The 57671-nt window shown below is 67.8% G+C and carries 47 protein-coding genes (1 of these 47 running past the window's edge); 27 read left to right on the top strand and 20 right to left on the bottom strand.

Annotated features, from left to right (window positions below; all coding sequences use genetic code 11):
• On the top strand, positions 1–1178 hold the 3' portion of the coding sequence (locus LLH23_21225) for a hypothetical protein (protein ID MCE5240992.1). 130 nt of this gene lie to the left of the window's left edge; 1178 of the gene's 1308 nt are visible here — the last part of the coding sequence; its start codon lies off the left edge, out of view; it ends in the stop codon at positions 1176–1178.
• Positions 1179–1197: 19 nt separating this feature from the next.
• A complete protein-coding gene (locus tag LLH23_21220) occupies positions 1198–3372 on the top strand; it encodes a sialate O-acetylesterase (GenBank protein MCE5240991.1) in 2175 nt (724 codons plus the stop codon).
• Between the two features lie 154 nt (positions 3373–3526).
• On the opposite strand, the gene LLH23_21215 is transcribed toward LLH23_21220, so the two are convergent.
• From LLH23_21215 to LLH23_21190, 6 genes are all read right to left on the bottom strand, one after another.
• Positions 3527–4360: a mechanosensitive ion channel family protein gene (locus LLH23_21215; protein MCE5240990.1), complete on the bottom strand. Its 834-nt coding sequence runs from the start codon at positions 4358–4360 to the stop codon at positions 3527–3529.
• Positions 4361–4413: 53 nt separating this feature from the next.
• Positions 4414–5586, bottom strand: a complete 1173-nt coding sequence (locus tag LLH23_21210; protein ID MCE5240989.1) for a hypothetical protein — start codon at positions 5584–5586, stop codon at positions 4414–4416.
• 9 nt (positions 5587–5595) lie between these two features.
• Positions 5596–8205, bottom strand: a complete 2610-nt coding sequence (locus LLH23_21205) for a hypothetical protein (GenBank protein MCE5240988.1) — start codon at positions 8203–8205, stop codon at positions 5596–5598.
• 12 nt (positions 8206–8217) lie between these two features.
• Positions 8218–11328 carry a LamG domain-containing protein gene (locus LLH23_21200; protein MCE5240987.1) on the bottom strand — a complete coding sequence of 1037 codons (3111 nt, stop codon included), beginning with the start codon at positions 11326–11328 and terminating at the stop codon, positions 8218–8220.
• Positions 11329–11340: 12 nt separating this feature from the next.
• On the bottom strand, positions 11341–12003 hold the full coding sequence (locus LLH23_21195) for a chitobiase/beta-hexosaminidase C-terminal domain-containing protein (protein MCE5240986.1): 663 nt from the start codon (positions 12001–12003) through the stop codon (positions 11341–11343).
• Positions 12004–12131: 128 nt separating this feature from the next.
• Positions 12132–13679: a hypothetical protein gene (locus LLH23_21190; protein ID MCE5240985.1), complete on the bottom strand. Its 1548-nt coding sequence runs from the start codon at positions 13677–13679 to the stop codon at positions 12132–12134.
• Between the two features lie 241 nt (positions 13680–13920).
• Between LLH23_21190 and LLH23_21185 the strand changes: the two genes are divergently transcribed.
• The 12 genes from LLH23_21185 (at position 13921) to LLH23_21130 (ending at position 29299) form a co-directional block, all read left to right on the top strand.
• The gene (locus LLH23_21185; protein ID MCE5240984.1) at positions 13921–14526 is read left to right on the top strand and encodes a DUF1559 domain-containing protein; all 606 of its coding nucleotides are present in this window, start codon (positions 13921–13923) and stop codon (positions 14524–14526) included.
• Positions 14527–14645: 119 nt separating this feature from the next.
• Positions 14646–15263, top strand: a complete 618-nt coding sequence (locus LLH23_21180) for a DUF1559 domain-containing protein (GenBank protein MCE5240983.1) — start codon at positions 14646–14648, stop codon at positions 15261–15263.
• A 122-nt stretch (positions 15264–15385) separates the two neighbouring features.
• Positions 15386–16420: a Gfo/Idh/MocA family oxidoreductase gene (locus LLH23_21175; GenBank protein MCE5240982.1), complete on the top strand. Its 1035-nt coding sequence runs from the start codon at positions 15386–15388 to the stop codon at positions 16418–16420.
• Positions 16407–17300, top strand: coding sequence for a hypothetical protein (locus LLH23_21170; protein ID MCE5240981.1), 894 nt, complete (start codon positions 16407–16409; stop codon positions 17298–17300). The genes LLH23_21175 and LLH23_21170 overlap by 14 nt, the downstream gene beginning before the upstream one ends.
• Before the next feature lie 14 nt (positions 17301–17314).
• A complete protein-coding gene (locus LLH23_21165; protein MCE5240980.1) occupies positions 17315–18412 on the top strand; it encodes a M20/M25/M40 family metallo-hydrolase in 1098 nt (365 codons plus the stop codon).
• A gap of 65 nt (positions 18413–18477) precedes the next feature.
• Complete coding sequence (locus tag LLH23_21160) at positions 18478–19683, top strand: TIR domain-containing protein (GenBank protein MCE5240979.1); 1206 nt, start codon at positions 18478–18480, stop codon at positions 19681–19683.
• A 121-nt stretch (positions 19684–19804) separates the two neighbouring features.
• Positions 19805–20815, top strand: a complete 1011-nt coding sequence (locus LLH23_21155; protein ID MCE5240978.1) for a Gfo/Idh/MocA family oxidoreductase — start codon at positions 19805–19807, stop codon at positions 20813–20815.
• A 13-nt stretch (positions 20816–20828) separates the two neighbouring features.
• Entirely contained in the window at positions 20829–22190 is a 1362-nt protein-coding gene (locus tag LLH23_21150) for a hypothetical protein (protein MCE5240977.1), read from the top strand.
• Between the two features lie 78 nt (positions 22191–22268).
• A complete protein-coding gene (locus LLH23_21145) occupies positions 22269–22934 on the top strand; it encodes a histidinol phosphate phosphatase domain-containing protein (GenBank protein ID MCE5240976.1) in 666 nt (221 codons plus the stop codon).
• Positions 22915–24204, top strand: coding sequence for a hypothetical protein (locus LLH23_21140; GenBank protein MCE5240975.1), 1290 nt, complete (start codon positions 22915–22917; stop codon positions 24202–24204). The genes LLH23_21145 and LLH23_21140 overlap by 20 nt, the downstream gene beginning before the upstream one ends.
• Entirely contained in the window at positions 24204–24896 is a 693-nt protein-coding gene (locus LLH23_21135; GenBank protein ID MCE5240974.1) for a hypothetical protein, read from the top strand. Before LLH23_21140 ends, LLH23_21135 begins: the two co-directional genes overlap by 1 nt.
• Before the next feature lie 173 nt (positions 24897–25069).
• Positions 25070–29299 carry an acyl-CoA dehydratase activase gene (locus tag LLH23_21130; protein ID MCE5240973.1) on the top strand — a complete coding sequence of 1410 codons (4230 nt, stop codon included), beginning with the start codon at positions 25070–25072 and terminating at the stop codon, positions 29297–29299.
• 82 nt (positions 29300–29381) lie between these two features.
• On the opposite strand, the gene LLH23_21125 is transcribed toward LLH23_21130, so the two are convergent.
• Entirely contained in the window at positions 29382–30461 is a 1080-nt protein-coding gene (locus LLH23_21125; GenBank protein MCE5240972.1) for a Gfo/Idh/MocA family oxidoreductase, read from the bottom strand.
• 131 nt (positions 30462–30592) lie between these two features.
• On the opposite strand from LLH23_21125, the gene LLH23_21120 reads away from it, so the two are divergent.
• The 4 genes from LLH23_21120 to LLH23_21105 all read left to right on the top strand — a co-directional run bounded on the left by LLH23_21120 (position 30593) and on the right by LLH23_21105 (position 34129).
• Positions 30593–31984, top strand: a complete 1392-nt coding sequence (locus tag LLH23_21120) for a hypothetical protein (protein MCE5240971.1) — start codon at positions 30593–30595, stop codon at positions 31982–31984.
• Positions 31985–32147: 163 nt separating this feature from the next.
• Positions 32148–32573 (top strand): hypothetical protein, encoded by a 426-nt coding sequence (locus LLH23_21115; protein ID MCE5240970.1) that lies wholly within the window; start codon positions 32148–32150, stop codon positions 32571–32573.
• Between the two features lie 14 nt (positions 32574–32587).
• Positions 32588–33700, top strand: coding sequence for a uroporphyrinogen decarboxylase family protein (locus LLH23_21110; protein ID MCE5240969.1), 1113 nt, complete (start codon positions 32588–32590; stop codon positions 33698–33700).
• A gap of 105 nt (positions 33701–33805) precedes the next feature.
• Complete coding sequence (locus LLH23_21105; GenBank protein MCE5240968.1) at positions 33806–34129, top strand: L-rhamnose mutarotase; 324 nt, start codon at positions 33806–33808, stop codon at positions 34127–34129.
• A 78-nt stretch (positions 34130–34207) separates the two neighbouring features.
• On the opposite strand, the gene LLH23_21100 is transcribed toward LLH23_21105, so the two are convergent.
• The 7 genes from LLH23_21100 to LLH23_21070 form a co-directional block, all read right to left on the bottom strand.
• Positions 34208–34864 carry a prepilin-type N-terminal cleavage/methylation domain-containing protein gene (locus tag LLH23_21100; protein ID MCE5240967.1) on the bottom strand — a complete coding sequence of 219 codons (657 nt, stop codon included), beginning with the start codon at positions 34862–34864 and terminating at the stop codon, positions 34208–34210.
• A 195-nt stretch (positions 34865–35059) separates the two neighbouring features.
• The gene (locus LLH23_21095; protein MCE5240966.1) at positions 35060–35881 is read right to left on the bottom strand and encodes a hypothetical protein; all 822 of its coding nucleotides are present in this window, start codon (positions 35879–35881) and stop codon (positions 35060–35062) included.
• A gap of 67 nt (positions 35882–35948) precedes the next feature.
• Positions 35949–36176 carry a type II toxin-antitoxin system HicA family toxin gene (locus tag LLH23_21090; protein MCE5240965.1) on the bottom strand — a complete coding sequence of 76 codons (228 nt, stop codon included), beginning with the start codon at positions 36174–36176 and terminating at the stop codon, positions 35949–35951.
• Entirely contained in the window at positions 36169–36435 is a 267-nt protein-coding gene (locus LLH23_21085; protein MCE5240964.1) for a type II toxin-antitoxin system HicB family antitoxin, read from the bottom strand. The genes LLH23_21090 and LLH23_21085 overlap by 8 nt, the downstream gene beginning before the upstream one ends.
• A complete protein-coding gene (locus LLH23_21080) occupies positions 36435–37268 on the bottom strand; it encodes a carbon-nitrogen hydrolase family protein (protein ID MCE5240963.1) in 834 nt (277 codons plus the stop codon). The genes LLH23_21085 and LLH23_21080 overlap by 1 nt, the downstream gene beginning before the upstream one ends.
• Positions 37269–37320: 52 nt before the next feature.
• Positions 37321–37950, bottom strand: a complete 630-nt coding sequence (locus tag LLH23_21075) for a hypothetical protein (GenBank protein ID MCE5240962.1) — start codon at positions 37948–37950, stop codon at positions 37321–37323.
• Positions 37951–37977: 27 nt separating this feature from the next.
• A complete protein-coding gene (locus LLH23_21070) occupies positions 37978–39012 on the bottom strand; it encodes a uroporphyrinogen decarboxylase family protein (protein ID MCE5240961.1) in 1035 nt (344 codons plus the stop codon).
• A 265-nt stretch (positions 39013–39277) separates the two neighbouring features.
• Between LLH23_21070 and LLH23_21065 the strand changes: the two genes are divergently transcribed.
• Complete coding sequence (locus LLH23_21065) at positions 39278–41578, top strand: RNA-binding transcriptional accessory protein (GenBank protein ID MCE5240960.1); 2301 nt, start codon at positions 39278–39280, stop codon at positions 41576–41578.
• On the opposite strand, the gene LLH23_21060 is transcribed toward LLH23_21065, so the two are convergent.
• Positions 41575–42180 carry a phosphatase PAP2 family protein gene (locus LLH23_21060; protein MCE5240959.1) on the bottom strand — a complete coding sequence of 202 codons (606 nt, stop codon included), beginning with the start codon at positions 42178–42180 and terminating at the stop codon, positions 41575–41577. The genes LLH23_21065 and LLH23_21060 overlap by 4 nt on opposite strands.
• Before the next feature lie 131 nt (positions 42181–42311).
• On the opposite strand from LLH23_21060, the gene LLH23_21055 reads away from it, so the two are divergent.
• Together LLH23_21055 and LLH23_21050 are read left to right on the top strand one after the other, a co-directional pair.
• The gene (locus tag LLH23_21055) at positions 42312–43346 is read left to right on the top strand and encodes a sugar kinase (protein MCE5240958.1); all 1035 of its coding nucleotides are present in this window, start codon (positions 42312–42314) and stop codon (positions 43344–43346) included.
• A gap of 100 nt (positions 43347–43446) precedes the next feature.
• Entirely contained in the window at positions 43447–44715 is a 1269-nt protein-coding gene (locus tag LLH23_21050) for an FAD-dependent oxidoreductase (protein ID MCE5240957.1), read from the top strand.
• A gap of 115 nt (positions 44716–44830) precedes the next feature.
• Here the strand turns inward: LLH23_21050 and LLH23_21045 are convergent, their stop codons facing one another.
• Genes LLH23_21045 through LLH23_21035 form a run of 3 tightly spaced genes read right to left on the bottom strand, consistent with a single transcriptional unit; the run spans position 44831 to position 48853 of the window.
• Positions 44831–46777 carry a hypothetical protein gene (locus tag LLH23_21045; protein MCE5240956.1) on the bottom strand — a complete coding sequence of 649 codons (1947 nt, stop codon included), beginning with the start codon at positions 46775–46777 and terminating at the stop codon, positions 44831–44833.
• 54 nt (positions 46778–46831) lie between these two features.
• Positions 46832–47863, bottom strand: coding sequence for a tetratricopeptide repeat protein (locus tag LLH23_21040; GenBank protein MCE5240955.1), 1032 nt, complete (start codon positions 47861–47863; stop codon positions 46832–46834).
• Between the two features lie 15 nt (positions 47864–47878).
• Positions 47879–48853 carry a hypothetical protein gene (locus LLH23_21035; GenBank protein ID MCE5240954.1) on the bottom strand — a complete coding sequence of 325 codons (975 nt, stop codon included), beginning with the start codon at positions 48851–48853 and terminating at the stop codon, positions 47879–47881.
• A 113-nt stretch (positions 48854–48966) separates the two neighbouring features.
• Here LLH23_21035 and LLH23_21030 point away from each other — a divergent pair, with 113 nt between their 5' ends.
• Together LLH23_21030 and LLH23_21025 are read left to right on the top strand one after the other, a co-directional pair.
• Entirely contained in the window at positions 48967–49665 is a 699-nt protein-coding gene (locus LLH23_21030; GenBank protein MCE5240953.1) for a cytidylate kinase-like family protein, read from the top strand.
• Positions 49666–51279 carry a D-aminoacylase gene (locus tag LLH23_21025; protein ID MCE5240952.1) on the top strand — a complete coding sequence of 538 codons (1614 nt, stop codon included), beginning with the start codon at positions 49666–49668 and terminating at the stop codon, positions 51277–51279.
• A gap of 70 nt (positions 51280–51349) precedes the next feature.
• Here LLH23_21025 and LLH23_21020 read toward each other — a convergent pair whose 3' ends face one another.
• Positions 51350–51694, bottom strand: a complete 345-nt coding sequence (locus LLH23_21020; protein MCE5240951.1) for a hypothetical protein — start codon at positions 51692–51694, stop codon at positions 51350–51352.
• A gap of 354 nt (positions 51695–52048) precedes the next feature.
• On the bottom strand, positions 52049–53236 hold the full coding sequence (locus LLH23_21015; protein MCE5240950.1) for a thioredoxin family protein: 1188 nt from the start codon (positions 53234–53236) through the stop codon (positions 52049–52051).
• 232 nt (positions 53237–53468) lie between these two features.
• On the opposite strand from LLH23_21015, the gene LLH23_21010 reads away from it, so the two are divergent.
• From LLH23_21010 to LLH23_20995, 4 genes are all read left to right on the top strand, one after another.
• On the top strand, positions 53469–54254 hold the full coding sequence (locus LLH23_21010; GenBank protein MCE5240949.1) for a DUF72 domain-containing protein: 786 nt from the start codon (positions 53469–53471) through the stop codon (positions 54252–54254).
• Positions 54255–54367: 113 nt separating this feature from the next.
• Positions 54368–55747: a peptidyl-prolyl cis-trans isomerase gene (locus tag LLH23_21005; GenBank protein MCE5240948.1), complete on the top strand. Its 1380-nt coding sequence runs from the start codon at positions 54368–54370 to the stop codon at positions 55745–55747.
• A 135-nt stretch (positions 55748–55882) separates the two neighbouring features.
• A complete protein-coding gene (locus LLH23_21000) occupies positions 55883–57301 on the top strand; it encodes a glycosyltransferase (GenBank protein MCE5240947.1) in 1419 nt (472 codons plus the stop codon).
• 118 nt (positions 57302–57419) lie between these two features.
• The coding region (locus LLH23_20995; GenBank protein MCE5240946.1) for a hypothetical protein at positions 57420–57671 on the top strand (252 nt) is incomplete at its 3' end.

Below are 57671 nucleotides of genomic sequence, written 5' to 3'. Positions count from 1 at the left end.
AAAGTGAGCTCGACGACCTCGCCGCCGCCAAGGACTGGTTCGAGCTGGACGTGCGGCAGGGCCAGCTCGGCTTCCAGGGCGACCCGGATGTCGTGTTCAACAAGATGCTGTTCCCAACGCCCGAGCAGCGCGCCGAGATCGAGCAACGGCACGCCAGCCTGCAGGGCAAGGGCGGCTACACCAACGGCTTCCTGCGGATGCTGTACGGCATCCACGACGGCTACCACTACGAGGACGGCAACCAGAAGCGCAAGGGCGGCGCGACGTGCTGGTCGCTGTATGACCTGCACTCGGCCTATGGCTGCTTCCACAAGTGCCGCTATTGCCGGCGCGGTCGCGTCACGACCCTGGGCCTGAACATCGAGGACTTCCTGGACCACACCGATCAGCTCATGGCGGCCAATCCGTGGCAGCACGTGTTCCGCTATGACGTGGAGACCGACTGCCTGCCCCTGGAGCCCGAGTATGGCATGTGCCGCGCCCTCGTCGAGCACTACGCGGCCCTGCCCGACAAGTACATCATCCTCTTCTCCAAGAGCGACAACGTGGACTTCCTGCTGGACCTGCCGCACAACGGCCACACGATCATGCTGTGGACGATGAGCACGCCCACCGTCAGCCGCCGCATCGAGGTGGACACGGCCACCACCGAGCAGCGTATCGAGGCGGCCCGCAAGTGCCAGCAGGCCGGCTACTCGGTGCGCTTCAAGTTCAAGCCCATCGTCCCCATCGCCGCCTGGCGGGAAGAAGCGACCGACACGCTGGAGAAGCTCTTTGCCGCCGTACAGCCCGACAACCTCAGCATGGAGATGCTGTTCTTCGACAGCATGGCGGAGTTCGAGGGGATCTTCCCGGTCGAGCTGTTCGACCCGGCGCTGATCGCCCGCATGGAGCAGATCGAGGCAACCGAGGGCTTCCAGGACCGCATGCACCCCTTCCCCGATGATCTCCGAGCCGAGATATACGAGCACTACATCCGCGAGGTCCAGCGCCTGTCGCCGACCACGCGTGTCTCGCTGTGCGCCGAGACCAGGCCGATGTGGGAGCGCCTCGGCAGCCTGTTGGGCTGCAACGGCAGCGCCTTCGCCTGCAACTGCGGGCCGGTGGCGGTGCCGGGCATCCATCACCACCAGCTTGGCACCACCGAAGACGGCAAGGCCGTCGTATTGGGCCGGTAGCCGCCGGAAGGAGTCACCGATGAGGTCATACCGACTAGCCGTGGCTGCGTTGGCTGTCGTGGCCGTCTCCGCAGCACATGCCGACGTGCGCCTGCCGCACATCTTCGGCAGCCACATGGTTCTGCAGCGCGACATCGCGATCCCCGTGTGGGGCTGGGCGGATCAGGGGGAAGCGGTCAGAGTGCAACTGGGCGACAAGGCCGCCGTCACCGCGACACCGGGTGAGGGCGGGAAGTGGGTTGCGAAGCTGCCAGCCCAGCCTGCCGGCGGCCCCTTCACGCTGACTGTCAGCGGCAAGAACCAGGTGGTCCTCGAGGACGTGCTCATCGGCGAGGTCTGGCTGTGCTCAGGCCAATCGAACATGCAGTGGACGGTGAGCGCCTCCAACAACGCCACCGAGGAGATCGCCAACGCCAACCACCCGCAACTGCGCCACATCGCCGTGCCACGCGTGCCCTCGGGCTATCCCGCCGCCGACTTCGACGGCGCCTGGCAGGTGTGCACGCCGGAAGTGGCGGGCAGCTTCACCGCCGCCGGCTACTTCTTCGGGCGCTACCTGCTGCAGGAGCTGAAGGTGCCCATCGGCCTGGTCAACAGCTCCTGGGGCGGCACCTCCATTGACCCCTGGACACCGCCTGAAGGCTTCGCACGGGTGCCCTCCCTGGAACCCATCTACAAGCAGGTCATGCTCACTGACCCGCGCTCGGACGCCTACAAACAGACGCTGGGCGACTACCTGACCCGGCTGGACGCCTGGACCAAGACGGCCCGTGAGGCCCTGGCGGCCCAGAAGCCCCTGGAGCCCGCCCCGGAGTACCCGGCCGGCCTCAAGCCCCTCGTCGGCCCCGGCGGGGCCAGTACGCTGTACCACGGCATGATCTACCCACTGCTGCCCTTCGCCATCCGCGGGGCCATCTGGTACCAGGGCGAGGCGAACCACCGCGAGGGGATGCGCTACCGGGACAAAATGGAGGCGCTCATCGGCGGCTGGCGGCAGCTCTTCGGCGTGGGCGATTTCCCCTTCTACTACGTGCAGATCGCGCCGTACGTGTACGGCAATGAGGACCCCTTCATCCTGCCGACCTTCTGGGAAGCCCAGACCGCCGCACAGGGCATACCGAACACGGGTCAGGTCGTGATCCACGACATCGGCGACCTGACGAACATCCACCCCAAGAACAAGCAGGACGTCGGCAAGCGGCTGGCCCTGTGGGCCCTCGCGAAGACCTACGGGCGCAAGGACCTCGTCTACACCGGCCCGACGTTCAAGACCCTGGCCATCGAGGGGGGCAAGCTGCGCGTCACGTTCGACAACGTCGGCAGTGGCCTGACCACACGCGACGGCAAGGCCCCGGACATGTTCGAGATCATCGGCAAGGACACGGAGTTCGTGAAGGCCGACACGCTGATCGAGAGCAACGCCGTCGTGCTGTCAGCGGCCGGGGTAAAGGAGCCGGTCGCCATGCGCTTCGCCTGGCACCGCGACGCCTCGCCGAACCTGATGAACAAGGAGGGGCTCCCCGCCGGCGCCTTCCGCGCGGGCGACGTGCCGGTTCGCGACCTGTTGGCGCTGAACGTCGGCGAGGCGAAGGAGTACCAGCTCGTCTACGCGCTGGACCTGGGCAAGGCCGGCAAGGAGATCAAGTACGACCTGGACAACCGCCCGCAGATCGGCGGCCCGTTCGACCGCATCGCGTACTTCCTCGAGCTACAGAGCGCCGAAGGCCCTGTGCAGTGGGTGTACTGCTCCATGGACGCCTTCACCGATGACCTGGGCAAGATCGGCGTGCCGACCCTCGCCTCGAAGGCCAACTTCCAGAAGAAGGTCACGAATCTGAACGTGGTGAGCAACGTCGAGGGCATCGCGCCGGGGAGTGGCCTGAAGGGCGGCTGCATCGAGTTCTGGCCCCACAACTACGGCCCGGTCAACGCCGCGGGCATCCCTGGCGCCTCGAATGAGGTCTGGGACTTCGGCGACCAGTGCACCACGCCGGAGGACGGCTACGGCTCCATGCAGGTCGGCAACTTCGAGGCCAAGCAGACGATCTTCGCCTTCAACCACTGGGTCGCCGGCGGGTCGGCGGACCTCGGAATCGGCAACAGCACCGGCAAGAACCCAGACTGGACCTTCGCCGGAAACGCCGGGTCGTACTCGCTCAAGAACCTGCGGGTGCTGGTGAGGGTGAGGAAGTAGAGGCGGGAATCGGGAAGGCCGTGGGTGCCGCGCCGTGTGCGGCGGGCCCCACGGCTCTACCCTTGCCGGGCTGTCGGCGTCAGGACTGTAGCGTCCGCAGGACACTCGGCGGCCCGCAGGGCCTCCTCCCTTTGCTCAGGGCCTCGCGATGCCCCTACACCGACCCCGGGGGTGGCGGCACTGGCGGCTTGGGCGGGGCTTCGGTCGCGCCCCACGTCAGCCGGTCCCAGTTGAAGTAGGTCCGCATCAGCCAGGCGTTGGGGACGGTCTGCGTCCGCCCGTCTGTCGTCTGCAGCGTGCTGTGGAGGAAGTCCGTGCTGGTGATGCGCCCCCGCGCGCCGCCGCCCAGATCGAACTCTTGGTCGGGCTTGGGCTTGCTCCCCGAGTGCCGCAGCCAGGCCCACCCCAGCAGTCCCAGCACGAGGTCCTGCCCCCTCGGGCTGAGCGCGTAGGCGATCACCATGGCAGCGATCACCCAGAAGAGCCCGCCGATGATGGCCCCGATGAGGCCGAACAGCCCCTTGACGAACTCGAGGACCATCTGAAGCAGGCTCGTGAACCACTGGAGGCCCGCGGCTTCACAGCCCGCCAGCAAGGCCACCGTCCAGACCACCAGGTTGCCGATGGCCAGGCGCCGCCTGGTTCGGTCGTCGAGGGCATCGCTGTAATGGGCCTCCCCGCCCGGGCGAGGCGAGATGGCGCGCCGGACCAAGAGGCCGAAGACCAGCCCCACGAACAGGAACGCCACCAGGAACGTCAGCGGCTTGCCCAGCAGGCGGGGGAGAGAGAGCAGCCAGGCCACCTCGGGGCTGCGGAGGGCGAGTTCCTGCGCCGGTGAGGCGGGCCCCGGCGCCGTCGGTGCCGGGAGCGGGACGGGCGGAGCTACGGTCGGCGGCGCGGGCACTGCCGGCGCCGGCTTCGCGGGCTGCCCGAACGCCATCGTCACGGCCACGCCCAACACGAGAGCAGCAATCAGGAAGTTCCTCATGCGTCACCTCACCTGGCGTCGCTGCCTGCCACCTGGCACTTGCCACTCGCCACTCATCCGCCCAGCTCCACCATCCTCTGTCGAAAGTACAGGTAGTTCTCGTAAGGCGTCTCTTCGGGTGTGCCGTGGTCAATGGTGGGGATGTAGCCGCCGCGCTCGCGCATCGTCGGCACGATCCGCTCGACCATCGCGTCAATGTCCGCCTTCGTCTTGGCCAGCACGCGCTTGTCCAGCCCGCCGAGCATGATGAGGTCGGGGTACTCCCGGCCGGTGCGGACGACATCGCAGCCGGAGGCGACCTCGAACGGGCTCATCATGTCCAGCCCGTGCGCGGCGCGATAGATGGGGATCACCGGGTCGCAGAAGCCGTCCGTGTCCACCTGCACATACACCCGCCGCGACTGGTCCATGTTACGCGCCTTCACGTGGCTGATGAGCTGCTGGTAGTACGGCAGGATGAACGCGCGCATCATGTCGGGTGAGATCAGCGGGCCGTGGTTGTAGCAGATGTCCTCGGCGAAGAAGACCTCCTCGATGGTGACGTGGTCCTGGTGGCGCGCCGCCACGGCGTCGGCCAGCGTCAGCCACGCCTCCATGCAGGCATGGATGAGCGCCGGGTTGTCGTGGACCATGTAGAGCAGCTCCACCGGGCCGATGAGCGAGCGCAGGTACATGTAGCCGCCGATGAGGCCCTGGCTCATCAGCAGCCCCTGCCCCGCGGCGGCGATGGCGTTGGCGATGTGCTGGTCGAAGTCCGCCCAGCGCCCCGGCGTCGCCGGGTCCAGCCGCCACTTCACGTCCTCTTCCCACGTGCGCCGGTCCTTGACGGGGTGGGACACGTACTCGGGCATGAAGCCGACGCGGCGGTTCTTGAAGAACAGGACATGCCGCCCGGCGTAGTCCTGGGCGATCTCATGGTCGCCCCGATCCTCGATGACCCTCTCCTCGAACGCCGGCACGAAGGCGGCCTCACACCACCCCAGCCGTCCCAGCCCGAACACCGCGCCGCTGTCATAGCCGAACAGCTCGTGCAGCGGCACGTCCTGTGGCATGCCCTCGGTCTTCCAGCGCTCCAGGGCCCCGGGCATGAGCCAGAACTCCTTGCGGTACAGGGGCGCACCGGGAACCATGTTGTAGGCATCGCGGAGGCGACGGACGCTGTCACTCATGGCCTCGCGGGGGACAGGGGCGTGGATGCCGTCGGCGTTCGTGCTGTTCGGCGACATGGCGTTCTCCTAGGTCAGCTTCAGGAATCTGGGGAAGCCGTACGGGTGGATCGGCAGGAGCGGCCCGGCGGCCGGGGCCTCGCTGGCCGGCTCGCCCTGGCGCGCGAGGGCCTCGTAGCCCGTCAGCCACGCCTCGACTGTCACGGTCTCGGCCCGGGGGCCTGTGATCTCCACCGTCAGCCCCGTGTAGCCACCATCGGGCACGGCGATCACATAGCCGTCGCGCTCGCGGGGGCCAAGGGGTGGTAGGACGCGTACTCCGCCATGGCCGCGCTTGCCCTGGAAGATGCGCGTGACGGGGCTGAAGTCGCGGATGGCGTCACCGCGATAGCGCGACGTGCCGGCACGAAGTTGCAGGCCGTCGAGCACGGCCTCGGGCCCGCGCAGCGTCACGAGCAGTTCGGCCCTCTCCATGCGGTGCGGCACCCCCACAAACCACTGCAGGCGGCGTCCCCCCTCGATCTCCCCCTCGGGCAGCGTCTCGGCCCACAGCGCCGGGAGCTGCATGTCCGGATGCACCGTCGGGCGGAGTGACCCCGGCACGTAGGCCACAACGCCCGCCTCGGTGCGCGTCAGCATGTGGTCGCTGCCTGGGATAGGGGAGAGATCGGGCAGAGGCTCGGCGCTAACCTGTAGGACGGCGACTTCGTGGCCAGTGAGCCAGAGGTCCCAGGGGGCTTCCAGGTGCTTCCGGTAGGGGAATACCTGGCGGACTGTAGGGCGGGGGCTTGTACCCCGCCCAGAGTCCACCGGGGGGCTCGTGACTGCCCCTGGGCGGGGTACAAGCCCCCGCCCTACCGCGGCTAAGTCCGCAGCCAGCCACTCCTCCAGCGGCAGCGTCACGGCCTGCGGCTCGACCGAAGGGTTGCGCAGCATGAGCCACCCGCCGCCGTCATGCGGGTGCCAGTAGCCGTAGATCTGCCCCTCCCACGGCCGCCCGAGCACGATCCGCGTGCCCTGGGTGCCCAGCTCGTCGGCGTGGGCATCCCACCAGTCCAGCACCTGCTGGAACATCCGCGCCTGCCAGTCGCGGAGGCCCTCGGGCGTCAGCGGGTAGTGGATGTACGTTGTGCCCCGGAGGGCCGACAGGACGCAGGTGTTCAGCCACGTGTGGGGCTCGGTGGTGAAGCAGTTGCAGAGCGCGTCGGCGAAGCCATGGTTGTCGTACGCGTCCAGCGGCACCGGCGTCTCCGACGTGCGCTGGAGAATGTAGACCATCATGTCGCGGTGGGTGGCGTCGCGGTCACGGGCGGTGCGCGAGGGCCACGCCTCGTATTCGCAGTCGCCCGAGTCCACCAGCCACACATGGTCCGAGTACGTCAGCCACCACGGGCTCGGCCACCAGCCGTGTCGCAGCTTCACCTCGGGGTTGGCCGCGTGCAGGCGCCTGCCGATGCGGAAGAACGCATTGGTGGACGCCTCGCGGACGTGGTCAATCGTCGGGTAGCGATCCGCGAAGTGCTCGTTGCTGGCGCACTCGTTGTCCCAGTCCATCTTCAGGTGGACCGCCCCAATCTGGGCGTGGGAGGGGTCACCGACCCCGACCAGCTCCTCCAGCCGCCGGGTCAGCGCCTCCTCGAAGCTCGGCTGCATCATCACGACATACTTCCCGTAGCTGTATGTCGAGGACGCCCCCTCGCCGATCTCCCAGCCCTGCTGCTCGATCCAGTCCATGTCAAAGCCCACGGGGCCGTTGTGACTGACCCAGATGGCCAGGTCCAGACCGTGCTCGCGCAGCATGTGCGTGAACCCCAGCAGGCGGCCGTCGTGCTCGTCATCGTCCTTGCCGTGGTACATCGAGGCGCGCTCGAACCAGCCGGCGTCAATGCCGACGGCCTTCGGGTGCAGCCCCAGTTCGAGCAGGCCCTTGACGAAGGCGTCGCGCCCCTCGAAGGTGTCCAGGTACTCGTGTTCGCCCAGGTAGCGGGAAGACCAGCCGACCGATATGTGCGTGAAGGGCTTGTCGAGGCGCGGGCGGCGGACGCGCCACAGGTAGTCGCTGAAAACCCCGGACGCGTCGTCATGGCTTGCGGCGGCCCCGAACACGGCGGCGAAGCTCGTGAGGGCGCCGTCGTCCTCCCAGACGGGGTGCTGGTACAGCTCGACCTGCCCGTCCGCCGGCAGTGCGAACCCGCAGGGATGCTCCAGCCCCACGAACCAGTCGCCGGCATACACCGGGTAGCCGCAGCCGTACTGGTTGGCGTACGTCGCCAGTCCCTCGACCTCTCCGTCCAGGCCTCGGAGGCCATAGCCGACGCGACGGACGGGCTGCGGGGCCTCCTGGACGTCCACCCACAGCCGGTCGAGCGTGGGCGTGCCGGGCGGCGCGGTGAGTGTGATCTGCTTGCGGAACCACGGCTCGCCCGCAGCCAGCCAGTAGCGCACTGCCGCCGCGAGCCCGGAGGGGGCGTGATGCAGCCGCACGGTCACCTCCTGGCCGGCGCCGGCGACCCCGTCCAGCTCGAACGCCTCGGCACTGACGACCTGGCCGCGCAGGGATAGCCGGAACGCCGGCCAGCGCCACGCACGGGTGGCGCCGGAGAGGCGGTTCTCGGCCAGCAGCGTGCCGTCGTCGCGGAACTGCAGTGTCAGTGCGTCATTGCTGATGGAATGGGGCATGTTGGCCTCCCTCTAGCGGCCGAAGCGCAGAGCGCAGATCTCGCCCGCGGGCACCGTCACGGCCAGCTTGCTGCCGTCCTGCCTGACTGGCGCGGCCTGCTCCGTCCCGTCCAGGAGCAGCACCTTCGCCTGCTTCAGCCCCGGCGGCCACGGCAGGGCTGCGGTGTCGATCGTCAGCTCCCACGGCTGCCGGTTGGCGCGGCGATCCCAGACGGTGACGACGGCGGCGGTCTTCGTCGCAAAGACCCGCGCCTGCACCTGCTCGGGCATCCCCGACAGGCCCAGCACATCCCGCATGCGGCCCTGGTAGAGCACGTCACGGACCCTCTTCCGCAGCGCGACCAGCTTCCTGACGTGCTGGTGGTACGGGTCGTCCTTGTTCAGCGGGTGCAGGCCCAGCACGTCGAAGCGCTCCCCGTTGAGGAAGACGTAGTTCATCGCGTCCTGCCGGCGGCCCGTCTCGGCCAGGTCGGCGTAGATGCGCTTGATGCCCTCCCAGGTGTTGCAGGTGCCCGAGAAGACCGGGTAGACGTCGCTGAAGCTGTAGCAGAAGATCTCCGGCCGCGACCAGGCGCCGCTGCCGAACGAGAGTTCCGTGCCCAGGCACCAGTTCGTCCACGGCATCAGGCCGGCGCAGGCGACACCCTCGTAGAGCATCGGGCCCTGGAAGTCCTGCCGGATGCGGGTGAGCAAGCGCGTCTGGCCCTGGCTCAGGCCCTCGGGGTGGGCGAGGTCCAGTGAGTAGTTCGCGGCGCTCAGGCCGTAGCCATGCACGGGGAAGCTGTCGAGGTACCAGATGTCGGCCCCGTAGTCCTTGTTCCACTTGCTGATCCAGAACGCCAGGTAGTCGCTCCACCACTTGGAGCCGGGGTTCATGGCCCAGTAGCCGTCCGGGTAGCCCGAATGGCTGTGCCCGGCCGCTCCGCCCTTGCCGTAGTGGCCCTGGGGGCCGACGAAGACATGCTTGAGGCCCTCGTCGTAGAAGCGCGGCAACGGCGGCATGTTCGTGCGGACGCGAGCGTCCGCCAGCTTGTACTTGGCGATGGTCTCCTGCAGCAGCGGGTTGCCGTCCACGCCGCCATCGAAGGTGATGACATTGCTGTAGAAGCCGATGTGGCCGCCGAGCTTGTGGACCTGCCGGATGCCCTCGCGCAGGTCCTGCTCGGTCCCCAGGTCGGGGTTGGGGTAGAAGTACGAGTAGTAGGCATTGCCCAGGATCATCTGGGCCCATACCTGCAGGTAGTTGAAGCCGTAGTACTGCGCGGTCTTGAGCACGTCGGGCAACTCGCGGAACCTGTAGCCGGCTGACCCGAAGCCCGTCCAGCCGTCACAGGTGGCCAACCAGGGGGGCTGCTGGCGCGGCGGGGTATGCTGCAGGCTCCACAGGCGGAAGCGCTCGGCGGTGGCGTGCCATGCCCCCGCGTGGGCGGACAGTTCCACCACCGGGGAGTCGAACGTCTCGCCCGGCTCCAGCAGCGTCCACCAGCGCGTCCCGAGCGCGACGGCCCCGTTCCCCGTCTCGGTCAGCACCTCGATCTGCTGGCTGGCCGGCGAGAGGGGAACCAGCGCCAGGCCGCCCTGGCTGTCGTACAGGTCCTGCCAGGGCACGCAGCAGCGGCCGGGGTAGGCCATGTTGCGCCTGGTGCTGGCAGCGGCGGGGTTGGGCAGCAGTTCCCCCTGGACGAGGCCGGTGGCCAGGAGGTCATCCTCGCTCTGCGGGCCGATGCACAGGGCGCTGACCATGGGGAAGACGACGCTGGGCACGCGCACGGCCTCTGACGGGCGCAGGGGGCGCGGCGGGGTCAGCTTCAGCCGCAGGGACAGCGTGGCAGCGCCATCCGGCAGGTCCCCCGTCACGACGGCGCTGATGCCGTCGGGCAGTTCGTAGCGCGCGACGAGTTGCTGCCCCTTGGCCACGCGCTTGACCGTCAGCTCCTTGAGCATCGTGTCATCGGCCGGCAGCGTCCTGACATCATTGGGCTGGTAGAAGCGGGCATGGTCGGGGAGCTTGACGCTGTCCACGGTCAGCAGCGGGGCCGGGGCGGCCGCCGCGCGGGCCGCAAAGCCCAGCTTCGGCGCCTCGATCGCCAGAATGCCGCCGTTGCCGCCGTCGAAGGCAATGCGGAGCAGACCATTGTCCAGCGTCACACGCTCCTGGGCCAAACGCCGGGCCGTCGCCCGGGCCTCCGAGATGACCTGTCCCCCGGCGTCCAGGGCCTGCGCCAGCACGGCATACTCGCCCGGCGGAAGACCAGCCACATCCACCGGTACGTGGGCCAGCCGACCGGTGACCTCGGCAGTGGCTTGCTTGACAGCCTCGCCCCCCGCGGCCGGGCTGATGGCCACGCGAACCTGCTTGGTCACGGCTGGGTCCGGCACTTCCACCTGCACCGTCCAGCGGTCGCTGGTAGCGTCCCGTGTCACCTGCACCGCCGCCTTGCCGGCAAGCCGGCGCACCTGCTCGGGCGACAGCGGGTAGCTGTAGATGCGGACCTCGTCAACGAGCGTCTGGGCGCCCTTGTGGGGCAGATGCCAGCCGTTGTCCCCGAGGGCAAAGGTGTCGGCGAGGCTCTGGGCGACCAGCGGACGGGGAGCCGTCCCGGACAGCTCCCCGTCCACATAGACACGCATCCCCTCTGGGGACCAGGTTCCGACGAGGTGGTGCCATTCGCCCGGCTTCCAGTCGGCCAGGCCCTGCGCCATGCCGACCTGATCCGCCTCGTCGGCGTAGCGCAGCAGCAGCCAGTTGTTCTGGAAGTACTTGTACAGGATCAGCCAGCCGAGGCCCTGGCGCTCCTGGCCGGACTCGAAGAAGCTGTGGAAGCACCCGTCCGTGCCCCAGTTCACCGGCTTGACCCACAGGCTGACTGACCCGGCCTGGGGGACGAGGTTGCCGTCGGTGCGGTAGCGCAGGAGGGTGCTCTCGGCGCCCGCCACGAGCGCCTGGCCGAACTTGCCGGGGGCGAAGGTGGGGGAGGGGCCGACAGTCGTGACAGGGTCGGGCGCGGCGCTGATGGCCTGCACCGTGCCGTCGAAGGAGGCGCGAAAGAGCAGGCCCGGCTCGGCCTGGACGCACGCCGCCACTGAGATAGCGAGCAGGATGACGAGACCTCGGGTACGCATGGCAGACTCCATTTACGGGGCGGGCAGGACACGAGCCCGCAACTGAATCCCCGATATCCAGACGATGGTCTCCGGCTGGCAGTAGCCCAGGTCAAGCTGGAACTGGGCCTGCAGGTCCCCGTGCTCATTGGTGGGTGTCATGAGCACGCGCTGCGGCGTGGGGCCAATGTCCAGCACGCGCACGCCGACGACCCGGTGTGGCGCCGCGATCTCCTGCACGCCGATGCGTATGCGGGCCGGGCGGTCGGCAGCCAGCGTGGCCCGCAGTTGCAGCCCCGCCCCGGCAGCGACCGACACCGGCTGGGTGAGACGCACATGGTAGGGCACACCGTCGCTGGCGGTGACCTTCAGCCGCGCTCCGGTTGTGCCCAGTTGGGGGATGGGGCCGGTGGAGAAGTCGAGTGCCCCCGGCTCCAGGGGGGCCGCGACGACGGCTTTCCACGCGGTCTGGCCCTGGGCGAAGTCCGCATTGACCAACAGGTCGCGCCACGGGGGGCCGGGCTGCGGCAGGTGAGTCAGCGCGACGACCGCGGAGGCCTTGCCCCCGCGATAGCACCGCGCCCGGAAGCCCTGCAGGCCCCGCAGGAGCACCGGCGCCGTCAGCACCGGCGAGTCAGGCTCGGGATCGGCGCCATCGGTCGTGAAGCGGACCGTGGCCCCGGTGTTCAGCGCCACAGCCCCGACGGCCTCCTCGCCTCCCACTTCTGTCCGCACGAGGCGAGGAGGCCAGAGCCCGGCCGCGTCCGCGACCGGCCGGATGACCAGCAGGCCCCAGGGCTGCAGGGCGGGGAGGTCACAGGTCGTCACCTGGCCGCTGGCGAGCGTCTGCTCGGCAATGAGCCCGCTGTAGTCATGGCTCTCCTCGGCCGCCGCATGAGCCGCCGCCTCGTAGGGGCGGGGCGTGATGAGGCTGACCTGCACCGGCTGGCCGGCGAAGAAGACCTGCGGATTGAGGCTGATGGTGAAGGGCTGCGGCCGGTCGGACCAGTCCACCAAGTGCACGACGACCGGCGCTTCGGGACGGCCGGGCAGCGCCCGGGCGACGGCATAGACCTGCTCCGGGCCGTCCATACGGTCACGGGGCGCGTCTCGGGCGTCCACCGCCCCTCGTCGAGCGCGCCGCCCAGTACGACCGCTTCCTCGTAGTCGTCGAAGAGCTGCGGGCAGGCCCGCACGAGCCCGAACAGGTCGGCGGTGTCCGCCGGCCGCCCGAAATAGCGCGCCGGGACCTCGCCCCGGACAGGCAGATACGTGTCCCAGGGGGCTTCGATGTGCATCCCCAGCGCGTAGCAGGTGGCGATGGTCTGCCGGGTGCGGCGCACCCACTCGGGCGTCTCGGCAGCCTCGTGGCGTAGCGGCATCGTCACCGACTGGCCCTTGCCCAGTTCCCGGGCCCGGCGGAGCGCCTCAGCCAGCGACTCCGGCGAAGCCTGGCTGTAGTTCAGTTCGCCGATGTAGAAGTCGAACAACTGGTGGATCGGGCCGAAGTCGCTGGCGCCGTTGTTGGACGAGACGGGCACATGGCGCCCGGCGTGCCGGTCCAGCTCGGACCGCCACCAACGGTGGAACTCAATCGTGGACTGCTCCTGGAAGCGGATGAACTGGTCCTTCAGGTAGTCCCGTGGGACCTGCGCGAAGGCATCGCCGACGGGCGCGCCCCCCTCGCGCAAGTAGGCCGCGTAGTCGAACTGCGCCAGGCTGGCCACCCCGAGCCTCGCCAGTTGCTCGCGGTCGCCGCGTTGCTGGAGATACTCGCGGAAGCCGGCCAGGCAGTACGGGCAGAAGCAGCCGCCCCAGTTCGTGGCGTTGAGGTTCATGCTGGGGTCATCGCGCTGGATGTCCCGGACGCCCATGTCCACGAGGCTCTGCACATAGGCCAGATAGCCCGCGCGGGCCCGAGGGTTGTTGACACAGTGCCACAGCGCGTGCCCCGACCACGGCCGCATCCACGGGGCCTCCACCGCCTCGCCGTTGAGATTGAGCGCGCTGAAGGCCATGAACCAGTCCGCCGTCGTATGGTCCACGCCGGCGAGGGTGCCGTTGGCCGCCGCGCCCGAGACGGTGCACCCCAGCGCCTGCGCCTGTGCGATGAACTGGGGCGTCAGGCTGTAGGTCCACTCCAGGCGCGTCACGTGGAAGTCGCGAAGGGCCTGCAGCGTGTCGTAGGGGCTCTTCTGGCTGGCAGTGCGCGGGACGAGACTGCGCATGCAGACTTCACTGGCGCGCAGCATCCCCGGGTACTGCGGCGTGCGCTTGGCACAGTCAGACAGATGGCAGACCAGCGGGGGCGCAGCCTGGGCCATGGCCATCGCGGCCGCCAGGCATGCCAGCACACCAATACACTTGTCCATGCCGGAGCCTCCGGTGGGAGGGGGATGGGCGCCTTGCGTCGCGGAGGGACTCCGCCAGAGCTTCCCCCGCAGCCCCGCCATGACCTCCCGCAAGCGTCGTGACGACGCCTGCCTCCAGGCGCCATAGGGAGCGAAGTTCCGCGGGCGCGGGCCACAGCGGAAGGAAACCGCAAGAGGACGGCGAAAAAAGGAATGGAGCGGTTCGTATGCTCGTTCACATCCCGGTCGGGAGGTGGCTCACATGCGCCGTGGTTTCACCCTCATCGAGTTGCTGGTTGTGATCGCCATCATCGCTATTCTGGCGGCGATCCTATTCCCCGTCTTCGCCAAGGCCCGTGAGAAAGCCCGGCAGACCAGTTGTCTGTCGAACCTGAAGCAGTGGGGCCTGGCGGCCATGCAGTACGCTCAGGACTTCGACGAGCGGCTCCCCAAACATGGCACCAAGTGCGGTGGCGCAGGCGCGAACCAGCTCGACGTATGCCAACTCAACAAGATGCAGCCGTACGTCAAGAACACCCAGATGGCCACCTGTCCAAGTTCGAGTAACACCTGGGGCATCGGCTGGAACATCGGCATGCGGGACAACAGCATCGGCCTCGCCATCGGCACCATCGTGTCGCCGGCTCAGACGGTCATCATGGGCGATGGTGGGCGCAACGCGCCGTTCATTAGCGGGCGGGACCCGGGTTCGTGCCCGGTCACCGAAGGGGTCACCAACTGGGGCTGCATCCCGCTGCGCCACAATGACGGCGCCAACTACATCCTGGCTGACGGCCACGCCAAGTGGTACTCCTACGTCAACATGCGCGGGGCCGAAGCCAACGGCAGCCTCACCTGGCATCCGTAGGCAGCCGGAGAGCACTGCGACGCCTGTAGGCGGCATGACGTGTCGTCCTCGGTAGGCCGCCGGGTACACCCGGCGGGCCAGGTCGCGCGTGCACCTCCCTGTGAGAGGACTGATCGCGCATGCGCCGCGGCTTCACGCTCATCGAGCTGTTGGTGGTGATCGCCATCATTGCCATCCTGGCGGCGATCCTGTTCCCCGTCTTCGCCAAGGCCCGTGAGAAGGCCCGACAGACGAGCTGCTTGAGCAACGTGAAGCAGCTCATACTTGGGGCGCTGCAGTATGCGCAAGACTACGACGAACGCCTCCCCAAGCACGGCACCCGCTGCAACGCGCCGGGTGTCGGGGGCGACGGGACGGGCAACCCCGACGACCGCTGCCAGTGGGACAAGATTGAGCCGTACGTCAAGAACACGCAGTGCCGCTATTGCCCCAGCGGGTCAGGTCTCCGCTATGGCTGGAACATCGACGGGGGCATCACCCCGGGGGCGGCCCTCGGGGCCTTCACCATGCCCGCGTCCACGGTGCTGATGGGTGACACACAGTACACCGGACCGTACTTCCGGTGGGGTACACCGGGCCGCTGCCCCACGGGCCAGGGCATCACCAACCTCGGCTGCGTGCCCACCCGCCACAACGAGGGGGCGAACTTCGGGATGATGGACGGCCATGCCAAGTGGTACTCGTACCAGAGCATGGTCGGGTCGGTGGCCAGCGGCGCCATTCGGTGGTCCCCCTAGGCCAAAGTGCCGTCGCGCAGACGTCCCGGGCAGGCAGCGATGCCTGCCCGTCTGATTCCCAGGCAGGGAATCCGCAGCCCCGGCGCGAACCTGCCTCCATCACATTCAGCAGGTGATCTGCCATGGTCGAAGCCTTTGCCCCGGGGAACCTGAACTACGGCGTCGTCGGCGTGGGCGTGCAGGGCGAGTGCCACGTCCAGTGTGCCGCTACTGCCCCCAACGCCACCCTCGTCGCGGTCTGCGACCTGAACGAGGAGCGCGCCCGCGCCATGGGCCTCAAGTATGGCGCCAGGCACGTGTTCACCGACTACCGCGACCTGTTCGCACGCGATGAGATCGAGGCCGTCTCGCTCGTGCTGCCCGATCATCTACACCGCGAGGTCGCCGAAGCGGCCCTGGCGGCCGGGAAGCATGTGCTGCTGGAGAAGCCGATGGCGACGACCGTTGCCGACGCCGAGGCCATCCTGGCCGCCCAGAAGGCGTCGGGCAAGCAGCTCATGGTCAACTGGTCCAACCGCTGGATGCATGCCTTCGCCCAGACGAAGGACGCCCTGGAGCGGGGCGAACTGGGCGACCCGATGTACTGCTACGCCCGCCTGAACAACACGCTCTACGTGCCCACGCAGATGCTCTCATGGTCGCGGAATACCCGCCTGCCCTTCTGGCTGATCTGCCACCGCTACGACATTGCCCGCTGGTACTTCAAGTCCGAGGCCAGGCGCGTCAACGCCGTCTGCCGGTCGGGGAAGCTGCAGAGTCTGGGGATTGACACCCCGGACTTCTACCAGGCCACCGTCGAGTTCGAGAATGGCTGCGTGGGCAACTTCGAGAGCTGCTGGATCATGCCCGAGAGCATGCCGTACATGGTGGACAGCAAGTTCGAGTTGATCTGCAGCGACGGCTATGTGAACATAGACCCGGCGCTGCCGATGTTCCAGTTCGCCACCAACGCCAAGGCCGCGGACCGCGGGATCCTGTACGGGCAGGTCATGGGCGTCCCGGTCGGGTTCGTCTACCAGGCCTTCCAGCATTTCGTGAACTGCTGCCTGAAGGACGAGACGCCGCCGATCACGGGGGAGGATGGCCTGCAGATCACGAAGGCCCTAGTGGCGATGGTCGAGTCGGCCGAGACGGGGCAGCCCGTTGATCTCGCCTGACGAGCCCGTGGTCGTGGACCTGTGGCCGGAGTTCCTCCAGCTCCGGCGTGCGCAGAGCGGTCTCGAACCGGCTGAGCAGGTCGCGGCCTGGCTGGCGCAGCTCCAGCAGGCGGAGCCCGAGATCCACGCCCGCTATGCCGCCGCGATGGTTGAGGATGGGCAGGACTGGGCTGACGACTTGCTGCAGCGCCATTGGCCGTCACTGCCGGAACGGATGGCGCCAATGGCCGAGGCGCATGACCGCATTCTGGACGTCTTCGCGCCGACCGCCGAGCGGACACGCGAGGCCCTCGGCACCGACCTGCACCCGGTGCTCGTCATCATCCCGGTCGGCTACGGCGGCTGGGCGACCACATATCAGGGAAAGCCCGCGTGCGACCTCGGCCTCGACACGATTGTGGAGCTGGGATGGTGGGAGCGCCCGGAGACGCTGGCGGGGCTGATCGCGCACGAACTGGGACACCTGGCACACTACCGGTGGCGCCAGGAGAGCATCGAGTACCATGTGCGCGGGCCCTTCTGGGATGTCTACGATGAGGGCTTCGCGCAGGTGTGCGAGGGGCTGATCCAGGGCGGTGAGGTCTACCACCTGGCATCGTACCAGCCCAACTGGCTGCAGTGGGGCCGCGAACACCGCGCCATGCTGGCGCACGAGTTCCTGCGGCGGGTGGACGCCGGCGAATCTCTTGCGGGCTTCTTCGGCAGCTATCCGGAGCTGAGCATCGAGGGCTATCGGGAGATGGGGTACTTCCTGGGGCAGGAGATCGTGGGGGCGTGGGCGGCGGAGCAGGGCCTGCAGCCGGTTGCCGTCATGCCCGAAGACCAGGTTCTCAAGGGCGTCCGTGAGGCCCTGAATCACCTCGCAGCGGAAAGCGAATAGCACAGATGAACGACTTGACCCGAGCACTTCTCGACGAGATCCTGGTGACGCACTCCCCCTGTGGGCGGGAGGAGGAGGTCGAGGCCATCGCCTTGCGGCGCTTCGGCGAGTACTGCGACGAAGTCTGGCAGGACGCACACAGCAACATCATCGGCAAGATCGCCGGCGAGTCGTCCGCCGACGCCACGCTGCTCATGGCGCACAAGGACGAAGTCTCGACGATGGTGCGCAAGATAGACGACGACGGGAAGATCTGGTTTGAGCCGCTGGGGGGCACCGTGCCCTGGCGCTGTGGCGAGGGCCCGTATGATGTCCTGGGCGACGAGTGGCTCACCGGCATTCTATCGGTGGGCAGCACCCACAGCAGCCATCTCTCCCCGCGGATCCACAAGGCGAAGCACGAGAAGCCTCTGGACTGGGAGACATGCTATCTGGACTGCAAGCTCAGCAAGCAGGAGCTGGCTGAGCGAGGCGTCGGGGTGGGGAGCCTGGGGTGCATCTCGCGCCTGCGCAAGCAGCCGCTGTACCTGCGCGACAAGTACGTCGCCGGGCGCGCCCTGGACGACAAGGCCGCCCTGGTGTCCCTGTTCGTGGCCATGAAGGAGATCAAAGCGAGCGGTCGGCGCCCGCCGCTGGACGTGTACTTCGCCGCCACCGCCAGCGAGGAGATCGGCATCTCCGGCGGGGCCTACGTGGTCCGCAGCCTGATCGCCGACCGCACCGTCAACACCGTCATCGCCGCCGAGATCGCCCCCGTGGCCGAGGAGTACCCGACGGTCCTGGATGAGCGGCCTGTGATCCTGATGAAGGACGCCATGTTCGTCTATCACCCCGGGCTGTGCCGCGAGCTGACCCAGACGTGCGACCGTCTCCGCCTGGGCCACCAGGAGATCGTGGTGCGGTCCTTCGGCAGCGATACGAGCATGACGGTGAAGTACGGAACCATCGGCCGCGCCGGCTGCGTGGGCTTCGCCACCGAGAATACCCACGGCTGCGAAGTGGCGCTGGTCGCGGCCATTGAGAACGTCGGGAAGCTGCTGGCGGGGTTCGTGCTGGGGAAGAACCCGGTGCGGACGAAGCGGGGCGGCAAGACGAAGCGGGCGAAAGGGTAGTTGGGGCGCGAGGGCCTGGAGGCTGGCGGTCCTGCGGTGCGCCTGATAAGGGCGGGGGTGAGAGTATGTCGGCTCTGGTATTCGTCAGTTACAGTCGGCAGGACCCTAACAACGCGATGTGGTTCAGTGCGCCAGGCGAGCGCAGGAGCCTGATCCCGTGGCTGGATGCGGCGCTCGGCGCGGAGGTGGAGGTCTGGTGGGACACAACAGGCCTTCCCCCCGGCAAGAAGTGGCGCGAGTTCATCGAAGCGAAGATCGCCCAGGCGGACGTCGCGCTCCTGCTGGTGACGCAGTTGTTCTTGGCCTCGGAGTTCGTACAGGGCGTGGAGCTGGACCTGATTGGGCGTAGGGGGGACGATATTGAGATCGTCCCCGTGCTCATGGAGCCTTGCGACGGGCCCAGGGCCTCCTTCTTCAGGGACCTTCAGTTTGTCCCAGTCGTGAACGGCGAACTCATGCCGCTCATACGGTGCACACAGGACGACAGCAGCTGGACGGACGTGCGGTACCATCTGATACTGAGTGCCGTCCGGGACGCGCTTGCATCCGCTGCAGGGCGCGCTCCACAGCGCTCTACGCCAGGGGTGCAGGCCGACGAGGGCCTCCCTGAGCCGGCGGCCGAGCCAGAGCCAGAGCCAACAGCAGAGCCAGAACCGGCGCCGGAACCGGCGCGCGCGGCGGAACTGGCAGTGGAACCAGAACCGCAACGCGAGCCGGTGGCCGAACCCCAGCCACAGGCAGCGGCGGTGACACGGTCCGTCGGCCACTGGCGGCGTCTGCTCGCCACGTGCCGCGCTGCTGTCGGTCGCGTTCACGTTCCCTGTGGTCCCAGGCGCAGGTGGGCGATCGCCGCGCTGATCGCCACGCTTGTGGTAGTGGGCGGGGGCCTCACCGTCCAGCACGTCGGGTACCCATACCTGGCGCGCTCGTGGGCCGTCCTCTACTGGCGACTGCTCACCGTAGAGACGCCGAACGACGCCAGCGTGAGGTACTATCTGGGGCTGGCCTACTTGAAGACGGGCCGCACCGAGGAGGCCATCCGTGAACTGAGGTACGCGGTCACGTTGAAGCCCAGTTCGGCCGACAGCACGTGGGTGCTGGCATATGCATACGCGACCGTAGGGCAGCAGGACAGCGCGGTCTATTACTTCAAGGTGTATCTTTCGCTAGAGAAGGAAGGGGAACGGGTTGCCGAACGCGCCAACTACGCGCGCGCGTACCTGGCGGCAGCCGGCGCCTCGTACGAGGGCAGTAACAGCGCCACCTACTAGTTGTTGTCCGCATACGCGCCCGCCGCGTCGCTGAGTACGGCTGTCGGCCAACCGGGACGCCGGGCAAACCAACCCGGCTGCAGCGTGCCCCAACCAGCCAGATCCGGAGGAGTTGAGCAGAATGCCCAATGGACTCAAAGCTGCCGTCATCGGTCTGGGCATGATGGGACAGCGTCATGCCCGCATCTGGAAGGAGCTGCCGCAGACCCACCTGCTGGGCGTCTATGATATCGTGCCGGAGCGGACGCAGGAGTGGGCGGGCACACTGGACTGCCAGGCGTGTGGGTCGCTGGAGGAACTGCTGGCCCTGCCGGGGCTCGATCTCGTCAGTATCTGCACCGACGACCAGCTTCATGTCGCGCCGTGTGTGGCGGCTGCGGCGGCGGGGAAGCACATTCTGGTGGAGAAGCCGCTGGCCACCTCGGTGGCCGAGGCCGACACGATCATCGAGGCCTGTCGGAACAACGGCGTCCTCCTGATGGTCGGACATGTAGTGCGCTTCGACCCGCGCTACCAGGTGGCCAAGCAGGCGATTGACGCGGGCGAGGTGGGGGATGTCGTGCAGGTGTTCGGGCGGCGCAACAATGTGGTATCCTCAGGACGGCGCATCGGCTCGCGCACTTCGGTGGCGTTCTTCCTGGGGGCGCACGATCTCGACCTCATGCGCTGGTTCTGCGGCAGCGAGGTCGTGCGCGTCTACGCCGAGAGCGCGAGCAAGGTCCTCACCGACCTGGGGTGCGAGGACTCGATCTTCACCGTGCTGAAGTACGCCAACGGGGCCGTGGGATGCCTGGAGACGTGTTGGGTCGTTCCCGAGGGCGTGGCGAGCACCCTCGACGCCCGGCTGGAGGTCGTGGGGAGCCGGGGGCGGGTGGCGGTGCGCGTCGGGGGAGAGGGGCTGGAGGTGTCCGGCGCGGAGCGCGTCAGCCGCCCGGACGTGACCTATGGGCCGATCCTGAACGACCTGCAGTACGGGGCGCTGCGCACGCAACTTGAGCATTTTGCCGACTGCGTCCGGCAGGGACGCGAGCCGATGATCTCGCCGGCCGATGCCCGGGCGGCCGTCGAGGTGTGTGAAGCCATCCATGAGTCACTTCGCACCCAGCAACCGGTCGTCCTCCGACCGGCCTGAGGGAGGCTGCCTTATGAGACCCGGACCATCGCTGACGGTGTTAGTGCTGACGGCCCTGTGCCTGGGCGCGCTCACGGGGGCCTGGGGCGCCGACCGGCCGCTGCTCCTGATGGAGTTGCCAACGGACGGCCCGGTGTCTCCGGCGGTGAAGGCCGCCTACACGGCGCTGCAGCCGCAGTACGACATCTGGTGGCTCAAGGTGCACGAGCCGGCACAGCACGACCGCCCGCCGGCGGCACTCGTCGTCGGCACCGGAGCCAAGCTCCTGAAGGAGACCAAGCTCGACTTCGGGGAGTTTGTGCGCAGCGGCGGTGGCCTGGTGTTCGTCGCGACCATGTCGCGTGACGAGCGCGACGCCAACAACGAGTTCTTGCGCCGGTTCGAGGTGCGGATTGGCCCGATCCAGGGGCCGGGACAGGAGCTCAAGCTGCTGCCCCACGCGGTCACGAGCGACATCACTGACCTGCCCGCGCGGACCACGCGTGGCGCCTTTGTTGCCGACGCCCTCGAGCCGATCGCCCTGCTCGACGGCAGTCCGGTGGCCGTGGCCGGAACGGTGGGCAAGGGGCGCGTGGTGGTGCTGGCGCAGCCGCTCGTGGCCATGGACGATGCGTCGCGCGCTCCCGGATCGCCACAGGCGCGGCTCTTGGCACAGGCCATCGCCTGGGCCGCTGGTCAGGGCCTGGCGCCGCCCAATGGGGGCATCGGCGCCGGTCAAGCCGCCACCGAGCCCGCCGCCGCCGCCGATCTGACCCAGAAGGCGGTCGTGGACCTACCGGAGACTGAGCCGTGGCAGGGCGTCGTCGGTGTCCTCGGGCGCCAGCTCGGGGCCGTGGGCCTGCCCGTGGAGCCGCTGCGGTATGAGAAGGACACGCACACGCTGGCCGAGGTGCTGCAGGGCCGTCCGGCCCTCGTCGTCCTCGGCTCGCACCGGGACTTCGACGAGGCGGAGACGGCCGCGCTGGCCGACTATGTGAGCTTCGGCGGCTCCCTGCTGGCCCTGGGCTTCGACGACGGAGCCAAGAGCCCGGCGAAGCGTGTGTCGGCACTCAACCGGGCCCTCGGCGAGTTCGGTATCAGCTTCACCCTGGGGCGTCCCGCCGGCCAGGGGGTGCTCAAGCACCACCCGATCACCGAGGGGATGGGGCAGCCGGGGCGCGTCGGCGCCGGTGGCGCAGTCTGGGCCTTCGCCGCCTGGCCGCTGGCCACGGTGGGCGAGGAAGTCGTGGCGAGCGCCCACGAGTTCCGGGAGGGGCGGATCGTCGTGCTGGACGCCTCGACCCTCCTGCCCCCGGGGCCCAAGGAGCAGCCCAACTCGAGCGAGTGGTTCCAGGGGCTGCTGGTGAATGCCGTGCGGTGGCTGACTGGCAAGTAGCAGCGCTGGGTCGCGGTCGGTGACCGCTCCCACAGGCGGGGCGGGTCGCCCGCCCAATCCACCAGAGACGAGGCCTGCATGGTCTACGATTTCCACACTCACACGTTCCTCTCCGATGGTGTGCTGTCGCCCATCGAGCTGATTCGGCGATGCACCGTCGTCGGGTACGGGGCCCTGGGCATAGCGGATCACTGCGGTGCCAGCACCATGGAGCGCATCATCGCCGAGGTGCGCCGCGATGCCGAGCTGGCCGCGCGCTACTGGGGCTTCCAGGTGCTGGCTGGCGTCGAGCTGACCCACGTGCCGGCAGCTTCCATCGCGGAGTTGGCGGCCCAGGCGAAGGCGCTCGGGGCCGACCACGTGGTCGTGCACGGCGAGACGCCGGTGGAGCCGGTGGAACCGGGCACCAACCTGGCGGCAGCCAGTTGCGCCGATGTGGATGTGTTGGCCCATCCGGGCCTGCTGTCGCCCGAGGCTGCCGAGGCCGCCGCGGGCAATGGCGTGTTTGTGGAAGTCACGGCCAAGGACGGGCACTCGCTGGGTAACGGCCACGTGGCGCGGACCGCGCTGGCCGCCGGGGCCAAGCTGCTGGTCAACAGCGACACCCACGTGCCCGGGCACATCCTGACCGAGGAGTTCGCGAAGCGGGTGGCGCTGTGCGCCGGCCTGGCCGAGACCGACCTGCAGCGCGTGCTTGTGGAACACCCTCAGGAGTTGATCGAGCGTGCCATCAGTCGGCGGTAGGACCCGGACCGAGATCATCCTGCGCGTGGCGCTCGTGGTCGCGGCAGCCAGCCTGGCCGTAGCGCTGAGCGGCTGCGCTTACGGCGGCGCCGGCGGCGGCGCCCCCTCGGTCGTCGTGGATTTCTACGTGCGCATGGCGGGCACGATCAACGACGCCTTCTACTACTTCATCCCCATTGACGCCGACGGCGACGACGGCGATGACGGTCCCGTGCCTGTCGCCGCCGGGCCGTACTGGGAGAACGGCTGGGGCACCGGGTCCTTCACCCACTACATTGAGTACCACCAGGGCCAGTACACCCTCTTCCGCGTGAACTGCCGGCTCGAACTGCGCAACGCGGGCGGCGGCATCACCGCTGTGGGCGGCACCCCCACGGGCTCGACCGTCGGGGTCAGTACGCTCACCGTCCAGAGCGTCAGCTTCGGGGCTGTCACGGTCTCGGGCACGGGCATGGTCGCCTCGGTGGCCAACGCGAGCTTCCAGGCGGCCGGAACGCTGACGCTGGCGACCAATGCCGCGGGGGAAGTCGTGGCCGGGTCGGTCGTCTTTGCCCCGGCCGCCTCGGGCGGGCGCGCGCTGACCGCCGCCGAGCAGTCTGTCATCACCAACCTGAACGCCGGGGGCGTGGCGCTGCAGGCGGACTCGCTATCCGGACTGGGGCTGACCCTTACGCTCAACGCCGCCCAGGCCGGGACTCAGACCCTGACCATCGCGCCGACCACCGCCACGGTCCAGAACCGCTTCGAGCCCGAGAGCGGCAGCACTGAGACGACCACGGGCACGCTTCAGGCCAACACCGTCAACGGGGCGAGTAACACGGTGATCCCCGGGGGGACGATCACGGCCGCCGACTTCGTCCAGGGCGGGACAGCGACGGTCCGCAAGGACCTCTCGACCGTGGGCACCTCCCTGGGGCCGCCGTATCAGTACACGCTGCCGTCGGGGGGCACCATCCTGCGCGCGACGGTGGACGTGTCCTCTTTGGGTGACGACATCCCTGATCTGAGCATCAATGTCATCACCACCAACGAGCTGATCTTCGACGAGAGCATCACCGACCCGGACCAGCACACCTACGACGGCCTGGGGCGGCTGGGCAACCGCTACGTGACCTTCCCGACCGATCAGTACCAGACGATCAGCAACAGCTCGGGGCTGTTCGAGCAGGAGACTTCGGGGGACTCCACCCTCACCGGCCCCGCCACGGCCGAGGAGCGCAACCAGGTGGACATCGTGGACTGGTCCATCACGATCCGCCGGCTGCAGTGATGCTGACGACCTATGCCCGCCAGGACGATCCCGAGTACGCGCGACGGGGGGACCCCGCGTACTGGCACCCCGCCTACGCAGCGGTGCTGGCGACCTGCCGCGCCCCCCTGCGCCCCCTGGGTGACTTCATCATTCACCTCACCTACGGCCCGATCATCACGCGGCGCCGGCCCCCGGAAGCCGCGGACGGGGTGGCGCTCGTGCAACAGGGACAGATCGGCGTGGCGGGAGTGGACCTGCAGACGGCCACGCGCGTGCCATACGACTGCCCGTGGGACCGGCCCTCAGCCCGTCTGCAGCCCGGCGACATTGTCTTCGCGCGGTCCGGCATGGGGTCTCTGCTCAAGAACCGGCTGGCCGTCTTCCTGGACGAGACGCCGGCGGTCGTCGGCTCTTTCGTGGACCTGATCCGCCTGGACGGACTAGACCCGTGCTACGCGATGCTATACCTGAAGTGCGACCTGGGCTGGCTGCAGATCCACCGCCTGCTCAACGGAGTGGCCCTGCCGAACGTCAGCTTCGACGAGATTCGGGCTCTGCAGGTGGCTGTGGCGCCGGCTGAGCTGCAGGAGGAGTGCCGGAGGCGGTACCTGGAGACCATCGCCCCACTCCAGCGGCTCGACGCCCCGGAGGCGGCGGCCCGCCTGAAGGCAACGGCGCGTTGGCTTCAGGACGAGTTGACCCGGCCCTAGGGCGCCGCCGAGGGCGGTTTGCATAGGCAACTGGCTTCGGCTATAATAGCTACGTTACGCAACTGACGTCGGGGGCAAGTCCTCCCGGCTTGTCGCATCACCAGTGGGCCGGGCATACCGTCGGGTTTGCCCGGCCCTCTGTCGCCATGCTGTCTGTCTTGGGGTGTGCTGTAATGTCCGACGTGTTTGTAGGTGTTGACGTAGGCTCGGTGAGCGTGGACGTGGCTGTGGTGGAGCCGAGCGGCCGCGTGCTGCGGGCCCAGTATCTGAGGCACAAGGGCCACCCCATGCAGCAGGCTGCCGAGGCCCTACAGGCCATCGTTGACGAGTTCGGGCCCGGCCGCGTCGCCGGCGTCGCCGCCACCGGCAACGGCGGGCGGGTCGTCGCTTCTCTTCTCGGGATCCCCTTTGTGAACGAGGTCGTCGCCCAGGCGGCGGCCACCGCTCGGCTCTATCCGCAGGTCCGCACGGTCATCGAGATCGGCGGCGAGGACTCCAAGCTGGTCATCATGAAGGACGTCGCGGACGACGACGCAGGCGCAGACGCGCCGGGGGGCGTTGCCGACTTCGCCATGAACACCATGTGCGCTGCCGGCACCGGCTCCTTCCTGGACCAGCAGGCCACCCGCCTGGGGCTCACGATCGAGGATTTCGGCGCCCTGGCCGTCACCAGTGAGAACCCCCCGCGCGTCGCCGGCCGCTGCAGCGTCTTCGCCAAGAGCGACATGATCCATCTGCAGCAGAAGGCCACCCCGGTCAGGGACATTGTGGCCGGGCTGTGCTACGCGCTGGTCCGCAACTTCAAGAGCACCGTGGGCTCGGCAACGAGGATTCAGCCGCCCGTCTCCTTTCAGGGCGGTGTCGCGGCCAATGCTGGCATCGTGAAGGCACTGCGCGAGGTCCTGGAGCTGTCGGAGACCGAGCTCGTCATCCCCGAGCACTTCGGGTGCATGGGCGCCATCGGGGCGGTGTACGCCGCCTTCCCGGCCAGCTCTGAGCCAGCTTGCGCGACGGTGAACTGGTCGCGTCTGTCCGATCTGGCGCAGTACAGCCACCTCGGCCAGAAGCTCCCCCTCAAGCCTCTGAAGCTGGACCAGTCGGTCATCATGCCCGCCGAAGTGACACCCCCGCCGCCCGGCCAGAAGACGCCCGCATACCTGGGTGTGGATGTCGGCTCCATCTCGACCAATGTGGTCGTCATGGACGCCGAGGGCCGTGTGCTGTCCAAGCGCTACCTGATGACCGCCGGCCGGCCCATCGAGGCCGTCCGCCAGGGCCTGGCCGAAGTGGGGGAGGAGGTGGCCGATCTCGTCGAGATCCAGGGCGCCTGCACCACGGGCTCGGGCCGCTACCTGATCGCCGACTTCATCGGCGCCGATGTGGTCAAGAACGAGATCACGGCCCAGGCGCGGGGGGCGCTGGCGATTGACCCGCAGGTGGACACGATCTTCGAGATCGGCGGGCAGGACTCCAAGTACATCTCCCTGAGCAACGGCGCGGTCGTGGACTTCGAGATGAACAAGGTCTGCGCAGCCGGCACGGGCTCGTTCCTGGAGGAGCAGGCGGAGAAGCTCGGGATCAGCATCAAGGAGGAGTTCGCCCGCCTCGCCTTCCAGTCCCAGACGCCGATCGATCTGGGCGAGCGCTGCACGGTGTTCATGGAATCCGAGCTGATGAAACACCAGCAGAGCGGCAGCCCGGTGCCCGACCTCGTCGCGGGGCTGGCCTACTCCATCGCGACCAACTACTTGAACCGCGTCGTGGCCCGCAAGCCCGTCGGGGAGCGCATCTTCTTCCAGGGCGGGACCGCCTTCAACCAGGCCGTCGTTGCTGCCTTTGAGGCGGTAACCGGCAAGCCAATCACCGTGCCGGCGCACAATGAAGTCACCGGCGCGCTGGGCTGCGCGCTCATCGCGCGCGAGCACGACACCGGCGCGGGCAGCAAGTTCAAGGGCTTCGACCTCAGCCGCCGGAACTACACCGTCGAGAGCTTCGAGTGTCAGGACTGCTCGAACCATTGCGAGATCAACAAGGTGATGGTCGAGGGCGAGGAGCCGCTATACTACGGCAGCCGCTGCGAGAAGTATGACGTGGACCGGCGCCGAAAGGCCAAGCCGACGACCCCTGACCTGTTCCGCGAGCGGGCGCAGATGCTGCTGGGGCAGCCGGCGAACTCAGGCTCAGCCACCGGCGGCCCCCGCGTGGGCGTCCCTCGGGCCCTGCTCTTCCACGAACTCTACCCCTTCTGGCAGGCATTGCTGACCGAGTTGGGCTGCGAGATCGTCCTCTCCGACCCCACGAACAAGAAGATCATCCACGAGGGCGCCGAGCAGTCGGTCGCCGAGACCTGTTTCCCGATGAAGGTCGCTCTGGGCCATGTCCTCAATCTCGTGGAGCGGCATGAGATTGACTACATCTGGCTGCCCAGCGTGGTCAACCTGGAGCGCAAACAGGCCCAGACCACTGACAGCTTCGTCTGTCCGTACGTGCAGAGCCTGTGCTACTCGTGCAAGTCGTCGGTGGACTTCGCCGCGGCCGGCGTGAAGGTGCTGCAGCCCGTCATCTACCTGCAGAAGGGCCTGCGGCACCGGATCGAGGCTCTGCAGGGCGTGGCGCGGGAGCTGGGGCGCAACACCGCCGACCTGAAGCGGGCGCTGGAAGCCGCCGCGGCGGCCCAGGAGGCGTTCGAGCAGGCCAAGCGGCGGCGCGGGGAGGAGATGCTGGCGGGCTTGCAGCCCGACCAGCGCGCCCTGGTGGTCGTGAGCCGCGCCTACAACGGCTGCGATCCGGGGGCGAACCTGGAAATCCCCCGCAAGCTCCGTGAGATGGGCGAGCTGGTCATCCCCATGGATTTCCTGCCGCTCGACGATGTGGAGCTGCCCGGCGACTGGTTCAACATGTACTGGCGCTATGGCCACAAGATCCTGGCCGCCGCCGAGATGATCGCGCGCGATGACCGCCTCCACGCGGTGTACATCACCAACTTCGGCTGCGGGCCCGACAGCTTCCTCTCCCGCTTCTTCGCCGAACGCCTGGGGGGCAAGCCCTTCCTGCAGATCGAGGTAGATGAGCACTCGGCGGACGCGGGGATGATCACCCGTTGCGAGGCCTATCTGGACAGTCTGGACTCGACCAGGGGCCGCACTTACCGCGGCGGGCGCACCTTCCGCCCCCTCACCATTGACGGGGCCAACCGCCGCACGGTCCTGATCCCGAACATGAGCGCCCACGCGCACGGCCTGGCGGCGGCCTTCGAGTCCTGTGGCATGCCGGCCGACGTGCTCCCCGAGCCGGACGAGGAGACCCTCTACTGGGGCCGCAAGTACACGACCGGGAAAGAGTGCTTCCCGTGCATCGTCACGACCGGCGACATGGTCAAGTACATGATGCACCACCCGGACGAGCGCGACCAGGTCGCCTTCTTCATGGGCGGGTCGGGCGGGCCGTGCCGCTTCGGGCAGTACAACGCCCTGCAGCGCATGGTGCTCGATGACCTGGGCTACGAAGATGTGCCCATGTTCGCGCCCAACCAGGCCAGCCACTTCTACGACGAGATGGGCATTGTGGGCCACAAGTTCCTGCGCAATGGCTGGCGGGGGCTCGTGGCCGTGGACATGGTGGACAAGGCTGTGCTGGAGCTGCGCCCGTACGAAGCCGAGTCGGGGGCCTGTGACGCGGCGGCCGAAGTGAGTGTGCGCGAGATCCGGCAGGCCATCGCGCGCGAGGAGGACCTGCCTGCCGTCATGCGGCGCATCGCCCGCCGCTTTGGGGACATCGCCGTGGACCGGGCCCAGCGCAAGCCCATCATCGGGATCGTCGGCGAGTTCTACGTGCGCGCCAACGCCTTCAGCAACCAGAACCTGATCCGGCAACTCGAGAGCCTGGGCGCCGAGGTCTGGACCGCGCCGGTCTTCGAGTGGTTCCTGTACCGCAACTTCCGGCGCGACATGCGCGCCCGGCTGGATGGCGACTGGAAGCTCGTGCTCAAGAACAAGATCACCGATGGCGTCATGCGCCGCGACGAGGCCGCCCTGGCGCGCGCGATGCATGGCCTGCTCGACAACGCCGAAGAGCCTGCCACCGACGACGTGCTGGAGATGGCCGCCCCCTATGTGGACAAGTCCTTCGAGGGCGAGGCCATCATGACCGTCGGCAAGGCGGTAGACTTCGCCCGCAAGGGCCTTTCGGGCCTGGTGGCCGTCATGCCCTTCACGTGCATGCCCGGAACGGTGTCCAACGCGATCCTCAAGCGCGTGCGCGAGGATGAAGACGGCATCCCGTTCCTGAACATGGTGTATGACGGCCTGGAGCAGTCCACGGCGCTGACGCGCCTGGAGGCGTTCGTGCACCAGGCGGCGGAGTATGCGCGGCGCGTCCGGAACGGGCTGGCGGAGACGGGCTAGACTGCGGGCAGTGCCAACGCGAACCGGATCCGGGCCCGGCAGTGGTGCCGGGCCCGGTTGCTTGCAGGGCGGTCCGATGTGTCTATATCTGCTCGAACCAGTTCCGCACGGGGCCCACGTCCCGCGTCGCCACCCCCCTGGCCATCATGCTCTCTACTGCCGTCAGCGCCGCCTCCGTGGCCTTCAGGCCGTCCATGCCGGACGCCAGCCAGGGCTGCAGGGCCCCCTGCTGCACGCTGTGGACGAAGTCGCGGTAGATCAGCTCCCGCACATCCCCCTTGCCGCCGTGCCCGAGCGGCTCCTGTAGGGTCTCGTCGCGGCCGTACACCCTCAGCGTCTGCGTGTCCAGGTCCCATGCCAGGCTCCCGGCGTCGCCCAGCACCTCGTACCGCACGTACTCCTTGTAGTCCCTGGCCTCGAAGGCATAGTCGAAGCCCTTCTCGATCAGCACGAAGATGCCGTTGGCCATCACGCACAGGGCGACGCCGTGGTCGGGGTAGGTCAGGCCGCGCAGGTTGTAGCCCATCGCCTCGATGCGGGCAAAGTCGCTGCCCGTGAGAAACCGCGCGAAGTCGAAGCTGTGGACGCCGCAGTCGAACATCGCGTTCTTGCCGTCTTCGCAGATGTTCAGCAGGCGCTGATAGGCGGCCTGCTCGCCCATGCGATCCCGCAACAGGCGGTTGTCGGGCGCCGCCATGAGCCCGATGAGGCGCACCATGCGGATGTTGCCGACCACGCCCGACTGCGCTACCTCGCGCACGCGGCGGGTGACGCTATCGGTGCGGTTGTTGAAGCTGATGCACAAGAGCTTGCCCGCTGCCTCCATGGCCGCCACCATCTCGCGGGCATGGCCGAGGTCGGTGGCGATGGGCTTTTCGCAGACGACGTGCTTGCCGGCCGCAGCGCAGGCCATCACCAGGGGGTAGTGTGCCCGGTCGCCGGCCGCGATGGCGATGACCTCGATGTCCGGGTCCTCGATCAGCTCCGCCGGGTCCGTGACGCCGCGGGCGATGCCGTACTGCTCCTGCATCTCCCGCACATACTGCTCCTGCAAGTCGGCGATGCCGACGACCTCGATCTCCGGCATCCTCGCCAGGACCGCCAGATGGCTCCGTCCCGCCGCCCCCAGGCCGATCAACCCGAACCGCATGGTGAAGCTCACGACCTTTCTGCCGCCAACAGGCGGCGGGACGCCCCTTCGCTGGGGGCCCCGGTGCGACCTCCGGCGGCTCGCAAGGGAAGACGGCGCGCGATGGCGAACACTGCGCCAGCCCTCCTCCGGAGATGATTGACATGCCAGACAAGCCGCGCCTCGGCCTCCTGGGCCTCATGCTGGAGCTGTATGACCGCGCCGTGCCTGATCTGAAGCCACGCGAGGAGCCCTTCGCCGCCAAGGTGGCCGGCAAGCTCGGCAGCTTCGCTGACGTGACGTACGGGGGCATTGCCGTCACGCGTGAGGAAGTCGAGCAGCGCCTGGCTGACTTCCGCGCTGCCGACGTGGACCTCATCGTCATCGTTCACCTCTCGTACTCGCCCAGCCTCATCTCTCTGCCGGGGCTGCTGCGGGCCGACGTGCCGCTCGTGCTCTTCAACACCCAGCAGTTGCCCGCTATCACCGAGGGCTTCGCCCCCGACGACATGCTGCTCAACCATGGGATGCACGGCCAGCAGGACCTGGCGAACACGCTCGTGCGCATGGGCAAGCCCTTCGGGGTGGTGACGGGTTTGTGGGAGGATGCGGCAGCTCTGGCCGAACTGGAGGACTGGGCCATCGCCGCCGCGACCGCGCGACGCCTGCGCGGGGCGGACATCGGGCGTATCGGCAGCCCCTTCCAGGACATGGGCGACTTCGGCCTCGATGAGACGCGCTTCCTGGCCGAGGTCGGGCCGCACGTGCAACAGGTGTCGCTGGGGCTGCTGGCCGAGTTGCAGGACAACGCCGACGAAGCGGCCGTGCAGGCGACCGTGGCCGACTACCGCGCCCAATACGACCTCGCGGCCGACCTGGCCGAAGCCGAGCTGACGGCGTCGGCGCGCGCCGAGGTGGCCGTGCGGGAAGCGGTGCGGCGCCTGGGCCTGGACGGCATCTCCATCCACTACGAGGCCCTCGGGCACGATCCGCGCTTCAAGGCCCTGCCCTTCGCCGCCGCGGCGCGCCTGATGGCCGAGGGCCTCGGTTTCGGCGGTGAGGGCGATGTCACGTCCTCCGCCGCGGTGCTGATGATGCACCACCTCACCGGGCTGGCGACCTTCAGCGAGATGTTCACGATGGACTTCGGCGGCGGCACGGTCTTCATGTCGCACTTCGCCGAGGGCAACCCGCGCATGGCCAAGCAGGGCCAGCAGATTCAGATGGTCCGCCGCGACGGGTGGGTAGGCAGCGGCGGCGTCTCGGCCTCGTTGGCCTTCACGATGGAACCCGGGCCGATGACGTTGGTCAATCTGACTGTAGGCGCGGGCGGGGCGTGCCACCTGATCGCCACGCTCGGCGAGGCACGGGACTTCCTTGTCCCCGGCCAGGCCACACCGCACTTCCGCTTCGCGCCGGCGGCGGGCCTCAAGCCGTTCCTGAGCCGCTACCTGGAGCTGGGCGGCTCGCACCACGTGGCGCTCTCACCGGGTGACCAGATGAGCCGAGTCGGCAAGTGCGCGCAGGTGATGGGGTTGAGGGCGGATGTCATCTGACACCGATCCGGCGCGAGCAGGCCGAGCTGGGTCTGGTTCACACCTGCCCTGGCCATTCGCCTGCGGCGGATGCCTGCTTCTGGCACTCGCGACTCTGGCACTGGTCGGTCCGCTGCTGGCGCCATCCCGCGAGAAGAACCGGCAGACAAGCTGTCTCTCCAACATGAAGAGCCTCGCCTTCTGCACGTTGCAGTACGCTACGGACTCGGACGAGCGGTTGCCACCAAGGCCGGCGGTCGCGTTCCACCCGGACCTCGCGGCGGGGCTTGTGAGCACCGGTCCGCCGGACCTCGCGAAGTGCTTTCCGCCTGACGACTGGCACCGCCAGATACGCTATCGGAATGGCCAGGTCTTCGTCTGCCCCTCAACCGGCAGCATCTACAGCTATGACTTCAACCTGCAAGTCTATGGGGTCGTGGCCGAGAAGCTGGAAGACCCGGACAAGACCGTCATGGAGTTCGAGAACGGCTTCCTCACGGGATCGCCAAGAGGACCGCACCAGGGGGGCTACAACACCACGTACTGCGACGGGCGTGGGGCATGGGTGCCCCATGCCTTTGCGCCAGGAGACGACATACGCCTGCACTGACGGGGAGCAAGTACATGAACCAGGCCGCCGCCAAGACCCAGCGCCTTCGCGATGCCCTTGCACACCGGCAGCCTGACCGCATCCCCGCCGGGGAGGCCTTCTGGACCGGCTTCCTGAAGCGCTGCCGGGCCCAGTGGGGCGAGGACTTCGACCCCTACCGCGCCTTCGACCTGGACTACGTGACCATCATGCCCAACCTCGACCCGCGTGTCCAGGAGTTCGAAGTGCTCTGCGAGGTGGGTGAGGACATCGTGGTGCGCACGGGCTTCGGGGCCACTATCCGCCGCTCCGGCGACAAGCCCATGCCGCACTTCGAGAGCTTCTCGGTCAGCCGCCCTGAAGAGATGGCCGACTTCGCCTTCGACGCCCCGGATGATCCCCGTCGCTTCTTCAGCGGCGGCGATGACCAGCTCAACTGCGTCGGGGACGCGCTGTCACGGAACATCCCCTCGTGGGACGACCGCGTGAAGCCCTACGAGGGCGACTTTGCGCTCTTCGGCGGCGTATGCGAGCCGTATGAGTACCTGTGGCGGATCATCGGCAGCGAGAACGCGCTGCTGTGGATGGGCCTGTACCCAGAGCAGCTCGGGGCCTTCGTGGACCGCATCGGCGCGTGGATGGTCGGGGCCCTGCGGGCGCAGATCGCAGCCGGGGCGGGGCGCCTGGCAGGGATGTACATCTATGGCGACGTGGCCTACGTGAGGGGAATGCTCTTCTCACCCGCACTGTGGCGCGACATGTTCAAGCCCCACGTGAAGGCGCTCATCGAGGTGTGCCGCGAGCACAACCTGATGACCGTCTATCACGGCTGCGGGTGCGCCACGGCGATCTTCGAGGACCTCATCGAGCTGGGCCTGGACGCCTACAATCCGTTGGAGGCAAAGGCCGGGCTGGACGTTGTCGAGCTGAAGCGCGACTTCGGCGAGCGCCTGGCGTGGGTCGGGAACATTGACGTGCGCGTGCTGGAACGCGGCGACCCGGACGAGATACGGCGTGAGGTGACATACAAGGCCCAGGCCGGCCGGGGCGGCGGGTGGGTCTTCCAGTCCGACCATTCGGTAAGCAGCTCCGTCGCGCCCGAGAGCTACCAGTTGGCGATTGAGACGTTGAGGAAGGTCGGGGCCTGAGAGGTGCTGTAGGGCGGGGGCTTGTACCCCGCCCAACCGTTCGCTCTGTGCCGCGCGGGGCGGGGTACAAGCCCCCGCCCTACAATGCCCCCGCAGGGAGGCGCCATGACCCGCCACGGTTCCGTCATCCGCGTGAGGCCTGAGAAGCTGGAGGAGTACAGGCGGCTACACGCCGCCGTGTGGCCGGGGGTACTGCGGATGATCGGCGAGTGCAACATCCGCAACTACACCATCTACTACCACGACGGGCTGCTGTTCAGCACATTCGAGTACGTCGGCGACGACTACGAGGCCGACATGGCGAGGATGGCCGCCGACCCCGAGACACAGCGGTGGTGGGCGGCATGCAGGCCGTGCCAGGAGCCGCTGCCGACCCGGGCGGAGGGCGAGTGGTGGGCGGAGATGGAGGCAGTGTTCCACACCGACTGAGGCGACGTCCGAAGGCCAGTATGGCAGGGGCCTCCCAATATGGGAGGCCCCTGTGTTCGTGGCGAGGGCAAACGACGCCTAGCTGTTGTCGTGCAGCCACAGACGCCGAGCATCGGCGCCGCTGAGGACCGTCGTCTTGGACAGCCACTTGGCGTGCCCGTCGTAGAAGCCGACGTTCAAGCCGTTGTTGTGCCGGTCGGCCACCTGTGAGGTGTAGGCGGCCGCCGTGGAATAGCAGACGGCGCAGTAGACGTAGGGCATGGTGGTGATGGCGTTGGTCTTCTCGAACAGCACGCCCGAGTTGGCCGGCTGCTTGATGTCGCCGATGGTCATCGGGGTGTCGTAGATGATACGGTAGGGGTAGTGGATCTGGTCAAAGCCCCAGCCGTGGGGGATGGTCCGGCCGGGCAGGGAGCCATCGGCGAAGTAGTACGACACGACGCTCGGAGCGGACGGGCAGGCCCAGATCTGCTCGTTCTTGATGTATGGGCTGAGCTTCTGCATGCCGTAGCGAACAGGGTCGGGCGACTCGAAGGAGGCGAACGGCAAGGTCTCGTCATAGTCCTGCAGATACTGCATCAGCGCGGTGCCCAACTGACGGCAGTTGCTCAGACACGATGCCTGCCGGGCTTTCTCCCGGGCTTTGGCGAAGACGGGGAACAGGATGGCGGCCAGGATCGCGATGATCGCGATGACGACCAGCAACTCGATGAGCGTAAAACCACGGCGCTTCATAGGCGACGTCCTCCAGACGTAGGCAAGCTGCGCCACGCGCCGGCAGCACGCCGGCGACGAAGCGTCAGCAGGGGGCAGACTACTCTGTAGATGTGTTCTGGGTGTTACGCGGTGACACGCGGCAGCGCCTCCGGGCAGGCGCTGCGCTACCAACTCCGAACTCCTAACTCCGAACCACCAACTCCGAACTGCCGACTACTTGACCCTCAGCCCTGCCTTGCTGCGCGTCTCCTGCAAGGCGATCTGCTCGTCCGCGTGTTCGAGGACGTTGCGGACGATCTTGATGTCCTCCTGGAGTTCCTCTACGGACAGCACGCCGATGGCGACGGTGTCATTGGGCTTGCAGTTGCCGTAGACGAAGGGGAGGCCTGTCGGGGGCATGATGCGGCCGGCGCCCAGGGGCTTGATGCAGACCACCGGCTTGTGCGCATTGCGGATGACGCTGGCGACCCAGTCGGTCTCGACGCTGCACAGGAAGCCGATGGAGTTGAAGGGCTGCACGTACGTGTCGGCATCGTAGCCCGCGGCGTCGCTGGTGACGATGGTCTCGGGCCGGTGGGTGGACCAGCCGGTGCCCATGCCCAGCTCGCGGGTCATGGCGATGATCTCCTCGGCGCCGTCTATCTCCCTGCGGGCGACGTTCAGATGGTTGTCGGTGTAGCTGACGTGGGGGAAGCAGAACTGGGCCTTCATGTCGGCGCAGCGCTGGATGCCGGCCTTCAGCTCCTCCAGGTTCGCCCCGCCGGGCGTGGCCATCCAGACGTACTCGACGCCGGTGAGCTGCTTGACGCGCGCGATGGCCTCCGCCATCTCGGGCACGTCGGCGCTGATGGTGCCGTTGACGCCCTCTTCGGCGGCCGCGCACATCACCTCGACGATGCGGTCAAGAGTGAAGTACTTGCGCAGCCAGGTGCTGCGCGCGGCGGAGAAGTGGGAGTGCCCGAAGAACGAGTTCGTGCCGCACAGCAGGCGCGACACGGAGTAGGCGCCGATCTGGGTCATGGGAAGCGTGCGCATGGGTGGCTGGCCTCGCAGTGTGATGGGAGCGCGGCTCGCGAGAGCCGCAAGCCGTCGGGTCGGCCGGTCAACTGAGCAGACGCCTGAACTGCTCTGCGGTCAGACCGGCACCCTTGATGATCTGGTGCAGTATTCCTGGCTGCAGGTCCTTCTTGTGGCACGGCACCACGACGGTGAGACTCTTGCCCGGGTGGTGCATGATGGCATGGCTGCCTCGCCAGCGATCGAGCGCGAAGCCGGCCTTGCCGAGCCCCCGCACCACGTCGTCCCCACTCACGGCTGGCAGCTTAGGCAACCGGGACAGGCTCCCCTACGTCCAGCAGGTATACCATCGCTTCCGGGGACAGACGCGTATCAACGCGGACACTGGCGGTGTTCCGGGGAACCGGCAAGCCCCGCGCCCGTAGGCACTCCGTGTAGCCGCTGATGGCCTCTTCTGCCATCTGAATAGCCTCGGGCAGCGTCTCGCCGCATGTGTGACAGCCCTTCAGCGCCGGGACCATCACCGAGTACGACCCATCCGGTTCGCGGTAGATGACGACGGTGTACTGCATCACGGCTCGTCTCCTTCAAGCCCCGGACACGGCACCTGCTGGAAGTCACGCACATAGGGCGCCGCCGTCGCGGCCCACTCCGCTGCCCGGGCGAAGTCCACGTCCGCTACAGCCACTCCCGCGCCCTCGGCGACCTCCGCCAGGACCTCCCCCCAGGGAGCGATGATACTCGAATGTCCCACGCACTGCAAGGCGCCGCTGGCGTCATACGGCCCCCAGTGGTTCGCTGAGGCCACGTACAGCCCGTTCTCCAGAGCGCGCACCCGGCACTGCGCCCGGTAGGCCTCAGTAGCGGGATAACGCCAGCGGCGACAGGCCTCGGTGTCCACCCAGGCGGTCGGGTGGAGCAGTAACTGCGCCCCCGCCAGCCGGAGCCTGCGGATGTACTCGGGGAAGACGTAGTCATAGCAGACCGCCACGCCGGCGGTCGCGAAGCCCATGTCCATGACGCAAGCCTGCGTGCCGGGCGTGAAGGCCTCGGCCTCGCCCAGGTACAGGTAGCACTTGCGGTAGACGGCGCGGAGCGTCCCGTCCGGGCCGATGATGACGGCGGCGTTGTGGAGCCGGTCGCCCCTGCGCTCTGCCATGCCGGAGACGACCCAGAGCCCGCCCTGCTGCGCGGCCCCGGCCAAGGCCTCGGTGAAGGGGCCGGGGACGGTCTCGGCTAGCTCAGGCAGGCGGTCGCCGGGTAGGCCGGTGTTGAGGCACTCGGGCAGGCAGACCAGTTCCGCCCCGGCCCCGGCGGCCCGGTGGATCAGGGCGAGGGCCTGGTCGAGGTTGGCCGGCGGGTCGCCGGGGGTGAGGGCAGTCTGCGCAACGGCGAGTCTGGGCATGGTTGGTTCCTTGTGGCGAGTTGCAGGTGACAGGCGACAGGGGCGGCGCGGCCTAGCTCAGTCCCACCTGCTCGCGCAGGCGCTGGTAGCCTGGGCCCTCCGCTGACAGCAGCCCCAACACCACGCTCCAATCGGACACCTCGCCGCGAACGTAGTCGCACGCGAAGATGCTGCTGCCGCGATGCAGGATGAGGGAGCAGTAGAGCTGCACCGCCCCCAGCAGCACGAGCAGTGTGCAGAGTGGTATCCCCTCCGGCGTGACTGATGGGTCCAGCTTCAGAATCACGATTACCAGCATGGCCAGACCGAGCAGGCCGAGCAAGCTCCCAAGCAGCAGCACCACCCACGCCACCGGCCGCAGCGCGGGCCAGCACAGCAGACCCACACCCAGCCAGAACAACGGCATGAAGATCGCGCCGCTCCTGTTGGCGTGCTGGGGATGCGGCGGCGGCAGCGGCGCGGCATAGGGCCGGGCAACGCTCGGAGCAGCGACGGGTGCCGGCGCGGTAGGCGTCGTGTTGGCCGGGGGCTGGCTGTCCAGGGCGCGTCCTATCGGGACCGCCAACAGAAGCCCCACCACCATCATCGCCCACCCCACGTTCCGTACCCGCCGCCGCGCCGCCCGCGTCTCTTCCACCAGCTTCCCCAGCTTCTCCTCATCCCACGTCAGCGTCACTTCCATCGCCAGACCCCCTTCAGCTCGACACTCTCAACTATAGGCCCCGAACTTCTTCGTCGTCTCCACCAGCGCCAGGTAGTTCTCCGGCTTCACCGCCGAGATGATGCTGTTGCCGCTCGACATGATGTGCCCGCCGCCGACACTCGCGGTGTTGAGCAAGTGCTTCGTCGCGGCGATGACCTCGTGCGTCGTGCCGCGGCAGAGGAGGTCCACGTCAATGTTGCCGACGACCGCGATCTTGCCGCCGAAGTGCGCCTTGACTGCCGCCAGGTCCATGCTCGGGAGCGGCTCCAGGGGGCCGAAAGCGTGCAGGCCCGTCCCGGCCATCATGTCCATGATCTTCCAGATGTCGCCGTCCGTGTGCTTGATGCAGTAGGCCCCTGCCCGGCGAATCTCCTGCACGACCGTCCTGAAGCCGGGGAGGATGATCTCCTCGAAGTGGCGCGGGGACATGAAGGGGCCCATCTTCCAGGCGTAGTCGTCGCCCAGTAGGATGATGTCCACACCCTCGGCGATGACCCGCCGGTACAGCTCCACGTAGTACTCGACGCCCACCTTCGCCAGGCGCTTGACGAACGCCGGGCGCGTGGCGTAGTCCACCATCAGGTTCTCCATGCCGCCGCGGAGGTACTGCTGGACCGCGAAGACCTCCTCACCGACAAAGCAGATGGCCTTCTTGTCCTTGAAGCGCGCGACACACTTGCGGGTCATCTCCAGGAAGTACCCGTCATTGCCGTCGGGGCCGGCGTAGCTGTCCAGGTCGGCCTCGGTCTCGATGCGGGCGGGCTCCCAGGGGATGGGCATGACTTCGGTGGTCAGGCGCTGCAGCGCGCCCCACTTGTCGCGGAAGATGCGCTGGCCGCGGTCCACCCACTCGACCGGCCGCCGGTCGAGCATGATGCCGATGGGCACGACGTCGAGGTCGAGGTGCTCGATGAGGTCGAAGAGGTCGCCGCCGGGCAGGATCTGCTGGACGATGGCCGGGTCAATCGTCAGCTCCATGAGAGGCACACGGTCGGCCTGCCTGCCCTCCAGGGTGGTGAAGACGCGTTCGGGCGAGTTCATGTGCAGGGCTCCGCGGGGTGGTGGAGGCCTTTTCGCCGACGATGGGCGCCGTCCCTGCCAGGGTCGCCGTTGGAGCGCGGCTCTCCAGAGCCGCACTGGGTCACCGCAACGGCTGCGGCTCTGGAGAGCCGCGCTCCAACGGCACTCCCTCCCCGACGCCGCAGCCATTGGTCGGCACCCCATTCCCCAATCCGGCCGCGCCGTGTACAATGGGTACTCCGCGCCCCGCGCGTCACCCCCGTCTCTCCCGAGGTCCATCGTCGCTATGAATGAAGTCCACGTTTCTCAGATCAGCCGCGAACTGACGCTTCAGCCGCAACAGGTCTCCGCCACCGCCGAGCTGCTCGCCGACGGCGGTACCGTCCCGTTCATCTCCCGCTACCGCAAGGAAGCCACCGGCGGCCTCGACGAGGTGGCGATCACCGCCATCCGCGACCGCCTGGGCCAGTTGGCCGAACTCGACGCCCGCCGGGGCGCGATCCTGCAGTCGCTGACCGAACGCAACCTGCTGACCGACGAGCTACAGGCGCAGATCGCCGGCGCCGAGACGATGGCCCGGCTGGAGGACATCTACCTGCCGTACCGCCCCAAGCGGCGCACGCGCGGGACCATTGCCCGCGAGAAGGGTCTGGAGCCCCTGGCCGAGCTCCTCTTCGCCCAGGCTGCCGACACCGACCCCCAGGCCGCGGCCGAAGGCTTCGTGGACGCTGAGAAGGACGTGAACTCCGTCGAGGAGGCCCTCGCCGGGGCGCGCGACATCATTGCCGAGTGGGTCAACGAGGACGCCCGCGCCCGCGAGCAGATGCGCTCGCTGTTTGCGCGGCGGGCGAGCATCAAGTCCGAGGTGGTGCTCACCCGCGAGGAGGACGCCGCCAAGTACCGCGACTACTTCGACTGGTCGGAGCCCGTGACGGAGGCGCCGTCCCATCGTCTCCTGGCCATGTTCAGGGGCGAGCGCGAGGGCTTCCTGCTGCTGAAGCTCCGGCCGCCAGAGGAAGAGGCCCAGGCCCTGCTGCACGGGCTCTTCGTGCAGGCCGACAACGCCGCCGCCGCGCAGGTCGCCGAGGCCGCCGCGGACGGCTACCGGCGCCTGCTGTCGCACTCCATGGAGACCGAGCTGCGCCAGGAGCTGAAGCACCGGGCGGACGAGGAGTCCATTCGCGTCTTCACGGCTAACCTGCGCCAACTGCTGCTGGCGGCGCCGCTGGGGCAGCACAGTGTGCTGGGCCTCGACCCCGGGTTCCGCACGGGCGCCAAGCTCGTCTGTCTCGATGCCTCCGGCAAGCTCCTGCACAACGAGACGATCTACCCGACTCAGTCAGAGCGGATGGCCACACAGGCGGCTGACCGCGTGCGCGAGCTGGTGCAGAAGTTCCACATCGAAGCCATCGCCATCGGCAACGGCACTGCCAGCCGCGAGACTGAGTCCTTCGCCCGGGGGCTGGCGCTGCCCGGCGTGCAGATCGTGGTGGTCAACGAGAGCGGCGCCTCGGTCTACTCGGCGTCCGAAGTGGCGCGAGCGGAGTTCCCGGACCACGACGTCACGGTCCGGGGCGCGGTATCCATCGGCCGCCGCCTGCAAGACCCCCTGGCTGAACTCGTGAAGATTGACCCCAAGTCCATCGGCGTGGGCCAGTACCAGCATGACGTGGACCAGGGCGACCTGAAGCGTGGGCTGGATGACGTGGTGCTAAGCTGCGTGAACGCGGTCGGGGTGGAACTGAACACGGCGAGTCGGGAGCTGCTGGCGTACGTCTCCGGCCTGGGGCCGAAGCTGGCGGAGAACGTGGTGAAGTTCCGCGATGAGGCCGGCCCGTTCGCCTCGCGCCAGGACCTCACGAAGGTCCCGCGGCTGGGGCCGAAGGCGTTTGAGCAGGCGGCGGGCTTCCTGCGCGTGCGCGGCGGCGCGCACCCGCTCGACGCCAGCGCGGTCCATCCCGAGAGCTACTCGGTCGTGGCGCAGATGGCCGGTGACCTCGGGGTGGGGATCGAGGACCTCATGCGGGACGAGGGCCTGCGACGGAAGATCAAGCTGGAGCGGTACGTGACGGACACCGTGGGGCTGCCGACGCTGACCGACATCATGGCGGAGCTGGCCAAGCCCGGCCGCGACCCGCGCGAGCAGTTCGAGGCGTTCGCTTTCGCCGAGGGCGTCGAGAAGCTGGAAGACCTGCAGCCGGGCATGAAGCTGCCGGGGATCGTCACCAACATCACGAAGTTCGGGGCGTTTGTGGATGTCGGCGTCCACCAGGACGGGCTGGTGCACGTGAGCGAGTTGGCGGATCACTTCGTGTCCGACCCCGCCACGGCCGTGAAGGTCGCCCAGCAGGTGCAGGTAACGGTGCTCGAGGTGGATCTGGCGCGCCAACGCATTGCGCTGTCGCTGCGGAGCCACCCCGGACAGGCCCGGCGTCAGCCCCGGGCCGAGGGCGACCGCAGGCACCCGCAGGGCAAGCCGCAGCAGAAGCGCCAGGAGAAGCCGCGCCAGCCGAAGCCCGAGCCCATCCCGCAGACGGCGCTCGGCCGGGCGTTCGCCAATCTGAAGCTCAACGACGAGAACCGCTAGGCCTGGGTCGCTGCGCGCTCGTCGCCGGGGCCTGTGCGCGCTCTGCGTTGCCGGTGCGTCCATCGTCGCTGGCAGGTCAGGATGCCTCCAGCCAGAACCCAGCCCACCCACGCGCCGAAGAGCAGGTCGCTCGGGAAGTGGCGCTGCAGTTGCAGGCGGGCCAGGCAGACGCAGATCGCGACCGCAATGAACGCCCAACGCCAGCGCGGGTACCAGGCGCTCAGCACGCCGGCCAGGGCGAACGCAGCGGCAGCGTGGCCAGAGGGGAAGCAGTAGTTGCTGTGGGCGAAGTCGGGCCCTCGGAAGATCGTGAGATGGGCTGCCTTCTCGGGCCGCAGGCGGCCAAACAGACGTTTGACGACCTCGACCACGCCCGCCTGGGCGATCATGACCGCCGTCACCTCGCCCATGAACCACCAGCGCAGCCGTCGGTCAGCGATCACCAGGACGATGGCCCCCAGGCCGATCCACTGCACCGCGACGGCATTGGTGAAGAACTGGGCCGCCCAGTCCAGGGAGATGAGGCCGCCAACCCAGCGCCCGTACGCCTCATAAAGCGGCCGGTCAACGAGCATCACCACCGGCACGAGCGCGAGCCACAACAGGAGCCACAGGAGGTGGCGTGGGGCGGGTGGGGTGGGGGAGGAATCGGTCGGCGCAGGGAGAACTGGATCACTCACAATGCGTGCAGTATAGCAGATTGGCTCAGCCTTTGCTTGAGGTGGAGGAACATATCATGGCAACTGTTGTGACCTTTGGCGAGATCATGATGCGCCTGGCGACGCACCGCTTTGAGCGCTTCATTCAGGCCCGGGACTTCGAGGTGACCTACGGCGGCGGCGAGGCCAACGTCGCCGTGTCGCTGGCGAACTTCGGGCTCAACTCCCGCTACGTGACGGCCCTGCCCGACAACGATCTCGGGCGCGCCTGCGAGGCCTACCTGCGCCAGTTCGGCGTGGACACCAGCCACGTCGCGTGGCAGGGCAAGCGCCTGGGCATCTACTTCCTGGAGAACGGCGCTGTGCAGCGCGGCTCCAAGGTCGTCTACGACCGCGCGGGCTCGTCCATCGCTGAGATCAAGACCGGCGTGATTGACTGGGACGCCGTCTTCGAGGGCGCGGACTGGTTCCACTGGACCGGCATCACCCCGGCCATCAGCCAGGGCGCGGCGGACGTGTGCCTGGAAGCCATCCAGGCGGCCAAGAGCAAGGGCGTCACGGTCTCAGCCGACCTGAACTACCGCAAGAACCTCTGGAAGTACGGCAAGACGGCCTCGGAGGTCATGCCCGATCTCGTGGCCCTGTGTGATGTCGCCATTGGCAATGAGGAGGATGCCGACAAGGTCTTCGGCATCAAGGCCTCGGGCGCGGACGTGGAGGGCGGCAAGGTCGAGGCCGACAGCTACCGTGAGGTGGCCGAGGGCCTCGTCGCCCGCTTCCCGAGCCTGCAGAAGGTAGCCATCACCCTGCGCGGCAGCATCAGCGCCTCGCACAACACCTGGAGCGGCATTCTCTACCAGGGCGGCGAGATGTTCGTGGGCCCGCAGTACGACATCACGCACATCGTGGACCGCGTCGGCGGCGGGGACTCGTTCATGGGCGGGCTGGTCTTCGCCATGCTCGACGGGCGCGACCCGCAGGCCTGCATTGACTTCGCAGTGGCTGCCAGTTGCCTGAAGCACAGCATCCACGGGGACTTCAACCTTGTGACGGTGGGTGAGGTCGAGGGGCTGCTCAAGGGCGGCGGCGGCGGACGGGTGCAGCGGTAGGAGCGCGGCTCTCCGGAGCCGCATGCAGTGGCCGTCGGAGCGCGGGCTTTCCAGCCCGCGCCCTGGCCGTTGGCGCTCAGAACCACAGGAGATGACGTACATGCCCAAGGCAGTCACAGTCCACAACCAGGAAATCCCTGTCCTCCTCGAAACCGATGTCCTCGTCGCCGGGGGGGGCCCGGGTGGGACCGCCGCCGCTCTCGCCGCCGCGCGTGAAGGCGCGCGTGTGGCGATCATCGAGCGCTACAACCACCTCGGCGGCCTCGCCACCGGCGGGCTGGTGCTGGTGCTGCCACACTTCGTGGACAACGGCCGCCAGACCATCGGGGGGCTGGGCCTGGAGCAGCGCGAGCGGATGCGCGAGGTGGGGGAGGCCTGGGAACACAACCGGCACGTCCCGCAGGACGACTCGGTGTACTTCGAGCCCGAGGCCCTCAAGTGGATCAGCCTCAAGCTCTGCGCCGAAGCGGGCGTGCGCATCCTGCACCACTGCTGGCTCAGCGACGCCATCGTGGAGGACGGCGTGTGTCGCGGTGTCGTGTTCGAGAGCAAGGCCGGCCGCATGGCCGCCCTGGGCAAGGTCGTCATAGACGCCACCGGTGATGGCGATGTCTTCGCCTGGGCTGGCGCGGAGTTCGACCAGTCCACGCAGTACATCGGCCTCCCCTTCCGCATCGGCGGGCTGGACATCAAGCGCTGGATGGCCTGGACCGGCGAACACCAGCAGGAGTCGGCAGAGATCTGGGGCGGCATCAAGGACGAGGTGGGCTGGCCGAACGGCGTCTTCTACATCGCGGGCATGAATGAGGAGCGCGGCACGGGATGGGGCAACAACTGCTATCTCGACGCAGACGGGCTCGATCCGGTCGTTCTCTCCGACATCGAGGTCAACGCGCGCCTGAAGATCTGGGACGCCGTGCAGCTTCTGAAGAGCAAGCTCCCCGGGTGGGAGAAGGCCTGGCTGATTGACACGGCCTGCCAACTGGGTGTGCGGCGCTCGCGGCGCCTGAAGGGCCTCTATCAGCTCCGGGAGAGCGAGACCTCGCAGGTGGATTTCCGCCATCCCGACGCCATTGGCCGGGGCAACGATTTCCGCAAGCGCGACCTGTCGTACGACATCCCCTACGGCACGCTGGTGCCCGAGCAGCTCGACGGCCTGCTCACCTGCGGGCGCTGCCTCTCGTGCACCCACGAGGCGCTGGAGCCGATCCGGGAGATCCACGTCTGCTGGGTCAGCGGTGAGGGCGCAGGGCTGGCGGCTGCCATGGCCGTGGCGCAGGACATCCAGCCGCGTGACGTGAGTGTGCCCGACCTGCAGGCCAAGCTGCGCGCCGCGAACGTCGCGTTCGGGGTGGACTACCCGGGGTAGGGGGGAGCGCGCAGGGCCGCTGTGGGGCGGGGTACAAGCCCCCTGAGATCGCAAGCGATCTCTACGCCCTACAGGAGGGGCTCGGCGGGGTGCGAGCCGCTGCGCTACAGGGCGGCTACGGCGCTGCGGCGTCCAATGCCTGCCGCATGACCTCGCTGTAGAGCCTGCTGTTCTCGGGCTTGTAGGGCTCTGTCTTGGCGGCGCTGGCGGCGTACACCCATACCCAGTCGTAGGCCTCAAAGAGCGTGCGGACCATCGGCTCGAAGTCCTGGATCGTCTTGAGTTCCGGGTCGGCTCCGGCCGCGCTCTGGATCCAGCTCGTCAGTATCTTGTAGTCGTGGTACGGCGAGATCGTCCCGGCCATGGAGTAGTTGTCGGGGTAGCGCTCCATGAGCGGGGCCATGGTGCCATAGCGGGTAGCGATCTTCTCGCGCAGCGCCGCCACGTTCTTGTTGTAGTACCCCGGCGAGTCCTCGCCCCCGCACAGGTACCTCGTGGGCAGCTTGTGCTGCTTGCAGTACTCCAGGAAGCCCAGAATGATGTGGCTGGGGGTGTAGTAGACAGGGCCCTCGACGCCGGCGAGGTGCTGGGGAGCCGTCATGTGCGAGAACAGGCTCCACACGATGCACTCCGGGTACTCCTCCTCGCAGATTCTGGCCATGTCCGCGCCAATCCGCTCGCAGGCCGCGATGACCTGCGCCGCCGTCTCGCCCCGCTTCTCCGCGACGTATGCCACGCTGTAGGCCTGGTAGTTGTGGTAGGCCTCCAGGTCCAGCACGATCCCTGGTGAGCGCCACTGCTTCGCCATGCGCACCGCGAGGCGGAACTGCTCGAGGTAGTCAGCGCGGGCCGGCGAGTCGGCGTCCAGCGCCATGACGTTGATCGCCTTGAAGTACTCAGCCGCCTCCTTGGGGCCGGACGCATGGCCGCGGGCATCGGGTGGGCGGCCGATCAACCGGTTGCCGAAGACCCAGGGCCACGGGTCGATCTTCAGTGCGTCGCGCACGAGCGTGATCTGCGGCGCCAGGGAGGCGTAGTCGGGCACCGGGTCGGCGTTGTAGCCGGAGCAGAGGGGAATGGCCACCCCGGCGTACGCCGAGTCGTTGAGCACCGCGAGCTTGGCCGCGGTTGCGTCCATGAGGCTGGGCGTGCAGAACGTGATGAGGCTCAGGTAGGTGCGCTTGCCGGGGGCGGGGATGCGGAGAGCCTGCTCTCGCTGGTCGAGGACCTTGCCGGCGGCGTCTACGAGCGTCACCTGCGCGTGGTAGTTGCCGCCAGTCAAATTCGGCGTGGGCACCGCCCCGCTCAGGGACTTGCCTGCCAGGGGCAGCTCGAAGGCGGCCTCGGCCCTGGGGCCCGAGAGCAGCGCGCCGCGGAGCTTGACGCCGTCAGCCGGACCGGTGACAGTAGCGCGTACCTCGACATCGCGGCCCCGGCCGGCGAAGCCGGGGCTGACAGAGAGCGTCTTGAGCCGTGTGGTAGTGAAGCGCGCCAGCCGCATATCGTCAATGAGGAAGTTGATGCGGTCCCCGTCCTGCCACCAGGCCTCGGCGATGTAGAAGCTGAGGCTACCGATGTGCGTCAGGTCGCGCTCCGGTGACAGAGGCACGACCACCTTGTGCCACTGGTTGGCCACGAGCCCCTGGGGGAACTGCCAGTCCTCGTAGCTCTTGTCGGCCGGGAAGGCGCCGAAGCCGATGACGCGGGTTCTGGGGAGCGCGCTCTGCGTCTGGATGTAGAGCCAGAACTCGATCTGGTCGTGGCCCGACCAGTCCCGCGGCTCGGGGAAGGTGCGGGTCATCATGGGCCAGCCCTTGGGGTACTTCTCGCCGGGCTTGGGGGTCCAGTCCACGCGCACCATGAAGGCCAGCGACTGCTTGCCCTCATGGACGATCTGCGTCTCCGGACGCACGCCGACCTCGGCCTGCGTCATGTCGGTGTTGGGGTCGCCCTTCAGCCAGGGCGTGGCGTCCTCGAAGTCATCCAGCTTGACCGTCGCGAGGGGTTGTGCGTATAGAGCGAAGCCGGGGGTGAGCAGCAGAGCCGCCAGGAGCCATCGCATCGCGCCGCACCTCCGTAGATGTCGCGACCTGGCCCCGCAGTCGCGCTGCAGCGCTTACCTCCGGCCTTCGAGCAGGTCCGTCTCGTCGGCGCGGGGCTGCCCCAGGAACTGCTTGGCCACGGCCTCCGCTCGCTCGGCGGGCTCTTTCCTCCCCAGTTTGCGCATGATCACCGCGAGCTTCTGCCAGCCGTCGGGGTTCTGGGGCATGGCATTGACGACCTTGAGCAGCTCGTCCCCGGCCCGCCGGTCGTCCCCCTGCAGATGCAGCACCCACGCTGCCAGGATCGCCGCGTCAGGCCGGTCAACCTCGATCTGGCTGGCCTTCACCGCCAGCTTCCGCGCCTCATCGAGATTGCGGCCGTCGTCCACGAGAATGCGGGCCAGCGCCACCATGGCAGTGGCGCTCTGCGGGTCAAGCTGGATGGCCTTACGGTACTCGGCTTCGGCGGTCGCCCGGTCGCCGTTCTTCTCGGAGAAGCGCCCCAGGGCGAAGTGCGGTGTCGCCGAGTTGGGCGCCAGCGTGACGGCCTTCCGCGCGTTCGCGACCGCCAGGCCGTAGCGGCGGGTGATGGCATAGGCCGAGGCCAGGTTCAGCCAGGTCGTGACCTGCCCGGGCTGCACCTCCGTGGCGCGGCGGAAGCCCGCAATGGCCTGGTCCATCTGCCCCGACAGCAAGTACAGACGGGCCTCCAGCTCCAGCAGATCAGCGTCGTCGGGCTTCATGCGGCGCGCCCGTCCCACCCAGTCCAGCCCTTGCGTGGGGTTGCGCAGTTTGAGGTTGGTGCGGGCCATCCCCACCATCGCGTCGAGGCTCTGGGGATCGATGTTGCAGGCCCGCAGATAGGCCCGGTAGGCGTCGTTATACAGGCCCTGCTCGTACGCGAGCTTGCCTGCCTCGAGCTGAACCTGCAGGTCACGGGGCCGACGTTCGGCCCGCATCAGGCTACGCCGCAGGGCCTTCTGCACGCCCGCGCTGCGGTCCGTGCCCGTCTGGGGCGCCGTGTCGTCCGCTTTCTCCTTGCAGCCGGCCCCGACCAGCAGGGCCAACACGCCCAGGGATGCCAGCAGCCTGATGCTTCGCGCCATGGACGTCTCCTCAGCCTACAGCGGTAGACGCTGCACACGCAGGTCGTGCGACCCGTCCGGCAGCGCATACTCGTAGTATAGCAGAACGCTCTGGGGCTCCGCCAACGCCTCCACGTAGCGCACCGACCCCGAGGCGTGCGGAGACAGGACCAGCGGTCCGTCGGTCGTCAGGCGCTGCCAGTGGCGCAAGTCCAGACTGGCGCACAGCCCGACCTTCTCTTCGTAGTTCTCCGCTACGCTGGCGCTGCCGTCGTAGAAGCCCAGCCAGCACCCCGTGCCGCGCACCACGGAGCCCAGGCGCGTGCAGTAGCTGTCCCAGCCCGCCTCGGGGGGCGTCAGGATATCGCCTTCCCACTGCCACGCCAGACCGTCCGTGCTCGTGGCAAGGCCCGTGTGCGACTTCAGCAGCCCCGTGTTGTACACATCGCCGGTGCTATGCATGGCCCCGGCGTCCACGGCGCGCCGGGGCTTCGGCGCGTAGCTGACGATCATGGTGAGACGGCCCTCGACCTCGTAGACCGCCGGGTCCTTGACCCCCTCGGCGTCGCAGTCGTCCGGCGCGAGGACGGGCCGTAGTTGGCGGGTGTCGAAGGCCTCCGGCCGGTTGGCCTCGGCGGCCTCAATCCGCCAGCGCCCGTCCTCCCCGACGAAGGACAGGTAAAGCAGCCAGCGGTCCCCCAGCTTGAACAGGCCGGACTTCTCCATGGACTGCGTGTTCAGATCGGCCTTGCCCGCCGACCAGACGTCCTCGAAGTCGCAGCCGTCGGCACTCCGGGCGATGCGGCACTCTACCCCTCGGCCCAGCTCGCGGGGCTTGCGGTAGCGGTAGTAGAGGTAGTACAGGCCGCTGTCAGCGTCGCGGATGGCGCTGGGAGCGCCCACCCACCAGCCCGGTCCACCGCCCAGCGGCGCGCGGACTGTCTGTCCGGCGGCCGGGTCGAAGCGAGTCAGAGACGGCCAACACCTCTGCGTAGGGATATGCGGGTTCATGGGTATGATGATCTAGCAGGAATGGTGCGTTGCCGCAGTGAACATTCGGCAAGAGAAGCATGATCTCCTGCGCCCGGCGGCACCGCGCCCTGTCATGAACAGGAGGCACGACCATGGATACACGGCAGAGCCTGCTGGAGAAGGCCTCCCGACGGTGGGAGATAGACCGCCAGTTGGTGCAGTCCATGCGACATGACGAGGAGGTACACCATGTCGCGGGCCCTGTCATCGCCATCTCCCGAGAGTTGGGCAGCGGCGGGACCTCGACCGGGAAGATGCTCGCCAATCAGCTCGGCTTCAAGTACTATGACCGGGAGCTGATCGAGGAGATCGCCGCCCAGGCGAACACCGACCCCGAGCGCATCATGCGGCACGAAACCAGCAGTCGGAGCAGCGTCGGCAGCATGCTGCTCAGCTTCATGGACCGCCGCAATGTGCAGGACACGGTCTATCTGCGCTCGCTGGTGAGAGTGCTGCGCGCCATCGCCAAGGAGGGCCGCGCGGTCATCATCGGCCGGGGGGGGCCGTGCGTGCTGACCAAGGCCCTGCGGGTGCGCTTCATCGCTCCCTTCGAAGTGCGGGTGGAGCGCACGGCTCAGGTGTACGGGCTGACCCCGGAGGAGGCGCGGCGGCGGCTCCTGGAGGGTGACCACGCGCAGCGCCGTTTCCTGCGAGCCTTTTTCGGCTGCGAGCCAAACGACGTACACCTGTATGATCTGGTCATCAATACCGGCAACCTGTCGCTGGAGCACGCGGCCGAACTGGTCATCACGCGACTGCGTCAGACATGGCATGAGAAAGAAGGGAAGTAGTTGGTTCTGGATCTACTGTTGAGCGGGGGCACCGTCATTGACGGCTCAGGGGCGCAGCGACGACCTGCGGATGTCGGCGTCACCGGCGGCCGCGTCGTCGCGGTAGGCGACCTGGCCGGCGCCGAGGCGAAGCTGCAGCTCGACTGCGCCGGCCAGGTGGTCTGTCCGGGCTTCATTGACCTGCACTCGCATTCCGACCTGACGCTGCTGCAGAACCCGCGCGCCGAGAGCAAAGTCCACATGGGCGTGACGAGCGAGTGCAACGGCCAGTGCGGCATGGGCGTCTTCCCGATCCGTCCCGGCGCGGAGGCGCAGCTCCGCGCCATCTGCTCGTTCATCGAGGCCGACGTCGAGTTCTGCTGGCGCACCCCCGCCGAATACCTGGAGGTGCTGCGCCAGGCCCAGACGTCGGTCAACGTCGCGCCGATGCTGGGCCAGAGCGCTCTCCGGGCCTTCGCGATGGGCTTCGCCAACCGGCCGGCGACGGCTGCGGAGATTGACGCCATGCGCGCCGCGGCCCGTGAGGGCTTCGCAGCCGGGGCTGTGGGGATCTCCCTGGGCCTGGCCTACGCCCTGGGCAGCTTCGCCTCGCGCGACGAGCTGGTGGGCCTGTGCCGCGAAGCGGCGGCCCACGGGGCAGAGGTCAGCGTCCACACGCGCAATGAGGGCGTGCGACAACTGCCGGCGCTGGAAGAGATGATCGGCATTGCCCTCGAAGCCATGGAAGACGGTCCGCTGCGCTTGCAGATTGACCACTTGAAGTGCTCGGGCAAGGCCAGTTGGGGCAACATGCCCCAGGCCCTCGAGCGCATCGAGCAGGCGCGGGACGAGGGGCTGGACATCGCCTTCGATGTCTACCCGTACACCGCCGGCAGCCGCCACCTGTCCGGCTCGCTGCCGGCGTGGATGCACGATGGCGGGAACGACGCCCTGGTGGGGCGCCTGCGCGACCCGGAGTGCCGCCAGCGGCTGCGCGACGAGTTCGAGGCCTCCCAGAGGGACCCCGGCATCCACAACCCGTTTGAGCTGAGCTTTGCGGACATCCTCGTCACGGATGTCGGCAGCGAGGCGAACCGGTGGGCGGTCGGCCTGCGACTCAGCGAGGTCGCCGAAAGGCGCCGACAGGACCCGCTGGAGGCGACGCTGGACCTGCTGGCCGAGGAGCAGGCCCATGTGAGCGTCTGCCTGTTCTCGATGAACGAGGACGACATGAAGCTGGCGCTGGCGCACCCGCTGGGCTGCGTGGCGACCGACGGCCTGGCCTTTGCGCCCTACGGCGCCCTGGCCAAGGGACGGCCGCACCCGCGCTCGTACGGGACCTACCCGCGCCTCCTCGGCCACTACGTGCGCGAAGAGAAGCTGCTGAGCCTACCCGAGGCTATCCGCAAGTGTACGTCCCTGCCGGCCAGCCGCTTGGCCCTGACGGACCGGGGCCTGCTGCGCGAGGGCTATGCCGCCGACATCACCGTGTTCGACCCGGAGACCATCGCCGACAGAGCCACGTACGCCGACCCGCACCAGTACCCGGTGGGCGTCGCCCATGTCATCGTGAATGGGGCCCTGACGGTCACCGGCGACAAGCACACCGGCGCCGGCGCGGGAGTTGTGCTGTAGGGGGGGCTTGTACCCCGCCCAATCCGTTCGGTCCCCGGCCACGGCGCTCGGGTCGCACTCCTGCGGAGCCCTACCCTCCGGGCCGGCGGCAGGGAGTGTAGCACGAACGGCGGCCTAGAACAATGAGGGCCGAAAACACGGCCAAGACTAACATGAGATGTGGTACCACCAATGGGGGCAGGTCACGGTGCCGCCGCAGAGCTTCGCGCACGTCTGGTTCAAGAGCCTGGGGCGTCACGATGCGCAGATTCTCGGCAAGGTCATCCTGGTCGCGAGGATCGCAGAGGCCGCGGCTCTTGCGGATCTGGCGGATGATCTTCTGCGCGTCAGGCATCATTGGCAGGAAAGCCCCGAGGACAATGCGGTAGCGCTCGATGGCTGGGAGCTCGTCGCTGTAATCGCTGCGCGGAGCCATGGTTACCCTCCGAACGGGTCGGGGTCGTTCTCGTTCCTCAAAGACAAATGTACAAAGCCGTTGGGTTCCGGGGAAGGCAGAAAGCGGTGCGGCCGGGCCGACCGGAGACTTTTCCATAATCGCGGGTCGTCGGCCGGGGGTGGCGGTGGGGAGCGGGGTGGTGCGATTGTGGGAAAGTCGGAGGGAGGTGCCCGGCCAGGACCGCAGGTGAGGCGGACGATGGTAGCCGAGAGTCGCGGTGAGTTGAGCTAATGGGAGAAGGTACAGCGACGCGTTCGGACTAGCCGACGCTGCACATGCCATGAAGCGGCTGGCCTGCGATCGTGCTATTGTCTCTGAAATAGGGCGATTCCGTCAGTAGTACACCTTTGGCTCGACCAACAAGGGCTTGTTGTTCCAGTTGAACTGGCCGGTGAGTTGCTTCGTTCTGAACTCAAGACGGCCTTTGCCTCGTATATCAAGCTGTAAACGCTGGTGACTCCTCAGCATCACCCTCCTCTCGATTGGAGGGGCACTGTCTACTATAACCTGGAACAGAAAGGTCACGTCGGGCGATGTTTCGTCAGCCATACCCAAAGTGACATCAAGGACCGAGGCGGGACGAGGGCATGTGAGACGCGCGAGCGAAAACGTTCCGTAGTTATCGGCGCCAGCAGTACCATAGTATGAATGTGCTTGCGGGCTACCCTCGAAGTTGACACCTTGTGGAGGGATCCAGCTATTCCAGAAAGTCTCCTGCCTTGACGGGTAGAGTTCAGTGAGGTAGTTCCAGTCTCCTGTGGGTTCCGGCTGCGGTTGCGGCTGGGGCTGAGGTTGAGGAGTGGGCATTGGCCCAGGCCCGAAATCCTGGCGGCGCAACTCGGTTGTGTGGCGTTCGCCTCCTTGCGAGACCATTGTGATATTGATGACATTGGTAGTCTGGGAGTTAATGACGATGGTGAGACTGGCCCCGTCACCAGAGGTGAGGTTGTACTGGTTGAAGGCAACCTGGTTGACTGTGCCCAGGATGGGCAGGCGATTAGGTAGGCGAAGTTCAAAGCGGTTGAGACTGAAGATCCACGTGTCGCCGTCGCCAGATAACCAGGTTCCGGCTAGACCAGTAGGTGCGGGCTGCGGGTCCGGTGGCATCGGCGGCAGATCGGGACCTCGGGCGTATCTCTGGAGGAATGGCAGGAGCTGTTCGGCGGGGGAGTAGCCGTCTTGCTTGCCGAGAACCATGCAGTTAGGATCGACAATGACAAGGAGAGGGTAGCCCGTCAGGCCAACTTGACGTTGCCTATCCTGGAACCGGTCGCCAGCGCCACAGTCCAACTTGACGTAGATGAAGCCGTTTCGGACGACATTGGCGATCCGGTAGTCTTGGAACGTCTGGTCCATCTTGATGCACCAGGGACACCATCCAGCCCAGAAGTCGATGAGCACGTTCTTGCCATTCGCTCTGGCCTGCTGAACAGCATCGTCGATCGGGTCAGCAGCCGCGACGGCCGTGAGCGTCGCGATGCAGATAACCAGCGCGAGGACGGCAACGAGTTTCCGAACCACAGGGGACCCCCTTGTGAGTAAGGACCGATAGTAGCAAAGGAATGCTACTGCGACCCTCGGCCGATGTCAAGTATCCCTGTCAACGTACGTGCGTGTTGGAGGGAGCGGATCGAGCGCGCCTATGCTCGGTGGGGCTCGTCGTCTCGCTGCGAAGGTGAGCGCGACGGCGAAGGAGAACTGCCGGCATGGATCTGTGGCGTCCACGTTACACTTGTCACTTGTCACTTGTCACTTGTCACTGACCACCATGCTCTACATCGGCACGTCCGGCTATTCCTATGACGACTGGGTCGGCCGCTTCTACCCGGAGAAGACGGCGAAGAAGGACTTCTTCAGCCTGTACCTGCGCCGGTTCAACTGTGTGGAGCTGAACTTCACCCACTACACGCTGCCCGCGGCCGGCACGATGGGCGGCCTGGCCCGCAAAGCGCCTGAGGGCTTCAGGTTCGCGGTGAAGTCCTACCAGGACGTGACCATCGGGCGCAGCCAGGACCCCGAGCTGTACGCCACGTACCTCGCCGGCCTGACGCCCCTCATCGAGGCGGGCAGGCTGGCCTGCGTGCTGCTGCAGTTCCCCAACCAGTTCGTCCTCAGCCGCGACCACGTCAACCACCTGGCCTTCATCCGCGCGCAGTGGCCGGAGCTGCCCGTGGCGGTGGAGTTCCGCCACCGGAGCTGGGTGGATGACGACCGCACCTTCAGCTTCCTGCGCGACAAGCAGATGGCTTACTGCTGCGTGGATGAGCCCCGGATGCAGGACCTGGTGCCCCCGGTGACGGCCGTCACGGCGCCCCTGGCCTACGTGCGGTTCCACGGCCGGAATGCCGCCAAGTGGTACGGCTCGGAGCAGTCCTGGGAGCGCTACAACTACCTGTACAGCGAGGCCGAACTGCGCGAATGGGTTGCGCCGGTGCAGGAGTTGCAGCGGCAGGCCGAGGACGTGCTGGTCTTCTTCAACAACCACTACTCGGGCAGCGCGGCCCAGAACGCCCTCGAATTCGCCGAGCTGCTCCAGTAGGGGCGCGGTTCACCGCGCCCGGCGGACACCCGCCGCGCCTTTGACTCACTCTCTTCGCACCACTATAATTCGGTTGGTCTCACGCACCCACTCCCGCAAAGGGGGTTCTCGCCTTGAAACCTCCCGTCCTCGTGTGTCTCCTGCTGGCGTGCCTGCTCGTTGTCCCGTGTCTGGCCCAGACGAACCCGGCCCCTGTCCGGGGCGCTGCTCGCCCGGTGGCCCCGGCCACGCCAGCCACGCCGGTGGCGCCGCCGGTCGTGATCCAGGCCACCGTGAACGGCAGCCCCATTACCGCCGCGCAGGTGAACCAGACGCTCGCGAACCACTGGGCGACGCCGATCCTGCGAGCGATCATCGAGGAACGGCTGGTGCGCCAGGAGGCGCGCCGCCAGGGGATCAAGGTGCCGCCGGAGGCAGTGCAGGCGCTGTTCGAGGCAGAGCGCAGCAAGTTCGCCTCACAGGCCGCCTTCGAGCGCCAGTTGCACGCCCAGGGCTACACCGCCCAGGCGTACATTGAGAAGCTGATGACCGAGGCCATGCTCAGGCAACTCATGGACCGCATGAGCGCCGTCTCGGATGAGGAGATCAGCCGCTACTACCTCGACCACCAGGCGGAGTTCTCGAAGGCCGCGCAGGCGCATGTGTTCCTGATCGGGACCGCGACGATCGAGGAAGCCTATCTCGTGCGCGAGCGCCTGGCCGCCGGAGACAAGTTCGACGCCGTGGCGCGGGAGCTGTCCAAGCACGCCTCGAAGGACAAGGGCGGCGACCTGGGGTGGGTGTCGGCGGCCGAACTGCCCGACAAGTCCGTCGCCGAGGCCGTCATGACCATGGAGCCGGGCGTCGTCAGCAGCCCGCTGCGGGCCGCCGGCGGCTTCTACATTGCGATGGTCAAGGAGCGTCGCCCGGCGCAGATCGTGGCGCTGGCCGACGCGCGTGCCCAGATCGAGGCCACGCTCCAGAGTGCCAAGCTCGTCTCGCGCGACGACTACCTGGCGATGCTCGCCCGCAAGGCGACCATCCAGGTCAACTGGGCGCCCGCGAAGCCCCTGCAGCAGGAATATGAGCGCTTGAGCGTCATCAGCGTCGTCGTGAACGGCAAGCGCCTGGAGCTGCCGCAGCCGCCGGCGAAGATGCCCAATGGCACGCTCGTCGTGCCGGCCAAGGCCGTACTGCAGGCAGCAGGGGCCGTCCTGACCTGGCAGCCCAAGGACCAGTCCCTGTTCGCCCAGACCGCGCTGGGAAAAGTGAAGATCACGGTGAACTCGCCGCGCCTGATCGTGGGCTCCGACAAGCTCGAGACGCGCGACATGAAGCAGCCGGCGGTGCTCCGGGACGGAACGCTGTTCGTGGCCCCGCGCGTGCCGCTGGAGGCCCTCGGGGCGACTGTCACCTGGGACGCCATCCGCAACCGCCTCGTGGTGGACATGCCCACCGAGACGATGCCCAGCCCCACGGTGCCCCCCAAGCCCGCGGGTCTGGAACGCCAGTAGTCCGGGCGGCAACATACCTGTTGGCGCCCTGGGCCCCGACGCTGACACGCCGGGGCGCGTGGAGCCATCACACGAAGCTCACGCCCGCCGGAGTTCCGGCGGGCCTGCCGTTGACCTCGGAGCCTGCCCCGGCCGATGAAGGCATCGCCGACACCCCCAATTGACCCGCTGCGCATCCTGCACGAGCACCCGGAGGACTGCGCGAAGTGGACGTGGACGCGGCCGCAGCGGGTCGCGGTGGCGGCCATCGTGCTGGCGCTGGCGGGGCTGCTGTGGCGCAGCCCCCTGCAGGCCCTGCTGCTGCTCAATAGCCTCGCCGTCGTCTTCTACGTCGTCCACTCCTGCTACAAGTTCTGGCTGATCTGGACCTCGCTGGAGCGCCCGGTGGCCCTGGCGTTCACCCCCGACGAGCTGGCAGCACTCCGCGATGAGGACCTCCCCACCTACACCATCCTGATCCCGCTGTACCGCGAAGCGCTGGTGCTGCCACGGCTGGTGGAGGGCCTGTCGAACCTCGACTACCCGCCTGAGAAGCTGGAGATCCAGCTCCTGATGGAGGAGGACGACGCAGTCACGCAGGAGGCCTGCGCGAAGCTGGCCCTCCCGCCCCAGTTCAAGCCCGTCGTCGTCCCCCACAGCCAGCCCAAGACTAAGCCCAAGGCGTGCAATTACGGCCTGTACGCCTGCGACAGCGACTGCCTGGTGATCTTCGACGCCGAGGACCGCCCCGAGCCCGACCAACTCAAGAAGGCCGCCGCGGCCTTCGCGCGGCTCCCCGAGCGCATCGTCTGCCTGCAGGCCAAGCTGAACTTCTACAATCAGCGCCACAACCTGCTCACGCGGTGGTTCACCAGCGAATACAGCGCCTGGTTCGATCTCTTCCTGCCAGGGCTGACGGCGTCAGGATGGCCGATCCCGCTGGGCGGCACCTCGAACCACTTCCGGGTGCGGGCCCTCAAGGAGATCGGGGGCTGGGACCCGTTCAACGTCACCGAGGATTGCGACCTGGGCATCCGCCTGCACAAGCATGGCTACGGTGCGGCCATGATCGACTCGACGACCTGGGAGGAGGCCAACGGCAACTTCCTGTCGTGGTTCCGCCAGCGCTCCCGGTGGGTGAAGGGGTACATCCAGACCTATCTCGTCCACATGCGCCGGCCGCTGAAGCTATGGCGCCAGCTCGGCACGGGCTCGTTCTTCTCGTTCCAGATGACCATCGGCGGCTCGGTGGCCTGTTTCCTGCTCAACCCGATCTACTGGCTGATGACGCTGGCGTGGTATCTGACCCACTGGGCCACAATCACCTATGTCTTCCCGACGCCCGTCTACGCCCTGGGCACGTTCTGCCTGCTGGTGGCCAACTTCATCTTCGTGTATATCACGGTGGTGGGCTGCCTGAACCGGGGCTACTATGACCTGGTCAAGTACAGCGTCCTCACGCCCCTGTACTGGTTGATGATGAGCTGGGGCGCCTACAAGGCCGCCGCCCAACTCATCACCCGCCCGCACTACTGGGAGAAGACCGACCACGGCACGATGGGCGGGGCGACGTAAGGTAGGGGACAGGGGACAGGGCCTGGGCGGTGACGTACGGGGTGGTTGGGACGTTGCCGTCCCCCCTCCCTTCAGGGAGGGGGCAGGGGGTAGGACGCCGTTGCCGTAGGAACCAACCATGCGCCAGCGCCTCACACATCTCCTCGCCTTCCTCCTCCCGGCCCTCCTGGCGCTCGTCCTGGGCCTGCAGGCGCACGGCCGGGCCCTGGTGGACCTCGACACCATCGCCGCCATGGGCAACGCCTGGCGCGCGTTCCACTGGCAGGACAGCGCCAACATGGCCCTGATCGGCTTCGACCAGCCCCCGCTGATGGCCCTGCTGTTCGTGCCCTTCGCCGCCTTCGCGCCGCAGATGCTCGTGTCGGGCCTG

This window comes from bacterium (assembly GCA_021372615.1).
GTDB lineage: Bacteria > Armatimonadota > Zipacnadia > Zipacnadales > UBA11051 > JAJFUB01.
Note: the sequence above shows the minus strand (reverse complement) of the source record. Positions and strands in the feature narration are given on the sequence as shown.

Coding starts and splice junctions, on each gene's coding strand:
- LLH23_21210 (MCE5240989.1), bottom strand. CDS start 5,586: ATGTCGCCGAACAGCACGAACGCCGACGGCATCCACGCCCCTGTCCCC.
- LLH23_21150 (MCE5240977.1), top strand. CDS start 20,829: ATGAGACCCGGACCATCGCTGACGGTGTTAGTGCTGACGGCCCTGTGC.
- LLH23_21045 (MCE5240956.1), bottom strand. CDS start 46,777: ATGCGATGGCTCCTGGCGGCTCTGCTGCTCACCCCCGGCTTCGCTCTA.
- LLH23_21215 (MCE5240990.1), bottom strand. CDS start 4,360: ATGAGGAACTTCCTGATTGCTGCTCTCGTGTTGGGCGTGGCCGTGACG.
- LLH23_21020 (MCE5240951.1), bottom strand. CDS start 51,694: ATGGCTCCGCGCAGCGATTACAGCGACGAGCTCCCAGCCATCGAGCGC.
- LLH23_21105 (MCE5240968.1), top strand. CDS start 33,806: ATGACCCGCCACGGTTCCGTCATCCGCGTGAGGCCTGAGAAGCTGGAG.
- LLH23_21220 (MCE5240991.1), top strand. CDS start 1,198: ATGAGGTCATACCGACTAGCCGTGGCTGCGTTGGCTGTCGTGGCCGTC.
- LLH23_21200 (MCE5240987.1), bottom strand. CDS start 11,328: ATGCGTACCCGAGGTCTCGTCATCCTGCTCGCTATCTCAGTGGCGGCG.
- LLH23_21065 (MCE5240960.1), top strand. CDS start 39,278: ATGAATGAAGTCCACGTTTCTCAGATCAGCCGCGAACTGACGCTTCAG.
- LLH23_21120 (MCE5240971.1), top strand. CDS start 30,593: ATGCCAGACAAGCCGCGCCTCGGCCTCCTGGGCCTCATGCTGGAGCTG.
- LLH23_21145 (MCE5240976.1), top strand. CDS start 22,269: ATGGTCTACGATTTCCACACTCACACGTTCCTCTCCGATGGTGTGCTG.
- LLH23_21085 (MCE5240964.1), bottom strand. CDS start 36,435: ATGCAGTACACCGTCGTCATCTACCGCGAACCGGATGGGTCGTACTCG.
- LLH23_21185 (MCE5240984.1), top strand. CDS start 13,921: ATGCGCCGTGGTTTCACCCTCATCGAGTTGCTGGTTGTGATCGCCATC.
- LLH23_21100 (MCE5240967.1), bottom strand. CDS start 34,864: ATGAAGCGCCGTGGTTTTACGCTCATCGAGTTGCTGGTCGTCATCGCG.
- LLH23_21180 (MCE5240983.1), top strand. CDS start 14,646: ATGCGCCGCGGCTTCACGCTCATCGAGCTGTTGGTGGTGATCGCCATC.
- LLH23_21075 (MCE5240962.1), bottom strand. CDS start 37,950: ATGGAAGTGACGCTGACGTGGGATGAGGAGAAGCTGGGGAAGCTGGTG.
- LLH23_21095 (MCE5240966.1), bottom strand. CDS start 35,881: ATGCGCACGCTTCCCATGACCCAGATCGGCGCCTACTCCGTGTCGCGC.
- LLH23_21040 (MCE5240955.1), bottom strand. CDS start 47,863: ATGGCGCGAAGCATCAGGCTGCTGGCATCCCTGGGCGTGTTGGCCCTG.
- LLH23_21000 (MCE5240947.1), top strand. CDS start 55,883: ATGAAGGCATCGCCGACACCCCCAATTGACCCGCTGCGCATCCTGCAC.
- LLH23_21035 (MCE5240954.1), bottom strand. CDS start 48,853: ATGAACCCGCATATCCCTACGCAGAGGTGTTGGCCGTCTCTGACTCGC.
- LLH23_21050 (MCE5240957.1), top strand. CDS start 43,447: ATGCCCAAGGCAGTCACAGTCCACAACCAGGAAATCCCTGTCCTCCTC.
- LLH23_21135 (MCE5240974.1), top strand. CDS start 24,204: ATGCTGACGACCTATGCCCGCCAGGACGATCCCGAGTACGCGCGACGG.
- LLH23_21155 (MCE5240978.1), top strand. CDS start 19,805: ATGCCCAATGGACTCAAAGCTGCCGTCATCGGTCTGGGCATGATGGGA.
- LLH23_21110 (MCE5240969.1), top strand. CDS start 32,588: ATGAACCAGGCCGCCGCCAAGACCCAGCGCCTTCGCGATGCCCTTGCA.
- LLH23_21160 (MCE5240979.1), top strand. CDS start 18,478: ATGTCGGCTCTGGTATTCGTCAGTTACAGTCGGCAGGACCCTAACAAC.
- LLH23_21130 (MCE5240973.1), top strand. CDS start 25,070: ATGTCCGACGTGTTTGTAGGTGTTGACGTAGGCTCGGTGAGCGTGGAC.
- LLH23_21080 (MCE5240963.1), bottom strand. CDS start 37,268: ATGCCCAGACTCGCCGTTGCGCAGACTGCCCTCACCCCCGGCGACCCG.
- LLH23_21030 (MCE5240953.1), top strand. CDS start 48,967: ATGGATACACGGCAGAGCCTGCTGGAGAAGGCCTCCCGACGGTGGGAG.
- LLH23_21115 (MCE5240970.1), top strand. CDS start 32,148: ATGAAGAGCCTCGCCTTCTGCACGTTGCAGTACGCTACGGACTCGGAC.
- LLH23_21190 (MCE5240985.1), bottom strand. CDS start 13,679: ATGGACAAGTGTATTGGTGTGCTGGCATGCCTGGCGGCCGCGATGGCC.
- LLH23_21205 (MCE5240988.1), bottom strand. CDS start 8,205: ATGCCCCATTCCATCAGCAATGACGCACTGACACTGCAGTTCCGCGAC.
- LLH23_21175 (MCE5240982.1), top strand. CDS start 15,386: ATGGTCGAAGCCTTTGCCCCGGGGAACCTGAACTACGGCGTCGTCGGC.
- LLH23_21070 (MCE5240961.1), bottom strand. CDS start 39,012: ATGAACTCGCCCGAACGCGTCTTCACCACCCTGGAGGGCAGGCAGGCC.